This is a genomic window from Streptomyces sp. AC558_RSS880 (assembly GCF_019049255.1).
Classification (GTDB): domain Bacteria; phylum Actinomycetota; class Actinomycetes; order Streptomycetales; family Streptomycetaceae; genus Streptomyces.
In genome coordinates, this window is the sequence record NZ_JAGMUJ010000061.1 from 57672 (window position 1) to 113635 (window position 55964).

Genomic DNA, 55964 nt, shown 5'->3' on the forward strand with positions numbered 1-55964 from the left:
GCAGTTGCGCGCCCGCACCGAGCAGCAGGCCCGCCGGCTCCTCGACGAGTCCCGCGCGGAGACCGAGCAGGCGCTGGCCGCCGCCCGCGCGGAGGCGGAGCGGCTGACGGCCGAGGCCCGGCAGCGGCTGCAGAGCGAGGCGGAGTCGGCCCGCGCGGAGGCCGAGCAGATCCTGCGCCGGGCCCGCGCGGACGCCGAGCGGCTGCTGAACGCCGCCTCCACGCAGGCCCAGGAGGCCACCGACCACGCCGAGCAGCTGCGGACGTCCACGGCCACCGAGTCGGAGTCCGCGCGCCGTCAGGCGCAGGAGCTCAGCAGGGCCGCCGAGGAGCGGATGTCGCAGGCGGAGTCCGCGCTGCGCGAGGCCCGTGCCGAGGCGGAGAAGGTGCTCGCCGAGGCGAAGGAGTCCGCCGCGAAGGCGCTCGCCGCCGCCGAGTCCGCCAACGAGACCCGTACGCGGACCGCCAAGGAGCAGGTGGCGCGGCTGGTCAGCGAGGCCACCAAGGAGGCGGAGGCCACCAAGGCGGACGCCGAGCAGCTGGTCGCGGACGCCCGCGCGGAGGCCGAGAAGATCGTCGCCGAGGCCGCGGAGAAGGCCCGCACGATCACCGCGGAGGAGTCCGCGACGCAGCTGTCCAAGGCGGCCAAGACCGCCGAGGACGTGCTCAACAAGGCGTCGGAGGAGGCCAAGCAGACCACCAGGGCGGCGGCCGAGGAGGCGGAGCGGATCCGCCGGGAGGCCGAGGCCGAGGCGGACCGGCTGCGCGCCGAGGCGCACGACATCGCCGAGCAGCTCAAGGGCGCGGCGAAGGACGACACCAAGGAGTACCGCGCCAAGACGGTCGAGCTGCAGGAGGAGGCCCGCCGGCTGCGCGGCGAGGCCGAGCAGCTGCGCGCCGACGCGGTCGCCGAGGGCGAGAGGATCCGCGCGGAGGCCCGCAAGGAGGCCGTGGCGCAGATCGAGGAGGCGGCGAAGTCCGCCGAGGAGCTGCTCGCCAAGGCGAAGGCGGACGCCGACGAACTGCGCTCCACCGCGCAGACGGACAGCGAGAAGGTCCGCACCGAGGCCATCGAGCGCGCCACGACGCTGCGCCGGCAGGCCGAGGAGACGCTGGAGCGCACCCGTCAGGAGGCCGAGCGGCACCGCGCGGAGGTCGTCGAGCAGGCCGACGCGCTCAAGGAGGACGCCGAGCGGGCCGCGCGCGAACTGCGCGAGGAGACCGAGCGGGCCGTGGAGGCCCGCCGCGCGGAGGCCGCCGGGGAACTGACGCGGCTGCACACGGAGGCCGAGGAGCGGCTCGCCGCCGCCGAGCAGGCGCTGAGCGACGCGCGGGAGGAGGCCGCCCGGATCCGCCGGGAGGCGTCCGAGGAGACCGAGCGGCTGCGCGCGGAGGCCGCCGAGCGGATCCGTACGCTCCAGCAGCAGGCGGAGGCGGAGGCCGAGCGGCTGCGTGACGAGGCCGCCGCGGACGCGTCGGCGTCCCGCGCGGAGGGCGAGTCCGTCGCCGTGCGGCTGCGGTCGGAGGCCGCGGCCGAGGCGGAGCGGCTGAAGTCGGAGGCGCAGGACAGCGCCGACCGGATGCGCGCGGAGGCACAGGCCGCCGCCGAGCGGATCGGCACGGAGGCGTCCCAGGCGCTGGCCGCCGCGCAGGAGGAGGCCGCCCGGCGGCGCCGCGAGGCCGAGGAACTCCTCGGCGCGGCCCGGCAGGAGGCCGACCAGGAGCGCGAGCGGGCCCGCGAGCAGAGCGAGGAGCTGCTGGCGTCGGCGCGCACCCGCGTGGAGGAGGCGCAGGCCGAGGCCGTACGGCTGGTCGAGGAGGCCGACCGGCGCGCCACCGAGATGGTGTCGGCGGCCGAGCTCCATGCCCAGCAGGTGCGGGACTCCGTCGCGGGGCTGCACGAGCAGGCCCAGGAGGAGATCGCCGGGCTGCGCAGCGCCGCCGAGCACGTGGCGGAGCGCACCCGCCGCGAGGCCGAGGAGGAGGCGGACCGGGTCCGCGCCGACGCCTACGCGGAGCGGGAGCGGGCGAGCGAGGACGCGGGCCGGCTGCGGCGCGAGGCGCAGGAGGAGACGGAGGCCGCGAAGGCGCTGGCCGAGCGGACGGTGTCCGAGGCCATCGCGGAGGCCGACCGGATCCGTACGGACGTGTCCGAGCACGCCCAGCGGGTGCGTACGGAGGCGTCGGACACGATCGCCGAGGCGGAGCAGGCCGCGGCGCGCACCCGGGCGGACGCCCGTGAGGACGCCAACCGGATCCGTTCGGACGCGGCGACGCAGGCGGACACCCTCATCACCGAGGCCCGCAGCGAGGCGGAGCGGCTCACCGAAGAGACGATCGCGGAGACCGACCGGCTGCGCATGGAGACGGTCGCCGAGGCCGAGCGGGTGCGGTCGGAGTCGGTGTCCAAGGCGGAGAAGCTGATCGCGGACGCCACCGGGGACGCGGAGCGGCTGCGGGCCGAGGCCGCGGAGACGGTCGGGTCGGCGCAGGCGCACGCGGAGCGGATCCGCCGGGAGTCCGAGCGGGTCAAGGCCGACGCGGAGTCGGAGGCCGAGCGGATGGTGTCCGTCGCGCGCGAGGAGGCGGAGCGGACGCTGGACGAGGCCCGCAAGGACGCCAACAAGCGGCGTTCCGAGGCGGCCGAGCAGGTGGACACGCTCATCACGGAGACCACCGCCGAGGCGGACAAGCTGCTCGCCGAGGCGCAGCAGCAGGCGCTGAAGACGACGGCGGACGCCGAGTCGCAGGCGGACACGATGGTCGGCGCGGCCCGCAGCGAGGCCGAGCGGATCGTCTCCGAGGCGACCATCGAGGGCAACACCCGGGTGGAGAAGGCCCGTACGGACGCGGACGAGCTGCTGGTCGGCGCGCGCCGGGACGCGACGCAGATCAGGGAGCGCGCCGAGGAGCTGCGCGACCGGATCACGAGCGAGATCGAGGAGCTGCACGAGCGGGCCCGCCGTGAGGCGGCGGAGACGATGAAGTCGACGGGCGACCGCTGCGACGCGCTCATCAAGGCCGCCGAGGAACAGCTCGCCAAGGCGGAGGCGAAGGCCAAGGAGATCGTCTCCGAGGCCAACTCCGAGGCCGGCAAGGTGCGCATCGCCGCCGTGAAGAAGGCCGAGGGCCTGCTGAAGGAGGCGGAGCAGAAGAAGGCCAGCCTGGTGAAGGAGGCCGAGGAGCTGAAGGCCGAGGCGGTCCGGGAGGCGCGGCGCACGGTCGAGGAGGGCAAGCGCGAGCTGGAGGTGCTGGTGCGGCGCCGCGAGGACATCAACGCCGAGATCTCCCGCGTGCAGGACGTGCTGGAGGCGCTGGAGTCCTTCGAGGCGCCGGGGGGTGCGAAGGACAACGGGGTCAAGGCGGGGGCCGCGGCCGGTGCTACCCGTACGGGTGGCAAGTCACCGGAATAGTTGGCAAAGCGGACGAAATCCCCTGTACGGTGAGGGCTTTGACCATGACATTGGCAAGCCTTCCAGCGGCGAGCCACTCAAAAGGGGTGTCATTCTCCGTATCAAACGTGCATCCGCTCGATGACACAGCGCTTCGGCCCCTAGGATTCCACCTATCACCTCACCGGTCTCATTCGACAGGAACCCCATGAGCGACACTTCCCCCTACGGCTTCGAGCTTGTGCGGCGTGGGTACGACCGCGCTCAGGTGGACGAACGTATCTCCAAGCTCGTCTCCGACCGTGACAGCGCTCTCGCCCGCATCACCGCTCTGGAAAAGCGCATCGAAGAGCTCCACCTCGAGACACAGAACGCCCAGGCCCAGGTCAACGACGCCGAGCCGTCGTACGCGGGTCTCGGCGCGCGCGTGGAGAAGATCCTCCGCCTCGCCGAGGAGGAGGCGAAGGACCTGCGCGAGGAGGCCCGGCGCGCGGCGGAGCAGCACCGCGAGCTCGCCGAGTCGGCCGCCCAGCAGGTGCGCAACGACGCCGAGTCGTACGCCGCCGAGCGCAAGGCGAAGGCGGAGGACGAGGGCGCCCGGATCGTCGAGAAGGCCCAGGGCGACGCGTCCCAGCTGCGTTCCGAGGCGCAGAAGGACGCGCAGTCCAAGCGGGAGGAGGCGGACGCCCTCTTCGAGGAGACCCGCGCCAAGGCCGCGCAGGCCGCCGCCGACTTCGAGACGAACCTCGCCAAGCGCCGCGAGCAGTCCGAGCGCGACCTGGCGTCGCGGCAGCAGAAGGCCGAGAAGCGCCTCGCGGAGATCGAGCACCGCGCGGAGCAGCTCCGCCTGGAGGCCGAGAAGCTGCGCACCGACGCCGAGCGCCGCGCCCGCCAGACGGTGGAGACGGCCCAGCGTCAGGCGGAGGACATCGTGGCCGACGCCAACGCCAAGGCCGACCGGATCCGTTCGGAATCCGAGCGCGAGCTGGCGGCGCTGACCAACCGCCGCGACTCCATCAACGCCCAGCTGACGAACGTCCGCGAGATGCTCGCCACGCTCACGGGTGCCGCGGTGGCCGCGACCGGTGCGCCCGCCACCGAGGACGAGCCGATCTCCCGCGGGGTCCCGGCCCAGCAGTCCCGGTAACGGCGACCGACGTACCGGCGAAGCCCTCTGCCACTGAGTGGCAGAGGGCTTTGTCCTGTTTTAGCGTGGCCGCATGATCGAGCTCGAGGGGCTGACCAAGCGGTACGGCGAGAAGGTGGCGGTGGACCACCTGACCTTCACCGTCAGACCGGGCATCGTCACCGGCTTCCTCGGCCCGAACGGCGCCGGCAAGTCGACCACCATGCGGATGATCCTGGGCCTGGACCATCCGACCGCCGGGGACGTGCGGATCGACGGCACGCACTACGACCGGCTCAAGGACCCGCTGACCTGCATCGGCGCCCTGTTGGAGGCCAAGGGCGTGCACCCGGGCCGCAGCGCCTACCACCACCTGCTGTGCCTCGCGCAGAGCAACGGTCTCCCGCGACGGCGGGTGCACGAGGTGCTGGACGAGGTCGGGCTGACGGCGGTGGCGCGGAAGAAGGCCAAGGGTTTCTCGCTCGGCATGGGCCAGCGGCTCGGCATCGCGGCGGCGCTGCTCGGCGACCCGCGGATCCTGATGTTCGACGAGCCCGTCAACGGCCTCGACCCCGAGGGCATCCACTGGATCCGCACGCTGATGAAATCGCTCGCCGCCCAGGGCCGTACGGTCTTCGTCTCCTCCCACCTGATGAGCGAGATGGCGCTGACCGCCGACCACCTCGTCGTCATCGGCCAGGGCCGGCTGCTCGCCGACACCTCCATGGCCGAGTTCATCGAGCACAACTCCCGCTCCTACGTCCGGGTCCGCGGCCCGCAGCGCGAGCGGCTGCTCGACGTGCTGCGCCAGGCCGGGGTCACCGCCGTGGAGAGCGGCGACGGGGCGCTGGAGGTGGACGGCTCCAAGGCCGAGTACGTCGGGGAGCTGGCGGCCCGGCACCAGCTGGTGCTGCACGAGCTGAGCCCGCAGCAGGCCTCCCTGGAGGAGGCGTTCATGCGGTTGACCGCGGAGTCGGTGGAGTACCACGCGCACACCGGCGCCCCCGCGCCCCGGCAGCAGTGGGGCGACGGCTGGAAGAAGGGCTGAGCATGGCGGCAACGCAGGTCGTCCGGTCCGAGTGGACCAAGATCCGGTCGGTGGCGTCCACCGTGTGGACGCTCTCCCTGGCGGTGGTCGTCACCATCGCGCTCGGCATGCTGATCGCGGCGTTGTCGAAGAACGAGTTCGAGACCATGAGCGCGCGGGACCGGCTCTCCTTCGACCCGACGTTCATCAGCTTCGCCGGGATGAGTCTCGGCCAGCTCGCGATGATCGTGTTCGGGGTGCTGGTGGTGTCGAACGAGTACAGCACCGGAATGATCCGCGCCTCGCTGGCGGCCGTACCGCGGCGCGGCACGTTCCTGCTGAGCAAACTGGCGGTCGCCACCGCGCTCGCCCTCGTCGTCTCCATGGCGACCAGCTTCGCCACGTTCTTCCTGGGCCAGGCGATGCTCGGCGAGCACAAGGCGTCCCTCGGGGACGACGGGGTGCTGCGGGCGGTCATCGGCGGCGGCCTCTACATGACGCTGATCGCGCTGTTCTCGATGGGCGTCGCCGCGATGCTGCGCTCCCCCATGCTGTCGCTGGGCATCCTGATGCCGTTCTTCTTCCTGATCTCCAACATCCTCGGCAACGTCGACGCCACGGAGAAGATCGGCCGGTTCCTGCCCGACCAGGCGGGCAGCAAGATCATGCAGGTGGTGACGCCCCTGGACGACGACACCCCGTACGGGCCCTGGGGCGGCCTCGGGATCATGGCGCTGTGGGTGCTCGCGGCGGTCGTCGGCGGCTATGTCCTGCTGAAGAGGCGCGACGCGCAGTGAGGGACCGCGCGGGACCGTTTTTTACCTCGGCTTGGGCGGAACCGTCAGCGCCTCGATAAGCTCCTAACCCTTACGGGGGCGTGTGCCCCGCTGTCCTGAACCTTTCGATGGGTGCGGAGCATGATCGAGGCAGTCGGCCTGACCAAGCGGTACGGCGACAAGACCGCTGTGTACAACCTCTCCTTCCAGGTGCGTCCCGGCGCCGTCACCGGGTTCCTGGGACCCAACGGCTCGGGCAAGTCGACGACGATGCGGATGATCCTCGGCCTGGACAACCCCACCGCGGGACGGGTCACGATCGGCGGCTACCCGTACCGCAATCTGCCCAACGCCCCCCGTCAGGTCGGCGCGCTGCTGGACGCGAAGGCGGTGCACGGCGGCCGGTCCGCCCGCAACCACCTGCTGAGTCTGGCCCAGCTGTCGGGCATCCCGGCCCGGCGCGTGGACGAGGTGCTGGGCGTGGTGGGCCTGCACGACGTGGCGCGCAGGCGGTCCAAGGGCTTCTCGCTGGGCATGGGCCAGCGGCTCGGCATCGCCGCCGCGCTGCTCGGCGACCCCCAGGTGCTGCTGTTCGACGAGCCGGTCAACGGCCTCGACCCCGAGGGCATCCTCTGGGTGCGCAACCTGATGAAGGCGCTGGCCGCCGAGGGCCGTACGGTGTTCGTCTCCTCCCACCTGATGAGTGAGATGGCACTGACCGCCGACCACCTCATCGTCATCGGGCGCGGACAGCTGCTGGCCGACATGAGCGTGACGGACTTCATCTCCGCCAACTCCGCCGACTTCGCGCGCGTGCGCACCCCCGACACCGAGCCGCAGCAGCGCGAGAAGCTGTCCGCCGCGATCACCGAGGCCGGCGGCCACGTGCTGCCCGAGCAGGACGGCGCGCTGCGGGTGACGGGACTGGCGCTGCCGCGCATCAGCGACGTCGCCCACGACGCCGGCGTACGGCTGTGGGAGCTGTCGCCGCACCAGGCCTCGCTGGAGGAGGCGTACATGCGGATGACGCAGGGCGCCGTCGACTACCGCTCGACCACCGACCAGAAGGCCGGGCTCCAGCAGCCGCTGCCGCCCGGCGCGCAGCCGCCGGTGCCGGTCCCGGGACAGGGCCAGCCCGGCTGGTACGCCCCGCCGCCGCCCCAGCAGGGCGGGCAGCCCTTCGCCGCGCCGCAGGGCGCGCCCGTACCGGCCCCCGCGGGCCCCTACGGCGCCCCGGGCACCCCTGGAGCGGCCGCGGGCGCCCCCGCGCCCAACCCGTACGCGCAGCCCGCCCCGCAGGCGCCCCAGGCGCCGCCCGGACCGGCTCCGGCGGCGCCGCCCGCCGCGCCCCCGACCGCTCCCGCCGCCCCCTCGACCGCTCCCACCGCCGACCTGACCAAGCCCGAGGACGCCCGATGAGCACGCCCCCGCCCCCGATGCCGCAGGCCGCCGCACCCGACTGGCAGGCGGCGCCCGGCTCCCCGTACCCCGCCTACACCTCGCCGATCCCCGTGGTCCGTACGCACCTCGGGCACGCGCTCGCCTCCGAGTGGACGAAGATCAAGTCCGTGCGCTCGACCATGTGGACGCTGGGCGTGTTCGTGCTGCTCGTGGTCGGCATCGGTCTGCTGACCGGCCTGGTGGTCTCGAGCGCCGAACCCGACATGGGCGGCGAGAGCCCGCTGGCCCTCGGCTTCTTCGGACTGCTGCTCGGCGGCATGTGCATCATCACGCTGGGCGTGCTGACCACGGCGTCGGAGTACGGCACCGGCATGATCCGCACCACGATGGTCGCCTGCCCCTCGCGCGGACGGGTGCTCCTGGCGAAGGCCCTGGTGTTCTTCCTGATCGCCTTCGTGGTGACCCTGGTGTGCGCGACGCTGGTCGGCTTCCTGCACGTGGCGCTGCTGGAGGGCGACAACAGCAGGGAGCCCAGCGGCGAGGAGTGGCTGAAGGGCACGGTCGGCATCTCGCTGTACGTGGCGCTGCTCGGCACGCTGTCGCTGGCGATCGGGTCGATCATCCGGCACTCGGCGGGCGCCATCACCATCATGATCGGTGCCGTGCTGGCCCCGCTGGTGATCGCGCTGTTCATGTTCTCGTCCTCGCTGGCGGACGTGCAGGAGGCGCTGTTCGAGTACTCCATCCCGAACCAGATGAGCATCTTCTACGCCAACTCGCTGAGCGAGTCCGGCCCGTCGGGCTGGGACCCGCTGTGGATCATGCTGGCCGTCACGGCCGCCGCGCTCGGCGGTGCCTTCGCCCTGCTGCAGAAGCGGGACGTGTAGGGGCGTTCAGAACTTCGGCGCGTTACGGGACCGCTGCACCCGCGTGGTGCGGCGGTCCCTGGCGTTCCAGCACGCCTTGTGCCAGTGCCGGCGCTCGTCGACGCCCGAGTGCTCCGGCCAGGCCACCACGTGCGGCACCCCGTCCGGGATCAACTGGTCGCAGCCGGGGCACCGGTAGGCCTTGCCCTGGGCACTGGAGCCCGCCACGTGCCGCACGCTCCACTCCTCGCCCTGCCAGCTCTCCGTGGACTGCCAGCCGCCGTAGCGGCCGGAGCCGTCGTCCTCGGCGCTCCGGCCGGACGAACCGGCTCCCTTGGGTCGGTTGCGACGCGGGGACACAGGACACCTCACGGGGCTATACAGGATGCTGGGGCCGCGTCCAGCCTACGCGGCGCGCGCAGGGGTACGCGTACGGCACCAATCGTTACAAGTCCCCTCCGTGACGGTGCGGCATCCCCCCTCCTGAGCGGCCGATTCTGCAGACAATCCGCCAAATCCCTCGCCCGGCCGTGTCCTCGGCACGTGTCGGGCGGTTATGCCCTGCGGGGGAGCTCCGCGTCGGAGCCAAGGAAGCAGGAAAGCGATGCGCGTTGGAAGTTTCGTGTTGGCCGCCCAGTTCCCCGGGCAGGGCGAGGGAGAGGCGCTGCACCGCGCCGTCCGCTCGGCCGAGGTCGCCGAGGAGGCGGGGCTCGACACGGTCTGGCTGGCCGAGCACCACTTCGTGCCCTACGGCACCTGCCCGTCGGCCGTCACCCTGGCCGCGTTACTGCTCGGCCGCACCCGCCGGCTGCGGGTCGGTACGGCGGTCAGCGTGCTGCCCACCGTCCACCCCGTGGCCCTCGGCGAGCAGGCCGCGCTGCTGCACATCACGAGCGGCGGCCGGTTCTCGCTGGGCCTCGGGCGCGGCGGGCCGTGGGTCGACCTGGAGGTGTTCGGGGCCGGACTGGAGGCGTACGAGAAGGGGTTCCCGGAATCACTCGATCTGCTGGTGCGCTGGCTGCGTGAGCCGTCCGTGCGGGCCGACGGCGAGCGGTTCCGCTTCCGCGAGGTGCCCGTCGTCCCCCGCCCGTCGGAGGCCCTGCACGAGGTCGAGGGACCGGAGGTCGTGGTCGCCTGCACCTCCCCGGCGAGCGTACGGCTGGCCGCCGAGCGCGGGCTGCCGATGCTGCTCGGCATGCACATCGGGGACGAGGAGAAGGCCGAGATGGTCGCCCTGTGGCGGCAGCACGCGCGTGCCTGCGGGCGGCCGTCCCGGGAGATCCACCGCGCGGCCCACGTCTCGGCCGGCGTCTGCCAGGTCGCGGACCGGCGCGCGGACGCGGCGGAGACCCTGATGAAGGCGATGCCCGGCTGGCTGAAGCAGGGTCTTGAGGCCCATGTCACGGTGGACGGGCGGCAGCGGCGGATGCGCGACCCCCTGGAGTACACCGAGCTCCTCTGCGGACTGCACCCGGTGGGCCCCCCGCGGCTGTGCGCCGACCGGCTCGCCGCGACCAGCGAGCGGACCGGTATCTCCCGCTTCGCCCTGCTCGTCGAGGGCTCCGGCGACCTGGCGGCGACCGAGGAGAACGTACGGCGGCTCGGGGCCGAGGTCCTGCCCCAACTCGGCTGAGCGAGCCGGGAGTTCCACGAAGGCTTGCCGCCCCGGTACAGACCGCACCCCCCGCGTACGGAGCGGCAAGCGAACGATGGAGCGCGTCAGCAGTCGCGCAGTTCCGCTGACTGGTTCAGCACCTGCGCGCGCACCGAGGTGAAGCGGGCCAGCTTCTCGTCGACCGAGGAGTCAAGCGGGAACACGGCCACCCGGTGGCAGTTCTGGAAGGCCAGCCGTACACCGAAGTGGCGTTGCAGCGCGCCGCGTATCGCGTCACTCGCGAGTGCACGCAGCAGCTGACCGCGTGCCTGCTCGTCCGGCGGGGGCGTCTGGTTGTCGGCGAAGGCTCCGCCGTCCACCTTCAGCTGGGCCACCAGGGAGCTGATCATCTCCCATGCGAAGGGCAGGGAGGTCCGGACGCAGTCGACGAATTCAGCTTCGTCGACCTCGCCTCGCTCGGCCTGTTCGAGTAGGGCCGGTGAGACGTCGAGCGACATGGGTTCTCCTCTCGCACCCCCAACGATCAGGGGTTGCCTGACAGATACGGGAGTGCGCGATATCGGACACGCTGAGTACACAGGCCGCGACCTCCCGTTGAATACCGTAAGCAACGGACGGTGACGGCACCAGGCGAATGCCCGGATGCGGGACTTCCTGTGGGCCGGTAATCGGCCATCGCCGAACACGCGTTTTCCAGGAGATTCAGGACGCGACACATGGGTCCCGAGGGTCGTGTGTGACGGCGAATCGCGTCGGGGCGGGCCGGTCGAGTAGCGTTGCCGACCATGCGTCTCGTCATTGCCCGCTGCTCCGTGGACTACGCCGGGCGGCTCACCGCGCACCTGCCGTCGGCACCCCGTCTCATCCTGGTCAAGGCGGACGGCAGCGTCTCGATCCACGCCGACGACCGGGCCTACAAGCCCCTGAACTGGATGTCGCCGCCCTGCACACTGAAGGAGGGCACCGGCGACGAAGAGGGCGTCTGGACCGTCGTCAACAAGGCGGGCGAGAAGCTCATCATCACGATGGAGGAGATCCTCCACGACTCCTCGCACGAACTGGGCGTCGATCCCGGCCTGATCAAGGACGGCGTGGAAGCGCACCTCCAGGAACTGCTCGCCGACCGCATCGAGATCCTCGGCGAGGGCTACACCCTCATCCGCCGCGAGTACATGACGGCGATCGGCCCGGTCGACATCCTGTGCCGGGACGCCGAGGGGCGGACCGTCGCGGTGGAGATCAAGCGGCGCGGCGAGATCGACGGCGTGGAGCAGCTCACGCGCTATCTGGAACTGCTGAACCGCGATCCCCATCTCGCCCCGGTGCGGGGCGTCTTCGCCGCGCAGGAGATCAAGCCGCAGGCCCGGGTCCTCGCGACCGACCGGGGCATCGGCTGCCAGGTCCTCGACTACGACGCGATGCGCGGCATCGAGGACGACAAGCTGCGGCTGTTCTGAGCCGCACCCGTACGGGCTGAGGGCCGGGTTCCGTCGGGAACCCGGCCCTCACGCGTGCCCACGGGTCAGATCACCTTCTCCGGGCTGCCGGGCGTGTCCGCGCCGCTGCTCTGCGGGGCGCTCGCGCTCGTCTCCACGGGGGAGGAGGAGACGGAGCCGCTCGCGGAGTCGGTGGTGGACGGCTCCTCCGGAGGCGTGGTCTCCGTCTCGGTCGGCTCCGGTGTGGTCTCGGTCTCGGTCGGCTCCGGCTCGGTCGTGCCGGAAGACGTGGGCGGCTTGGGCGTCGTGGGCTTCACGGTCGGCGACTTCGAAGGCGATGCGGAGGGGGACTCGGTCGGATCGCCCGGCTTCGTCGTCCCGCTCGGCCCGTCCGACGGCTTCCCCGACTCACTGGCCGTGGGCGTCGGGTCGTCGGAGGTGCCCAGGGTGCCGTCCGGGCCCGGGTCGGTCGGCCGGCTGGTGGCCTCGCCGGTGTCGCCGTCGCCCTCCTCGGCCGCCCGTTCGGCGCCGAGGCTGCCGTCGTCGACGCCCTGGCTGGCGGAGGGGTTGACGCCGACGTTCTCCGACGGGGTGCCGGCGTCGTTCTCCGACGTGGCGCCGAGCGTGACCACCGTGCCCAGCACGGCGACGAGCAGCGCGCCCGCGCCGGCCGCCACCAGGTTGCGCTTGGCCAGTGCCTTGAGACCACCGCCCGGCTTGGCCGACGGCATGGCCGGCGCCGGCGCCGCGCGGTGGACGACCAGGGCGGTGTCGGCGGGCGGCTGGAGCTCCGGGAACGCCGTCGGCACCCCGCGGGGCGGTGGGGCCGACTCCTCGTAGTGGGCCTCGGGCACCTCCTCCCCCGCGGTCGGCACGAGCGTCAGCGGGGTTCCGGAGCGGTCGGCGACCAGGGCCAGCGCCCTGCGTCCGGCGACGGTGCCGCGCTTGTCGGCGAGGGCGCCGCGCAGCCCGATGGACGCCTCCAGTTCGGCGCGCGCCCGGTCGAGCTGTCCGGCGCACAGCGCGTGGACGCCAAGTTCGTGGTGGAAGTAGGCCTGTTCCGCCACGTCCCCCGTGAGCCGGGCGGCCTCCGCACCGGCCCGCAGCGCCTTCTCCCAGGCGCTCCAGTGCAGGCCCGAGGCGAACGCGGGCGCGGCGGTACGGGCCAGTTGCACGGCCGTGCTCTGCTCGCCCTCGGTGGTGGCCGTGGTGAGCGGCGACAGCACCGCGAGCGCGGCGAGCACCGCGTCGGCCTCGGCGCAGACCCGCTCCGGGGTGACCGAGGGGTGCCCGGTCCACCAGGCGTAGTGCTGGGCGGCGGCGCGGGCCCGGTCCTCGGCCTCGTCGGCGTATCCGGCGGCCTCCAGCTGGGCCGGCACTCCGGCGGCGAGCCGGTAGCGGGAACCGGCCGGGGAGACCAGTCCGCAGGCGGCCAGCTCGCCGAGCGCGGCGTCGGCGTGGGTATCGCCCACCAGGGCGGGCAGGTGCGCCTGGTGGGGCACCTCGCCGCCGAGCGCGACGGCGAACCGCAGGGTGGCGCGGGCGGAGGCGCTGAGCCGGGAGGCGAGCAGCGGGGCGGGAGCGGCGGCCTCGCCGAGCGAGGGCAGCGGCACCTCGTCGCCGTCCGCGGGGTCGTAGGCGGCCTCGTCGGGCCGTACGTCCTCGAAGACACCGAACTCGTCGACGGCGTCGGCGCCGGCCCGCAGCCGGTCGCGCTGCCGCAGCAGGGCACCGGCCTGGACGAAGCGCAACGGCAGGCCCTCGGACTCGAACCAGAGGTCGCCGGCCCAGTTCGACTCGTCCTCGGTGAGGGCCCGGCCGACGGCGTGCTCGAGCAGGTCGAGACCGGCCGCGCGGTCGAGACCGGGGAGGGCGACCTCCTCGATGTCGGCGCCGGCGGACGGCTCGGGCACGTCCGGGGTGGCGCCGAACAGGAAGGCGCACTCGGGGGTGGCGTCCAGCAGCTCGTCGAGGGCGGCGCCGCCGAACTCCAGGTCGTCGAGGACGACGACGGCACCGATCTCGCGGACGCAGTCGGCGAGTCCGTCCCGGTCCGGGCGGTGCAGCGGGGCCTCGTGGACGGCGTAGAAGAGGTCGTACAGCAGGTCGTCGGCCGAGCGGCGGTGGCCGTTCAGGCGGACGACGCCGTCGGGGGCGAGGTCCGCGCAGTCCTCGGCGACGACGTCGAGGAGCCGGGTGCGGCCGGAGCCGGCCGGGCCGGTGAGGCGCACGGAGCGGCCGCGGGCCAGCAGCCGGACCAGCTTCTCGCGCTCCTCCTGACGGGCCAGCAGCGGCAGCGGGAGCTGCGCGGGACCCGGCGGGACGGGCGGCCTGGCCGCCCGCTCGACCTCGGCCCGCTCGGCCTCGGTCAGCTTCACGGGGCGGGCCGGCCGTTCGGCGGGCGGGCAGGCCTCGATCTCGCTGCCGTCGACGGGGTTGACGGTCAGCAGAAAGTCACCGGAGACGAGCTGCACCGTGCGGGCGAGCGCGGGCGCGTGCTGTCCGAAGTCGGAAGTGAGGGATTCCCGGGGCGGACGCTGGCGCGGCGCCGAACCTCCCCCGGTCTCGAACTCTCCCCCACGCTCGACTTCTCCCCCACGCTCGGCTTCGCTCGAGCGGGGGGACCCCCATGACCGGGGAGACCCCCATGGCCGGGAGGCGCCCTCTCCCTCGTGGCCGTACTCCTCGGGTCCCGGGTTGTTCGGGTCCATAGGTCCTAGCCCCCCAAAAGCGTCGTGTGGTGGAAGCCCCTCCCGGCCTCGCCGCACACCGCGCTGTCGCTTCTGGTCCGGGCCCGCTCAGGGTTTGCAGGACAGCGGGCAGCCGAACCCTAAACCTTCGCTCAGTATCTACGACAGTCCGGGGTACCGCGCGGTCCGAGACGTCACAGTCTCGTGAGGATTGTGCGCGCGTCGCACGGTTCGGCCGAGGTCGGTCCGGGTCCTCGGGGATCACCCGTCCCGCACCCGTACGCCCTCATACTCGGGGCAGCGTGTCCACCCCGATGCCTCCCTCGATCGCCAGGATCCGGTGCAGCCGGGTGGCCACCAACAGGCGCTGCATCTGCGGCGGTACGTCCCGCAGCACCAGGCGCCGGCCGCAACGGCCGGCCCGTCGGTGGGCCCCCATGATCACACCGAGTCCGGTGGCGTCCCAGGAGTCCAGATCGGACAGGTCAAGGACCAGGTCGCCGACTCCGTCGTCGACGGCCGAGTGCAGGACCGTACGGGCGTCCGCCGCGCTGCGGATGTCGAGGCGGCCCTCGACGACCAGCTCGGCGTGGTCGCCCCTGATGTACATATGCGCTCCCCGTGTTACGTCTCGTGCTCCGCGGTTTTCTGACGGCCGGTGACGCAACCTCTGACTGCGTGGCGGCGGCCGAGGTTGCTGCCTGTGAGCGAACCGATACCGAATTCACCCCGGCGCGTGACGCGCGCCGGGGCGAGTGCTCGGTGTCAGTGCTCGTAGAAGCCCTGCCCGCTCTTGCGGCCGATGTCACCGGCGTCAACCATCCGGCGCATCAGCTCGGGAGCGGCGAACTTCTCGTCCTGGGACTCGGTGTAGATGTTGTCGGTCGCGTGCAGCAGGATGTCCACGCCGGTGAGGTCCGCGGTGGCCAGCGGTCCCATGGCGTGGCCGAAGCCCAGCTTGCAGGCCAGGTCGATGTCCTCGGCGCTCGCCACGCCCGACTCGTACAGTTTGGCGGCCTCGACGACGAGGGCGGAGATGAGCCGGGTGGTGACGAAACCGGCGACGTCGCGGTTGACGACGATGCAGGTCTTGCCGACCGACTCGGCGAACTCCCGCGCCCTGGCGAGGGTTTCGTCGCTGGTCTTGTAACCGCGGACCAGTTCGCACAGCTGCATCATCGGGACCGGCGAGAAGAAGTGGGTGCCGACGACCCGCTCCGGGCGCTCCGTCACGGCCGCGATCTTGGTGATCGGGATGGCGGAGGTGTTGGAGGCGAGCACGGCGTCCTCGCGCACGATCTTGTCGAGCGTCCGGAAGATCTCGTGCTTGACCTCGAGCTTCTCGAACACCGCCTCGACCACGACGTCCGCGTCCGCGCAGGCGTCCAGGTCGGTGGTCGGGGTGATCCGGGCGAGGGCGGCGTCGGCGTCGTGCGCCTCCAGCCTGCCCTTGCTCACGAACTTGTCGTACGACGCCTTGATCCCGTCGGTGCCACGCGTGAGCGCCTCGTCGGTGACGTCCCGCAGGACGACCTCCCAGCCCGCCTGGGCGGAGACCTGGGCGATGCCGGACCCCATGAGACCGGCCCCGATGACGGCGAGCTTGCGTGCCACTGTGCGACTCCCCTGATACGCGCTGTCGTTGTTCTCTACGGGCGGACATTAGCGGGCGCGAGGGGCCGTGTGAGCGACTTAGTAACGCGTTTCACGTCTCACCTAGTGAGACCCCTGTCACGTCTCGCCCGACGGGTCCGGCGACTCGGCGGAAAGGCGGACACCGCGCGTGCGGCGGATGCGAGGGTGTGGGGGCCGGTGTCCGATCGACGGAGGAGAACCTCGGCATGGCCGTGATCCACCGCACCACCCTCGAACCGACCAAGCTGGAACTGCTGACCACCTGGCTGCCCTCGCGCCCCTGGTACCACGGGGGCGCGGAAGGACCGCGGTTGGCCAGGGCAGGCGGTTTCCGGCTCGACGACCCGGAGGGGGAGGTCGGCATCGAGTTCATGGTCGTCACCGACGCCTCCGGCGCCGAGCCGGCCGCCTACCTGGTGCCGCTCACCTACCGGGGCGCTCCGCTCGACGGGGCGGAGCACGCCCTCGTCGGCACCGCGGAACACGGTGTCCTCGGGCGGCGCTGGGTCTACGACGGCTGCCACGACCCGGTGGCGGTCGCCGAGTTGGCGGCGCTGGTCGAGGGTCGCGTGCGGGCCCAGGCCCAGAGCGTCAGCGACACCCCCGACCAGGAGGTCACCCGCGCCTGCGCGGGTGAGACCCCGGTCCCGGCGGAGTTCACCGCCGTCGAGGACACCCCGGAGCACACCGAGCTGTCCGCACCGGACGGCACGGCCCTGCGGGTCCTGCGCACCCTGCTGCCCGCCCCGGACGGCACACCGCTTCCCGGCCCGGGTGCGGCGGGCCATGTCGCCGGCGCGTGGGACCTGCCCGACGGCACCCGCGCGCGGGGCCTGCTGTGCGTCCTGCACACGCCCCCTCCGGCGTAGCCCGGTTCAGCCGCGCGTCGCGTAACCGAGGACCCGGTCGCTCAGCAGCTCCTCGATGTCGTCGACCAGTCCGAGCACCTCGCGCGAGACCTCGGCCGGCGCGCGGCCCTTCATCATCTCCCGGCCGATGGTGACGAACACGGTGCCGTGGATCCAGCAGATCTGACCGGCCACCAGGCCCGGCAGCGGGTCGCCGGGGGCGGCGCCCGTCTCCTCGCGGAGCGCCGCCTCCAGGTTGTCCTGGACCTCCTGCTGCAGGCTCCACAGCCGGGAGCGCAGCTGCGGGGAGTCGTGGATGACCCGCATGAAGCGGTCGTAGCCCTCCATCAGGCCGACCCGGGGTGACACCGCCTCGATGTCGGCGCGCAGTTCGCGCAGCACGGCGCGGGCGGCCGACTCCCCCGCGTCCCGGGACCGGACCCAGCGGGCGAGCTGGTCGACGACGCCCTTGGAGCGGTCGAAGAAGAGGTCCTCCTTGGCGGGGAAGTAGTTGTAGACCGTGTTCACGGAGACGTCGGCGGCCTCCGCCACCTCCGCCATCGTCACGGTCACGAAGCCGTGCTCCAGGAAGAGTCCGGTGGCGATGTCCGAGATCCGCTGCCTGGTCTCGCGCTTCTTCCGCTCCCTGAGCCCCTCTGTCATGTCTCTCATCGTAGGTCGGCCCGGCGATCACTGGTCTCTCTGAAATTTTGGGGTGGTTGCAAACTTTCAATGCCTCTGTTTTTCTGGGGCCATGGCAATCATCAGTACGGCCGGACTGGCCCGTACCTTCCAGACCAAGCGCGGCCCGGTGGAGGCCGTGCGCGGTGTCGACCTCACCGTCCGCGAGGGCGAGATCCTCGGCCTCCTCGGCCCCAACGGCGCCGGCAAGACCACCACCCTGCGGATGCTCACCACCCTGCTCGCCCCCACCGGCGGCGCGGCCACCGTCGCCGGCCACGACCTGGCGACCGACCCGGCCGGGGTGCGGCGGGCCTGCGGCTACGTGGCCCAGTCCGGCGGGGTCGATCCGCAGATCACGGTGCGGGAGGAGCTGGTCACCCAGGGCCGCCTGTACCGGCTCGGCACGGCGCGGGCCGTCGAGCGCGCCGAGGAGCTGGCCCGCGACCTGGACCTCACCGGGCTGCTCGACCGCACGTGCGCCGCGCTCTCCGGCGGCCAGCGGCGCCGCCTGGACATCGCGATGGCGCTCACCCACCGCCCGAAGGTGCTGTTCCTGGACGAGCCGACGACCGGTCTCGACCCCGGCAGCCGCGCCGGCCTGTGGGAGCTGGTGCGGCGGCTGCGCGACGAGCACGGCACCACCGTGTTCCTGACCACCCACTACCTCGACGAGGCGGACGCGCTCGCGGACCGGCTGGTCGTCGTCGACCGGGGCGTGGTCGCCGCCGAGGGCACCCCGGGCGCCCTGAAGCTGGAGTACGGCGGCTCGGTCGACGCCTCGCTCCAGGACACGTTCCTCGCCATCACGGGCCGCAGCGCGACGCCGGCCGACGCCACCCCCGTAGCCGTATAGGACCCCCACGATGCTGCTCCACGACACCGCGCTCATCTACGGGCGCTATCTGCGCCAGTCCCTGCGCTCCCGCTTCGCCCTGCTCTTCGGCGTGCTGATGCCGCTGCTGTACCTGCTGTTCTTCGGCCCGCTGCTGACCGGTCTGCCGCTCGGCGGGCCGGGCAGCTCCTGGCAGCTGCTGGTCCCGGGGCTGCTGCTGCAACTCGGCCTGTTCGGGGCCTCGTTCGCCGGTTTCACCATCATCATCGAGAAGGGCCAGGGGGTGGTCGAGCGGATGCGGGTCACCCCCGTGAGCCGTCTCGCCCTGCTGCTGGGCCGGGTCCTGCGGGACGCCACGCTGTTCGTCTTCCAGGCGGTGCTGCTGGTGCTGGCCGCGCTCGTGATGGGGCTGCGGGCCCCGCTGCCCGGGGTGCTCATCGGCTTCGCCTTCGTCGCCCTGCTGACCGTGTCCCTGGCCGCGCTGTCCTACGCGCTCGCCATGAGGATGGAGACCCCGCAGACGTTCGGGCCGACGATCAACGCCCTGACCCTGCCGTCGATGCTGCTGTCGGGCCTGATGCTCCCGATGACCCTGGGCCCCGCCTGGCTGGACGTCCTGTCGCACCTGACGCCGTTCCGCTACCTGGTCGACGCGGTGCGGGACGCCTACGTCGGCGCCTACGCGACGGCCCACATGCTGTACGGCGTCGTCGTCGCCGTCGGTTTCGCGGTCCTCGCCGTGACGGTGGGCACACGTGTGTTCCGGACGGCCGGAGCGTAACTAGGCTGGCCCCATGGTCAACCTGACGCGTATCTACACGAGGACCGGCGACAAGGGCACCACCGCTCTCGGCGACATGAGCCGGGTCGCCAAGACCGACCTGCGGATCTCCGCCTACGCCGACGCCAACGAGGCGAACGCGGTGATCGGCACGGCGATCGCGCTGGGCGGTCTGGAGGAGGAGGTCGTCGAGGTCCTCACCCGCGTCCAGAACGACCTGTTCGACGTGGGCGCCGACCTGTCGACGCCGGTGGTGGAGAACCCCGAGTACCCGCCGCTGCGGGTGGAGCAGTTCTACGTCGACCGGCTGGAGGCGGACTGCGACCGCTTCAACGAGCGGCTGGAGAAGCTCCGCTCCTTCATCCTGCCGGGCGGTACGCCCGGTGCGGCCCTGCTCCACCAGGCCTGCACGGTGGTACGGCGGGCCGAGCGCTCCACCTGGGCGGCGCTGGAGGTCCACGGCGACACCATGAACCCCCTCACCGCCACCTACCTCAACCGCCTCTCCGACCTCCTGTTCATCCTGGCCCGCATCGCGAACAAGGAGACCGGCGACGTGCTGTGGGTCCCGGGCGGGGAGCGCTGAGCCCCGCTCAGCGGCGGGCGTCCTCCTTCGTCTCGGCGAGGCGGTCCCGGGACTCGCCCGCCGGGGCCTTCTTCGGCCAGATCCAGTAGGCCAGGGCCACCAGGCCGTGGATGCCGGCCGCCCGCCAGGCCGTGAAGCGCCAGGCCTCCAGGGAGGTGACGCGGCTCGGGTCGTCGACGTACCAGATGGCGAGCTGGAGCAGCACCGTCGCCACGGCGGCGGCCGTCAGGGTGCCCAGCCAGACCTTGGTCTCGTGCCGGGCGCGGGCCATGCCGTAGCGCGGCGGGCCGAGCGGCTTGGGCGCGCCGCCCAGCCGGTGGGCGGCGTGGCCGTCGAGCCACTTCACGGTGCGGTGGCCGTGGCCCACGGTGTAGCCGATGTAGAGGGCGGCCAGTCCGTGGGTCCAGTTCGGTTCGGCGCCGTTCTTCAGGTCCAGCGCGGTGGCCACCAGCAGCACGACCTCCAGCAGCGGCTCGCACAGCAGCAGCGCGAGGCCGGTGCGCGGCATCCTCAGCAGATAGCGGCAGGCCAGTCCGGCGGCCAGCAGCACCCAGAAGCCGATCTCGCAGGCGGCGATCAAGGCGACGATCACGGTTCGCTCCCTTCGGTCACCCTTTCAGGCTCCCGTCCGGAACGGCCCGGCGCGTCGTCGTCGCCGACGAATCCGCGGTACATCGAAGGATGCAGTCCAGGACCCTTCGTGGGCATCAGGCGGTGTGCCGGTGCGGCGGTGTTGGATGGGCCCATGGCCGTACGACTCCCCCGTCCCCACCGCTTCGACCTGTGGCTGGCACTCGCCGGGCTGCTCGGCGGACTGCTGCTGTGGGGCATCGGGCTGGGCACCCGGCCGGCCGGCGAACCGATCGTGCTGTTCGACGGCCGCTGGCCGCTCCTCGTTCCGCTCCTCGTGACGGCCGGCTGCGAGCTGCTGCGCCGGACCGCCCCGCGTACCGCCCTGCTGACCGGCACCCTCGCCCTGACCGCGGACACCCTCACCCAGGGCAGTCTGGCCACGGTCCTCATGTACACCGACCTGATGTACGCCGCCGTCCTGTACGGCACGCCCGCCTCCGCCCGCCGCATCCCGCGGATCACCGGACTGCTCAGCATCGCCGCGACGCTGGTGCCGTACGCCGTGTGGCGGGTGCCGGAAGCGCTGCTGATCGGGGTGGCGGTCGGCGTCGTGTCGTTCGCGCCCGCGTCGACCGGCCTCATCGTGCGCAACCACCGCGACGCCGCCGAGGCGGCCCGGTTGCGTGCCGAACAGACCGCGCTGCTCGCGGAGATGGACCGCGTCCAGGCGGTGACGGCGGAACGCGCCCGGATGGCACGGGAGTTGCACGACATGGTCGCCAACCACCTCTCCGCGATCGCCATCCACTCCACGGCCGCGCTCTCCCTGGAGGACGAGAAGACCTCCCGCGAGGCGCTCACCGTGATCCGGGAGAACAGCGTGCAGGGACTGTCCGAGATGCGGCGGCTCATCGGCATCCTGCGCGACGGGGCCGACGACCGGGAACCCGCCGCGACCCCCACCCTCGACGGCCTCGGTGCCCTGGTCGAGGGCGCCCGCGCCAACGGACTGGACGTCACCCTCGACGCCACCCACGAATCCGTGCCCGCACCGGTCGAGCTCGCCGCGTACAGGATCGTGCAGGAGTCGCTGACGAACGCGCTGAAGCACGCCGCGCCGGGGAAGGTCACCGTGCGGCTGCGCCGCCTCGACGGCGGCCTCGACATCCGGGTGACCAGCCCGTACGGCGGCCGGGACACCCCCCGCGCACCGGGGTCCGGGGCCGGGCTCGTCGGTATGCGGGAGCGGGTGGCTCTGCTGGACGGCACGTTCGAGGCGGCACCGGAGAGCGGCCCGGACGGCAAGCTGTGGGTCGTACGCGCCTGTCTTCCCGTCACCGACACCGCCCAAGGAGAGATGGAATGATCCGGGTCCTGGTCGCCGAGGACCAGTCCGCCGTCCGCGCCGGACTGGTCCTGATCCTGCGCAGCGCGCCCGACATCGAGGTGGTCGGCGAGGCCGGGGACGGTGAGCGGGCGGTGGCGCTCGCCCGTGAACTCCGTCCCGACCTGGTGCTGATGGACGTACAGATGCCGCGCCTGGACGGGGTGTCGGCGACCCGGCAGGTGGTCGGGGAAGGGCTCGCCGACGTGCTGGTGCTGACCACCTTCGACCTCGACGAGTACGTGTTCGGGGCGCTGCGGGCCGGGGCCGCCGGGTTCCTGCTGAAGAACACGGACGCGAAGGACCTCATCACGGCGGTGCGCACGGTGGCACGCGGGGAGGGCATCGTCGCCCCGGCCGTCACCCGGCGGCTGATCGCGGAGTTCGCCGCGAAGCCCGCCCGCCGGGTGACCGCCGATCCGGCGGTGCTGGACGCCCTCACCCGGCGCGAGCGCGAGGTGCTGTCCTGTCTGGGCGAGGGGTTGTCCAACGCCGGCATCGCGGCGCGCCTCGACATGGCGGAGGCGACGGTGAAGACGCACGTCAGCCGTCTGCTGGGCAAGCTGGAGCTGCGCAGCCGGGTGCAAGCGGCGGTGCTGGCACAAGAGTTGGGCATCTAGCGGAAGCACAGGGAGACGGCGAGGGCAAGTGGTCCAGACCTATTGACCTGTGGTCCAGACCTTTCTATTCTCGCGGCACTGCGGGCGTGATGGCTCAGTCACGCCCTCGACGGCTTCTCCCCATAAGGAGGCGCAGCATGCGCTTCAGACATAAAGCCGCCGCAGGGTTCGCGACCCTGCTGCTCCCCCTCTCCGGGCTCGTCGCCCTCGCCGGCCCCGCCCAGGCCGCCACCTCGGCGACCGCCACCTACGCCAAGACCCAGGACTGGGGCTCCGGCTTCGAGGGCAAGTGGACGGTGAAGAACACCGGCACCACGACCCTCAACTCCTGGACCGTCGAGTGGGACTTCCCCTCCGGCACCAAGGTCACCTCCGCCTGGGACGCCACCGTCACCAACTCCGGTGACCACTGGACCGCCAAGAACCTCGGCTGGAACGGCACCCTCGCCCCCGGGGCGTCCGTCTCCTTCGGCTTCAACGGCAGCGGCTCCGGCTCCCCCACCGGCTGCAAGCTCAACGGCGGCAGCTGCGACGGCGGCCCGGAGGTCCCCGGTGACGCGGCCCCGTCCGCGCCCGGCACCCCCACCGCCTCGGACATCACCGACACCTCGGTGAAGCTGTCCTGGTCGGCCGCGACCGACGACAAGGGCGTCAAGAACTACGACGTGCTGCGCGACGGCGCCAAGGTCGCCACCGTGACCGGCACCTCGTACACGAACACCGGCCTCAGCAAGGGCACGGACTACTCGTACACCGTGCAGGCCCGTGACACCGCGGACCAGACCGGCCCGGTCAGCGGCGCGGTGAAGGTCCGCACCACCGGCGACACCGAGGAGCCGCCCCCCGGCGACAAGGTCAAGCTCGGCTACTTCACCGAGTGGGGCGTCTACGGCCGCAACTACCACGTCAAGAACCTGGTGACGTCCGGCTCCGCCGCCAAGATCACCCACATCAACTACTCGTTCGGCAACGTCAAGAACGGTCAGTGCACCGTCGACGACACCTTCGCCGCGTACGAGAAGGCCTACACCGCCGACCAGTCCGTCAGCGGCACCGCCGACACCTGGGACCAGCCGCTGCGCGGCAACTTCAACCAGCTGCGCCAGCTGAAGGCGAAGTACCCGCACATCAAGGTGCTGTACTCCTTCGGCGGCTGGACCTACTCCGGCGGCTTCGGCCAGGCCGCGCAGAACGCGGCCGCGTTCGCCAAGTCCTGCAAGCAGGTCGTGGAGGACCCGCGCTGGGCCGATGTCTTCGACGGCATCGACATCGACTGGGAGTACCCGAACGCCTGCGGTCTGACCTGTGACACCAGCGGCCCGGCGGCCTTCAAGAACCTCTCGCAGGCCCTGCGCGCCGAGTTCGGCAAGGACTACCTGGTCACCGCCGCCATCACCGCGGACGGCTCGGAGGGCGGCAAGATCGACGCTGCCGACTACGGCGGCGCCGCGCAGTACCTCGACTGGTACAACGTGATGACGTACGACTACTTCGGCGCCTGGGACAAGGCCGGCCCGACCAACCCCCACTCGCCGCTGACCTCGTACAACGGCATCCCGAAGGAGGGCTTCAACTCGGCCGCCGCGATCGCCAAGCTCAAGGCGAAGGGCGTCCCGGCGAGCAAGCTGCTGCTCGGCATCGGCTTCTACGGCCGCGGCTGGACCGGCGTCACCCAGTCCGCTCCCGGCGGCACCGCCACCGGCCCGGCGGCCGGCACCTACGAGGCCGGCATCGAGGACTACAAGGTCCTCAAGAACTCCTGCCCGGCCACCGGCACCATCGCCGGCACGGCGTACGCCCACTGCGGCACCAACTGGTGGTCCTACGACACCCCGGCCACCATCAACACGAAGATGGCCTGGGCCAAGAACCAGGGCCTGGGCGGCGCCTTCTTCTGGGAGTTCAGCGGCGACACCGCCAACGGTGAGCTGGTGAGCGCCATCGACGGCGGTCTGAAGTAACTCTCAGGCACCACTAAGCGACATTGACGCGCTGACCGGGCGGGGCTGCCTCAAGCCACGCGAGGAAACCGGTCAGCGCGTCTTCGCTCATCGCGAGCTCCAGACGCGTGCCCCGGTGCAGACAGGCGAGGATCACCGAGTCCGACAGCAGCGCCAGCTCCTCCTCGCCCTCGGGCAGACGGCGGCCGGCCACCTCGATCGCGGAACGCTCCAGGACGCGGCGCGGGCGGGGCGCGTAGGAGAACACCCGGAACCACTCGACCCGGTCACCGTTGTAGCGGGCCACCCCGTACGCCCAGCCCTTGCCGCCGGATTCGCCCGACTCAGGCGCGTCCCAGCGCAGACTGCAGTCGAACGTTCCGCCGGAACGCTGGATGAGGCGGCGGCGCAGGCCGAAGACGAAGAGCCCCACCAGCACGAGGGCCACCACGATTCCGCACACAGTCAGAGCGAGGATCATCGGCACCGACCTCCTCGTCTCCTAGGTAACGGAACGGAAAAATCATCCAGATCTGCCTCAGCCGCGGTCGGCTCCGGATCGCTCCGGTGCCGGCCGCGGCTGAGTGACGTCATCTCACCGCGCTGGAATCAGCGCCCCGCCGACGCCGCCCGCAGACGGACATCCGCGCGGCGCTCGGCCTCGGTGTCGTCCTCCGCCTTCGCACGGGCGAGCTCCTGCTCCGCGCTCTGGACGTCGATCTCGTCCGACAGCTCGGCGATCTCGGCCAGCAGCGACAGCTTGTCGTCCGCGAACGAGATGAAACCGCCGTGCACCGCGGCGACGACCGTCCCGCCCTCACGCGTACGGATGGTCACCGGGCCCGACTCCAGCACACCGAGCAGCGGCTGGTGACCGGGCATGACGCCGATGTCGCCGGACGTGGTGCGCGCGACGACCAGGGTGGCCTCGCCGGACCAGACCTCTCGGTCGGCCGCGACCAGCGCGACGTGCAGCTCAGCAGCCAAGGTGGCTCCTCGGGTCACCACCCGGCGGTTGTGCCGGGTGTTGGTTACAAGTCTAAGGGGCGTGGATGAGGGGGCGGGACGCGCCCGCCCCCTCAAGGGTGAGCCGGATGGCTCACATCGAGCTCAGGGCTCAGGAGACGCCCAGCTCCTTGGCGTTGTTCTTCAGGTCCTCGATGCCACCGCACATGAAGAACGCCTGCTCCGGGAAGTGGTCGTACTCGCCGTCGCAGATCGCGTTGAACGCGGCGATCGACTCGTCCAGCGGCACGTCCGAACCGTCCACGCCGGTGAACTGCTTGGCGACGTGGGTGTTCTGGGACAGGAAGCGCTCCACGCGACGGGCACGGTGGACGACGAGCTTGTCCTCCTCGCCGAGCTCGTCGATACCGAGGATCGCGATGATGTCCTGCAGGTCCTTGTACTTCTGCAGGATGTTCTTCACGCGCATCGCGGCGTTGTAGTGGTCCGCCGCGATGTACCGCGGGTCGAGGATGCGGGACGTCGAGTCCAGCGGGTCCACGGCCGGGTAGATGCCCTTCTCCGAGATCGGACGGGACAGCACCGTCGTCGCGTCGAGGTGGGCGAAGGTGGTGGCCGGGGCCGGGTCGGTCAGGTCGTCCGCGGGGACGTAGATCGCCTGCATCGAGGTGATCGAGTGACCACGGGTCGAGGTGATGCGCTCCTGGAGGAGACCCATCTCGTCGGCCAGGTTCGGCTGGTAGCCCACCGCGGAGGGCATACGGCCGAGCAGGGTCGACACCTCGGAACCGGCCTGGGTGAAGCGGAAGATGTTGTCGATGAAGAACAGCACGTCCTGCTTCTGGACATCGCGGAAGTACTCCGCCATGGTCAGACCGGCGAGGGCCACGCGCAGACGGGTGCCCGGGGGCTCGTCCATCTGACCGAAGACCAGGGCGGTCTTGTCGATGACGCCCGACTCGCTCATCTCGTCGATGAGGTCGTTGCCCTCACGGGTGCGCTCACCGACACCGGCGAACACCGACACACCGTCGTGGTTGTTGGCGACGCGGTAGATCATCTCCTGGATGAGCACCGTCTTGCCGACGCCGGCACCGCCGAACAGGCCGATCTTTCCACCCTTGACGTACGGGGTGAGAAGGTCGATGACCTTGACGCCGGTCTCGAACATCTCGGTCTTCGACTCGAGCTCGTCGAAGTTCGGCGCCTTGCGGTGGATCGGCCAGCGCTCGCCCGTGTACTGCTCGTCGCTGTTCAGCACCTCACCGAGGGTGTTGAACACCTTGCCCGTGGTGAAGTCGCCGACCGGCACCGAGATGGAGGAGCCGGTGTCGGTCACCGGGGCCTGGCGGACCAGACCGTCGGTGGGCTGCATGGAGATGGTGCGGACCAGGCCGTCACCCAGGTGCTGGGCGACCTCCAGGGTCAGCGTCTTGAGCGCACCCTCCTGGGCCGGGTCGGCGACCTGGACGTGGAGGGCGTTGTAGATCTCCGGCATCGCGTCGACGGGGAACTCCACGTCGACGACCGGGCCGATGACCCGGGCGACACGGCCCGTGGCCGTCGCGGTCTCAACAGTGGTGGTCATTAGTTGTCACTCCCCGCGTTCGCGTCGGCCAGGGCACTGGCGCCACCGACGATCTCGCTGATTTCCTGGGTGATTTCGGCCTGTCGGGCCGCGTTGGCAAGACGGGAGAGCGTGTTGATCAGCTCGCCCGCGTTGTCGGTGGCCGACTTCATCGCGCGCCGCGTGGCGGCGTGCTTCGAAGCGGCCGACTGGAGCAGCGCGTTGTAGATCCGGCTCTCGACGTACCGCGGCAGCAGGGCGTCGAGGACGTCCTCCGCCGAGGGCTCGAAGTCGAACAGCGGCAGGATCTCGCCCTTGGTGGTGCTCTCCGCCGCGACCTCTTCGAGGCGCAGCGGAAGCATCCGGGAGTCGACCGCCGTCTGCGTCATCATCGAGACGAACTCGGTGTAGACGATGTGGAGCTCGTCCACGCCGCCGTCCGCCGTCTCCGTCTGGAGCGCCTCGATCAGCGGGGCCGCGACCTTCTTGGCGTCCGCGTACGAGGGCTCGTCGGTGAAGCCGGTGAACGACTCCGCGACCTTGCGCTCACGGAAGTTGTAGTGGGCGACACCACGCCGGCCGACGATGTACGTCTCGACCTGCTTGCCCTCGCGCTCCAGGCGCTCGGTCAGCTGCTCCGCCGCCTTGATGGCGTTGGAGTTGAAGGCGCCGGCCAGGCCGCGGTCGCTCGTGAGGAGCAGGACCGCGGCACGGGTCGGGTTCTCCGCCTCCGTGGTGAGCGGGTGCTTGGTGTTCGACCCGGTTCCGACCGCCGTGACCGCGCGGGTGAGCTCCTGCGCGTACGGCGTGGAGGCCGCCACCTTGCGCTGCGCCTTGACGACGCGCGAGGCGGCGATCATCTCCATCGCCTTGGTGATCTTCTTGGTCGCGGTGACGGATCGGATGCGACGCTTGTAGACCCGGAGCTGGGCTCCCATGAGTCAGGTCCCTTCCTTACGTCACTTGGCGGCGGACGGGGCGTCCTCGCCGAGCAGCTTGCCGTCGCTCGTCTCGAACTGCTTCTTGAAGTCCGCGATCGCCTCGGCCACGGCCTGCAGGGTGTCGTCGGACATCTTGCCGCCCTCGCGGATGGAGGTCATGAGGCCCTGCTCCTTGCGGTGCAGGTGCTCCAGGAGCTCCTTCTCGAAGCGGCGGATGTCGGCGACCGGCACGTCGTCCATCTTGCCGGTGGTGCCGGCCCAGACGGAGACGACCTGGTCCTCGGTGGACATCGGCTGGTACTGGTCCTGCTTCAGCAGCTCGACCATGCGCTGACCGCGCTCCAGCTGCGCCTTCGACGCGGCGTCCAGGTCGGAACCGAAGGCGGCGAACGCCTCCAGCTCACGGAACTGGGCGAGGTCCACGCGCAGACGGCCGGAGACCTGCTTCATCGCCTTGTGCTGCGCGGAACCACCGACTCGGGAGACGGAGATACCGACGTTCAGCGCGGGGCGCTGACCGGCGTTGAACAGGTCCGACTCCAGGAAGCACTGGCCGTCGGTGATGGAGATGACGTTGGTCGGGATGAACGCCGACACGTCGTTGGCCTTGGTCTCGACGATCGGCAGACCGGTCATCGAGCCGGCGCCCATGTCGTCGGAGAGCTTGGCGCAGCGCTCCAGCAGGCGGGAGTGCAGGTAGAAGACGTCACCCGGGTAGGCCTCGCGGCCCGGCGGGCGGCGCAGCAGCAGGGACACGGCGCGGTAGGCGTCGGCCTGCTTCGACAGGTCGTCGAAGATGATCAGGACGTGCTTGCCCTCGTACATCCACTGCTGACCGATGGCCGAACCGGTGTACGGCGCCAGGTACTTGAAGCCGGCCGGGTCGGACGCCGGGGCGGCGACGATGGTCGTGTACTCCAGCGCGCCGTTCTCCTCCAGCGCGCGGCGGACCGACGCGATGGTGGAGCCCTTCTGGCCGATGGCGACGTAGATGCAGCGGACCTGCTTCTTCGGGTCGCCGGAGCGCCAGTTGTCGCGCTGGTTGATGATCGTGTCGACGGCCAGGGCGGTCTTGCCGGTCTGGCGGTCGCCGATGATCAGCTGGCGCTGACCACGGCCGATCGGGGTCATGGCGTCGACAGCCTTGTAGCCCGTCTCCATCGGCTCGTGCACCGACTTGCGCTGCATGACCGTGGGGGCCTGCAGTTCGAGGGCGCGGCGGCCCTCGGTCTCGATCTCGCCGAGGCCGTCGATCGGGTTGCCGAGCGGGTCGACCACACGGCCGAGGTAGCCCTCGCCGACGGCGACGGACAGCACCTCGCCGGTGCGGGTGACCGGCTGGCCCTCCTCGATGCCGCTGAACTCACCGAGGACGATGGCACCGATCTCGCGCTCCTCGAGGTTGAGGGCGAGGCCGAGGGTGCCGTCCTCGAACTTCAGCAGCTCGTTGGCCATGGCCGAGGGAAGACCCTCGACCTTCGCGATGCCGTCGCCGGCAAGGGTGACCGTACCGACCTCCTCGCGCGAGGCCGCGTCCGGCTTGTACGACTGGACAAAGTTCTCCAGCGCGTCCCGGATCTCCTCCGGCCGGATCGTGAGCTCCGCCATCTGAGTTCCCTGCTCTCCTTGTTGGGCCCGAAGTTTCACTTGGGGGGTCTGGGGGCGACCCCCAGGAATCCTCTGCACGGCCCAACCAGGGCCGTAAGTACGTACTGCCTATTCAGAATGTTCTGCTCAGCCGGCCAGCCGACGGCTCGCGTCCTCGAGCCGGTCCGCCAGGGAGCCGTTGATGACCTCGTCACCGACCTGCACCCGGATCCCGCCGACGACCGCGGGGTCGACGTCGAGGTTGAGGTGCATCCGGCGGCCGTAGAGCTTCGCGAGGGCGTCGCCCAGGCGCTGCTTCTGCTGGTCGCTCAGCGGCACCGCGGAGGTGACGACGGCCACCATGCGGTCGCGGCGATCGGCGGCGAGCTTGGACAGGGACTCCAGTCCCGACTCCAGGCTACGTCCCCGCGGCGCGGTCACGAGACGCGTGACCAGACGCTCGGTGGCCGCGTTCGCCCTGCCCCCGAGCAGGCTGCGCAGCAGCTCGCCCTTGGCGGAGGCGGTGGCGCTCCGGTTGGTCAGCGCGGCGCGCAGCTCGGTGTTGGAGGAGACGATCCGGCCGAACCGGAACAGCTCGTCCTCGACGTCGTCGAGCGCGCCCGTCTTCTGGGCGGCGGTGAGGTCGGCGGTGCTGGCCAGCTCCTCCAGCGCGTCCACCAGGTCGCGGGACTGCGACCAGCGGGAGCGCACCATGCCGGACACCAGGTCCGCGGCCGGGCCGCTGACCTGCGAGCCGAGCAGGCGCTGGGCCAGGGCGGCCTTGGCCTCACCGGCCTGCGCCGGGTCGGTGAGGACCCGACGCAGCGACACCTCGCGGTCGAGCAGCGCGGTGACGGCCGCCAGCTCGTCGGCGAGCGAGCCCGCGTTCACGGACGTGGAGTCCGTCAGCGCGTCGAGACGCTCACGTGCGGCTGCCAGGGCCTCGCGGCTCGCTCCGTTCATCGCGCGGCCTCGGCCTTCTGGTCGAGCTCGTCGAGGAAGCGGTCGATCACGCGGCTCTGCCGGGCGTGGTCCTCGAGGGACTCGCCGACGAGCTTGCCGGCCAGGTCGGTGGCGAGCTTGCCGACGTCCTGGCGCAGCGAGGACGCGGCGGCCTTGCGGTCGGCCTCGATCTGCGTGTGGCCGGCGGCGACGATCTCCTCGCGCTGACGCTGGCCCTCGGCCCGCATCTCGGCGATGAGCGCGGCACCCTGCTCCTGCGCCTCCTGGCGCAGACGCGCGGCCTCGTGCCGGGCCTCGGCGAGCTGGGCCTTGTACTGCTCAAGGACGCTCTGGGCCTCGACCTTCATGGCCTCGGCCTCTTCGATACCGCCTTCGATCGCCGTGCGGCGCTCCTCCAGAACCTTGTTGATGTTCGGGAGCAGCTTCTTCCAGAAGACGAAGAAGACGATCGCGAAGGCGATGGTGCCGACGAGCAGCTCGGGGCCCGGCGGAATGAGCGGGTTCTGCTCTTCCTCGGCCGCCAGCTGTACCAGGTTGGCGATCACATCAGTGCCTTTCGTTGAAAGGTTGGCTCGTCAGGGTCCGATCATCCGTAGACGAACGGCATGACGATGCCGATGAGGGCGAGCGCCTCACAGAAGGCGAAGCCGAGGATCTGGTTGGCGCGGATCAGGCCGGCCGCCTCGGGCTGGCGGGCGAGGGCCTGGGTGCCGTTGCCGAAGATGATGCCGACGCCGACGCCGGGGCCGATGGCGGCGAGGCCGTAGCCGATGGAACCGATGTTGCCTTCGACGGCGGCGAGGGTCTCAAGGGCAGCCATGCTGATTCTTCCTTCTCTTTCAAGGACCGGCGGGGGTTGGCCACCGGACGTTCATGGGGGTGCGGGCTGGGTCGCTCAGTGGTGTTCGGCGAGCGCGCCCTGGATGTACGAGCAGGCCAGCAGTACGAAGACGTACGCCTGGACGGCCTGCACGAAAAGTTCGAAGAGGATCATGACCATGGTCATGACGAAGGAGACGCCGGCTGCCGGGATCATCCAGCTGTTCAGCAGGTACCAGGAGGCGACGGTGAACATCACCAGCATCAGGTGACCGGCGAACATGTTGGCGAAGAGTCGCACGGCGTGGGTGAACGGCCGGACCAGCAGGTTCGAGAAGAACTCGATGACCATGACCAGCGGCAGCACCGCACCCAGCGACTTGTCGTAGCCGGTCACGTTCTTGAAGAAGCCGACGAAGCCGTGCCGCTTGAAGGTCAGCCCCACCCAGATCAGCCAGACGATCGCCGCGAGCACCATGGGGTACGCGATGATCGACGAGACCGGGAACTGGGCCAGCGGGATCACGGACCAGATGTTCATGATCCAGATGAAGAAGAACAGCGAGACCATGAAGGGGACGTACTTCTCGCCCTCCTTCTTGCCGAGGGTCTCGTAGACGATGCCGCGACGGACGAAGTCGTAACCGGCTTCACCGACCATCTGCAGCTTCCCCGGCACCACCTTGGCCCTGCCGAAAGCCGCGTAGAAGAAGCTGATGACGAGGAGGGTGGTGATGATGGCGAGCAGCATCACCTTGTTGAACTCGAACCCCCCGACCGTGGCGATCGGCTTGAAAAGGAACGAGTGCAGGCCCGGAGCCGGAAAGCCACACCCGTTGTCGGACATGATCCGACAACTCCAGTCAAAGGCGAGCTGGGTCTGGTCAGCACTCACCGCGGGCTCCTTCGGCGTGACGCATAGGTACGGCAACCTCGTTGTGTCGGCGCGGCGCAGGGCCGCGGGTCGGCACCGGACAGGTGTTACGGATGTGGGGGCGGCTGGGGGGCATCAAGCCTCGCGAATGAGCAGGCGTCAGCTCGGATGCCCGCGCCCGCGATGCCGCAGTTGGCACCGGACGATAGCAGGATCTCTCACGTGCCTTTATCCCGGCCCTATCCCTCACGACGAGTGCCCCGACTTGTCGGACTTCCCGCTCGTCGTCGACTCGGGCTCGACGTAGAGGATCTTGGCCTTCATGTGGGCACGGGTCTGCGCGGCGATCCAGGTCAGGGTGCCGGCGACCAGCGTGATCGCGAAGGCCTTGGGGTTGAACAGCGTGGTGTCCCTGAACACCGACAGGAAGATGAACAGCAGCAGGATCTGTGCCGCGTACAGCATCAAGCCCATCATCTGGAAGAGATGCGGGAGCGACCTGGCGGTGCGCTGCAGGACGTAGAGGCCGATCCCCATGAAGAGGATCACGACCACGGTCGCGGCGACCGCACCGATCGCCCCTTTGCCGCCGGCGACCACCGCACTGACGACGGCGGCTACCGCACCGACGGCAGCCGTGGGCACGGCGGCCTGGGCCAGGATCCGGACGTCGTTGGACGGCATGGCGGCAACTCCGCTTTTCGCAGGGGGCAGGGTGTCGTCATGGACGAGCGTAGACCCCCGGGCCGAGTGAGAATTCCTCGCGCCGGTGAACCGTCGCACTGCGGTCCGTTGGCTCTATCCGGGGTTCTCGTGAACGGTATCACAAACTATTTGATGCAGTCTTTACCTGTCTGGCGTGCTCACCGTCACACATGAGAGTGAATCTGCACGCTCGAGCGAGAAGCTTGCCCCTTTGTCTGGTATTGGGGCGGTTCGTACACCCAACGGTGCCCCATAGGGGCCCCACGACTTGGCAATGCTCTAGTCGGATTCTTACCTTGACCGTGATCGGTCGGCCAGGTGTGCGCGAGGGCCGACGGCGGTCGCGCCGTTGACACCGGAGACACCCGCGGCGACCGGGGTGCGGTGGCCGTCGGCTGACTCCGGGTCCGCCGGGGTCGACGCGTCCGGGGCGGTGGCCGGGGCCGTCCGGCGGCGGCGGTAGCGCGGGGGCACGAAGGCCTCCGCCCAGCGCGGGGCGCGCGGGGTGAAGCGGGGCAGCAGAAGCAGGACGAGGCCGAGCGTGGAGAGGGTGACGACGCCCAGCACGATCCACATCGACGCCGAGTTCACGGAGTAGGCCAGCGCACCGAAGGCGATCAGCGCCGACCAGAAGTACATGATCAGCACGGCCCGGCTGTGCGAGTGGCCGATCTCCAGCAGCCGGTGGTGCAGATGACCCCGGTCCGCCGCGAACGGCGACTGGCCGCGCCAGGTGCGCCGCACGATCGCCAGGATCAGGTCGGCGGCCGGGATCGCGATGATCGTCAGCGGCATCACCAGCGGGATGTAGACCGGCACCATCTGGTGCACCGTGCTGCGCTCGGACCCGCCGAACAGGCTGTCCGGGTCCACCTGTCCCGTGATGGAGATCGCGCCCGCCGCCAGGACCAGACCGATCAGCATCGAGCCCGAATCACCCATGAAGATCCGCGCGGGGTGCATGTTGTGCGGCAGGAAGCCCAGGCACATGCCCATCAGGATGGCCGCGAACAGCGTCGCGGGGGCGGCGGCCTCGATGCCGTACGAGTACCAGATGCGGTAGGCGTACATGAAGAACGCGGCCGACGCGATGCACACCATGCCGGCGGCGAGGCCGTCGAGGCCGTCCACGAAGTTGACCGCGTTGATGGTGATGACGACCAGCGCCACCGTGAGCAGGGTGCCCTGCCACTGGGTGAGCGCGACCGTGCCGACGCCCGGGACCGGCAGCCACAGGATCGTCAGACCCTGCATGACCATCACACCGGCGGCGATCATCTGGCCGCCCAGCTTGATCAGCGCGTCGATCTCGAACTTGTCGTCCAGCACACCGATCAGCCAGATCAGCGCCGCCCCGGAGAGCAGCGCCCGCGGCTCGTTGGACCTCTCGAAGAGCTGGCCGAGGTTGGTGAGGTGGTCGGCGGCCAGCAGGCCCGCGCACAGGCCGAAGAACATGGCGATACCGCCGAGCCGCGGAGTGGGTTCCCGGTGCACGTCACGTGCCCGGATCTCCGGCATCGCCCCGGCCACGATCGCGAACTTCCGTACCGGCCCTGTCAGCAGGTACGTCACCGCGGCCGTGATGCAGAGCGTCAGCAGGTATTCACGCACGGGCTTCCCCACAGGTCTCGCTGGCCATCACAGCCCCACACCCTAGCGAGGCGCGCATATGAGTGGGGACTTCCGGGTAGCGACGATGGTTGCACGCGTGACGGTGCGTCCGTGACGCCGACCCCGGAATCGGCCCGTTCAGTGGGGGTACGGCGGGAACGCCGCGGCCAGTTCCCGTACGTCCTCCCGGGCCCGCGCGGGCTCGGTGCCGCCCCGCAGGACGCTCGCCAGCAGCCCCGCGACGAACGTCATCTCCCTCGCCCCCATGCCCTGCGTGGTCACCGCCGCCGTGCCCATGCGCAGCCCGCGGCCGTCGTCGTGCGGAAGCGCACAGCAGTCCAGGACGAGCCCGGCCGCCGCGAGCCGGCCGCGCGCGGTGCGTCCGTCGACGCCGAGCGGCGCCGGGTCGGCGGTGATCAGGTGGGTGTCCGTGCCGCCGGTGGTGACCACCAGCCCCTCGGCGGCCAGCGCGGCGGCCAGCGCCCGCGCGTTGGCGACCACCTGGTGCGCGTACGCGGCGAACGCCGGTGTCGCCGCCTCCCCGAACGCGACGGCCTTGGCCGCGACGGTGTTCATCTGGGCGCCGCCCTGGGTGAAGGGGAAGACGGCACGGTCGACGCGCTCGGCCAGCTCTCCGCCGCACAGGATCATCCCGCCGCGCGGACCCCGCAGCACCTTGTGCGTCGTCGCGCACACGATGTCCGCGTACGGCACCGGGCTGGGCGCCACTCCCCCGGCGACCAGGCCGATGGGGTGCGCCGCGTCCGCGATGAGGTAGGCGCCGACCTCGTCGGCGACCTCGCGGAAGAAGGCGTAGTCGACGTGGCGCGGATAGGCGATGGAACCGCAGACGATCGCCTTGGGGCGGTGGCCGCGGGCCAGGGCGCGGACCTGGTCGTGGTCGATGAGCCCGCTCTCCGCGTCCACGCCGTAGCCGACGAAGTCGAACCAGCGGCCGGAGAAGTTGGCGGGCGAGCCGTGGGTGAGGTGTCCGCCGTAGGGCAGGCCGAGGGCGAGGACGGTGTCGCCGGGGCGCAGCAGGACGGCGTACGCGGCGAGCACGGCGGACGAGCCGGAGTGCGCCTGCACGTTGGCGTGCTCGGCGCCGAACAGCGCCGTGGCCCGCTCCACGGCGAGGCGCTCGGCGACGTCGACGACCTCGCAGCCGCCGTGGTAGCGGTTGCCGGGGTATCCCTCGGCGTACTTGTTGGCCAGCGGTGAGCCGAGGGCGGTCAGCACCGCCGGCGACATGAAGTTCTCGGCGGCGATCAGCTGGAGCGTGCTCGACTGCCGCTCACGCTCCGCGAGCAGCACATCGGCAAGCTCGGGATCCTGCCGCCGCACCACATCGACCTCAAGGGCATGCCCGACCGTCATAACGCCCAATGTAGGCCGCACACCCCGAAAACGCCCCCGCTGACGCACCTGACTGCGGCCGGCCGCCCCGGCACGCACCCGCCTACGCCCGAGCAGGAACCCCGGTCAACGCCGTCACCACCGGATCCAGCGCCTCGAATATCTCGTCCCCGATGGACCGGAAGAACGTCAGCGGCGCCCCGTACGGGTCGTACACCTCGTCCGCCTCGGCCGTCGGCGCCAGAAGCCACCCGCGTAGAGCCGCGGCAGCCCGCACCAGCGCCCGGGCGCGCATGACCAGCCCCTCGTCCAGCGGCGGCAGCGTCGCCGGGTCGATGGCGTCGACCAGCCGCGTGAACTCCTTCAGCGTGAACGTCCGCAGCCCCGCCGAATGCCCCATGGAGATGACCTGCGCCCGATGGTCCCGCGTGGCCGTCAGCACCAGGTCCGCCCGGATCACGTGCTCGTCCAGCAGCTCACGCCCCACGAACCCCGACGCGTCCGCCCCGAACTCCGCCAGCACGGCCTCCGCGTTGGCCTCCATGGGCGCGCCCTCGTGCCCCCAGGTGCCCGCGCTCTCCACGATCAGCCCGCCGCCCAGGATCCCCAGCCGCTGGCTCACGAAATGCCGGGTCAGCCGCTCGGTGATGGGCGAGCGGCACACGTTTCCGGTACTGACGTGGAGGATGCGGAAGGTGTCGCGCGGAAACCCGAAGGTGGTCGTGATCTCCGCGCTGGATTCCCCGTTGCCTATGCCACGCCCCGACTCGGGGGCCGTCAATTCGCCACCTCGAGGTCGGGTACCACCTTGCGCAGCTCCTCCGGCGAGAGCGCGCCCTCGCGCAGTAGCACCGGCACGGGCCGGGTGACGTCGACGATCGAGGAGGGCACGTTGCCGGGCGTCGGACCGCCGTCCAGGTACACGGAGACGGAGTCGCCGAGCATCTCCTGCGCGGCGTCGCAGTTCTCCGGCGCCGGGTGGCCGGTCAGGTTCGCCGAGGACACGGCCATGGGCCCGACCTCGGTGAGCAGCTCGATGGCGACCGGGTGCAGCGGCATCCGCACGGCGACCGTGCCCCGGGTGTCCCCGAGGTCCCACTGGAGTGACGGCTGGTGCCTGGCGACCAGCGTCAGCGCGCCCGGCCAGAACGCGTCGACGAGTTCCCAGGCCATCTCGGAGAAGTCGGTGACCAGGCCGTGCAGGGTGTTCGGGGAGCCGATGAGGACGGGCGTGGGCATGTTGCGGCCCCGCCCCTTGGCCTCCAGCAGATCGGCGACGGCCTCCGAGGTGAACGCGTCGGCGCCGATCCCGTACACGGTGTCCGTCGGCAGCACCACAAGTTCGCCCCGGCGGACGGCGGAGGCGGCTTCGCGCAGACCGGTCGTGCGGTCGGTCGCGTCGTTGGTGTCGTATCGCCGAGCCATCTAGCGGGCCTCCTCGTACGGGTGCTGCTGGGGGGATGAAGTATGCGGGACGCTCACGGCAGCGCCTTGCGGGCGGTGGCGAACCGGGGGCGGTTGTTCAGGTCGGGGTGGTCGGCCGCGTCGGTCCAGCCGCGGTCCTCGGCGAAGATCCACGGCACCTGTCCGCCCTGGGTGTCGGCGTGCTCGACGACGACCACCCCGCCGGGCCGCAGCAGCCGGTGCGCGGTGCGCTCCAGGCCGCGGATCAGGTCGAGCCCGTCCTCACCGGAGAACAGGGCCAGGTCGGGATCGTAGTCGCGGGCCTCCGGCGCGACGTACTCCCACTCGGTGAGCGGGATGTACGGCGGATTGGAGACGACCAGGTCGACCTGGCCGTCGAGGTCCGGGAAGGCCGCCAGGGCGTCTCCCTGGCGCAGCTCGACCCGTGACCCCTCCATGTTCTTGCGGGTCCACGTCAGGGCGTCCTCGGACAGCTCCACGGCGTACACGCGCGAGCGCGGCACCTCCTGGGCCAGCGCCAGCGCGATGGCGCCCGAGCCGGTGCACAGGTCGACGATGCACGGCTCGACGACGTCCATCGCGCGGACGGCGTCTATCGCCCAGCCGACCACCGACTCGGTCTCGGGGCGCGGCACGAACACCCCCGGCCCGACCTGGAGCTCCAGGTAGCGGAAGTACGCGCGCCCGGTGATGTGCTGGAGCGGCTCGCGGGCCTCGCGGCGGGCGATGACCTCCCAGTACCGGGCGTCGAAGTCGGAGTCCTTCACGCGGTGCAGCTCGCCGCGCTTGACGCCGTGCACGAACGCGGCGAGCTCCTCCGCGTCGGTGCGCGGCGAGGGCACGCCGGCGTCGGCGAGCCGCTGGGTGGCCTGGGCCACCTCGGCGAGCAGCAGGTTCACGACGGTCCTCCGGGCTGTCTACGGGGTTTACGCGGCGGCGAGCTTGGCGGCCGAGTCCGCGTCGACACAGGCCTGGATCACCGCGGTGAGGTCGCCGTCCAGGACCTGGTCGAGGTTGTACGCCTTGAAGCCGACGCGGTGGTCCGAGATGCGGTTCTCCGGGAAGTTGTACGTACGGATCTTCTCGGAGCGGTCGACGGTGCGGACCTGGCTGCGGCGGGCGTCGGCGGCCTCCCGCTCCGCCTCCTCCTGCGCCGCCGCGAGGAGCCTGGAGCGCAGGATACGCAGTGCCTGCTCCTTGTTCTGCAGCTGGCTCTTCTCGTTCTGGCAGGAGGCGACGACCCCGGTCGGCAGGTGCGTGATGCGCACGGCGGAGTCGGTGGTGTTGACGGACTGCCCGCCGGGGCCGGAGGACCGGTAGACGTCGATGCGCAGGTCGTTCGGGTTGATCTCGACGTCGACCTCCTCCGCCTCGGGGGTCACCAGGACACCCGCCGCGGAGGTGTGGATACGGCCCTGCGACTCGGTGGCCGGCACCCGCTGCACGCGGTGCACGCCGCCCTCGTACTTCAGCCGCGCCCACACGCCCTGGCCGGGCTCGGTGGCGCCCTGGCCGCCCTTGGTCTTCACGGCGACCTGGACGTCCTTGTAGCCGCCCAGCTCGGACTCGGTGGCGTCGATGATCTCGGTCTTCCAGCCGACGCGCTCGGCGTAGCGCAGGTACATGCGCAGCAGGTCGCCGGCGAACAGGGCGGACTCGTCGCCGCCCGCGCCCGCCTTGATCTCGAGGATGACGTCCTTGTCGTCGCTGGGGTCGCGCGGGACCAGCAGCAGGCGGAGCTTCTCGGTGAGCTCCTCGCGCTGCCGCTCCAGGTCCTTGACCTCGGCGGCGAAGTCGGGGTCGTCGGCTGCCAGTTCGCGCGCGGTCTCGATGTCGTCGCCCGTCTGCTTCCAGGAGCGGTACGTGGCGACGATCGGGGTGAGCTCGGCGTAGCGCTTGTTCAGCTTGCGCGCGTTGGCCTGGTCGGCGTGGACCGACGGGTCGGCGAGCTTCTTCTCCAGGTCGGCGTGTTCGGCGACGAGTTCCTCGACGGCCTCGAACATCTTGGGCTCCTGCTGGTACGTGGGGGAAGGGGCGGGCGACCAAAAACGCCGGTCCCGGCCTGCCCCCGGGCGGGGGCGCGGCCGTGGACCGGCGGAATGGAGCTCGCTACTTCTTGGAGCCGGCGGCCTTGCCGAAGCGGGCCTCGAAGCGGGCCACACGGCCACCGGTGTCGAGGATCTTCTGCTTGCCCGTGTAGAACGGGTGGCACTCGGAGCAGACCTCGGCGCGGATGGCGCCGCCGGAGATCGTGCTGCGGGTGGTGAACGACGCGCCGCAGGTGCAGCTGACCTGCGTCTCGACGTACTCGGGGTGGATGTCGCGCTTCAAGGTGTCTCCTAGGTTCGGGAGGGCGCCGGGTCGCATCCGCGGGATGCGGGAGCGTGAACCGGGGCCGACTCACCAGTTTGCCAGGACTGGGGTCCTCTCCCAAAACCGGGGGTTGCCGTTGTTTGTTCCCCGCGGGCCGGTGGGGGCTTGTCGCGCCCGCGCGGCGGAGCCGCACATCGGTGCGGCCCGCGCCCCTACCCGGCGTTGACCACGCCCTTCGCTTCGCCGGTGGCCGTGCCTTCGGTGGCCGACTTCGGGATCGACTCGTCGTTCCTCAGAGCGTCCCAGACCTGCCGGGCCTTGGCTTCCTCCACCAGGACCCGGTTGGCGTCGGCCGGGTCGTAGATCACCGGCATGGTGATCATGTGCATGCCGGCGGGGGTGATGTCCTTCAAGCCGTCGGCGAAGGACATCAGGGAGTTCAGCGAGCCCAGGCCGGAGTCGGTGGTGACGGCCCGGGTGGCGGCGTCGGCGAGGCTGTACAGCTTCTTGGGGTCGGTGAGGACGCCGACCTCCCCGATCTGCCGCGCCAGGGCCCTGACGAAGGCCTGCTGGAGCTGGATGCGGCCGAGGTCGGAGCCGTCGCCGACGCCGTGCCGGGTGCGTACCAGGCCGAGGGCCTGTTCGCCGTCGAGCCGGTGGGTGCCGGCCTCGAGTTCCAGATGGCTGTCGGGGTCGTCGATGTCCTCGCCGGTGGTGACCTCGACGCCGCCGAGTTCGTCGATCAGCTTCCGGAAGCCGGTGAAGTCGACCTCCAGGTAGTGGTCCATGCGCAGGTCGGTGATCGACTCGACGGTCTTCACCGCGCAGGCCGCCCCGCCCGTGGCGTAGGCGGAGTTGAACATCACGCCGCTCGCCGCGGGGTGGGTGCCGCCGTCGGTGTCGGTGCACTCGGGGCGGTCGACGACGGTGTCGCGCGGGAGGGAGACCACGCTCGCCTTTTTGTGTCCCTCGTGGACGTGCACGATCATCGCCGTGTCGGAGCGGGCCGTTCCGTCGTCGGTGCCGCCGCCCAGCCTCTCGTTGCCGCCGGAGCGGGTGTCGGAGCCGAGGACGAGGATGTTCTCGGAGCCGTTGTCGGCCTTCTCCGGCCGGTCGGTGCCGAGGGCCTGGTCGATGTCGACGCTCTCGATGTTGCCGTTGAGCTCGAAGTACAGGTACCCGGCGCCGGTGCCGCCGAGGACGACGATGCCGGCGGCGGTCCAGGCCGCGGCCTTCAGGCCCGTGCGTCGCTTGTCACGCGTGGTGCGCCGGCGCCCCTTGCCCCGGCGGCCCGGTGTGCTCTCGGCAGACATGTGCTCCTCGGCTCGTCCTCGGTCGGTTACCCCCCGCACTCGGTGTCAGACCCGGCCTTGGCAGCCGTACGACACCCGTCGTCCCGCCGTCGGGGCGAGCGGGGAAACGCGGGACAGGGTGGCACGGCGAGCTGTGCCGGGCCTGTGCGCGACCGGGTGTGAGGGGTTCCGCACGGAACCGGCGAACGCCCCGCTGACCTGCGCGTCGGCCGAAGGGGACGGACGGCTCGTTCCCGGGCTCGACGGACGTCGTTGTGGCGAAGCTCTCACCGCACGCGAAAGGGCCGCTCCCCGGCGGGAGCGGCCCTTTCGGTGGAAGGCGCGACGTCAGTCGCCGTTGCCCGGCGTCGGCGTCGTCTTCTGGATCTGCATCAGGAACTCGGCGTTCGACTTCGTCTGCTTCATCTTGTCGAGGAGCAGCTCGACCGCCTGCTGCTGGTCGAGGGCGTGCAGCACCCGGCGCAGCTTCCAGACGATGGCGAGCTCGTCGCTGGCGAGCAGGATCTCTTCCTTACGGGTACCGGACGCGTCGACGTCCACCGCGGGGAAGATGCGCTTGTCGGCGAGCTTCCGGTCGAGCTTGAGCTCCGCGTTGCCGGTGCCCTTGAACTCCTCGAAGATCACCTCGTCCATGCGGGACCCGGTGTCCACCAGAGCGGTGGCGAGGATGGTCAGCGAGCCGCCGTCCTCGATGTTGCGGGCCGCACCGAAGAAGCGCTTCGGCGGGTACAGGGCGGTCGAGTCGACACCACCGGACAGGATGCGGCCGGAGGCCGGGGCGGCGAGGTTGTACGCACGGCCCAGACGCGTGATCGAGTCGAGCAGCACGACGACGTCGTGACCCAGCTCCACCAGGCGCTTGGCGCGCTCGATGGCGAGCTCGGCGACCGTGGTGTGGTCCTCGGCCGGGCGGTCGAAGGTCGAGGAGATGACCTCGCCCTTGACCGACCGCTGCATGTCGGTGACCTCTTCCGGACGCTCGTCGACCAGGACGACCATCAGGTGGCACTCGGGGTTGTTGTGGGTGATCGCGTTGGCGATCGCCTGCATGATCATGGTCTTGCCGGTCTTCGGCGGGGCCACGATCAGACCGCGCTGGCCCTTACCGATGGGCGCGACGAGGTCGATGATGCGGGTGGTGAGGACGCCCGGGTCCGTCTCCAGACGGAGGCGGTCCTGCGGGTACAGCGGGGTGAGCTTGTTGAACTCCGGGCGGCCGCGGCCGTGTTCGGGCGCCATGCCGTTGACGGAGTCCAGGCGCACCAGCGCGTTGAACTTCTCGCGGCGCTCGCCCTCCTTGGGCTGGCGCACGGCACCGGTGAGGTGGTCGCCCTTGCGCAGGCCGTTCTTGCGGACCTGGGCGAGGGAGACGTACACGTCGTTCGGGCCGGGCAGGTAGCCGGAGGTCCGGATGAACGCGTAGTTGTCGAGGATGTCGAGGATGCCGGCGACCGGGATCAGGACGTCGTCGTCGGTGAGCTGCGGCTCGGAGGCCATGTCGTCGCGGCCGCGACGGCCACGGCGGTCGCGGTAGCGCCCGCGACGGCCACGGCGGCCGCCCTCGAAGTCGTCGTCCTCGTGCTGACGGTCCTGCCGGCCGCCGCCCTGCTGGCTCTGCTGACGGCCCTGGCCGCCCTGGCCCTGCTGCTGGTCGTCGCCCTTGCCGCGACGGTCACCGCGCTCGCCGCGGTCACCACGCTCACCGCGGTCACCACGCTCACCGCGGTCACGGTCGCGGCCGCGCTCACGGCGGTCGCGGCGGCGGCCCTCGCCGCCGTCGTGGTCGGCCTTGGTGTCGCCCTGCTGGACCGGGGTCTCGGCCTTGGGCTCGGCCTTCGCCTCGGCGGTGACCGTCTCGGTCGCGGCGGCGGCCGGGGCACCCGCCTCGGCGGTGGCGCGACGGCGACGGCGCTCGGCGGGGGCGGCGTCCTCGGCCTGCTCGGGCTGACCGGAGGCCTTCGGGGAGGGCTGGCCCGGGATCTCGATCTGCTGCTGGGCCGCGGCCTTCTCGGCGGGGGCCTGCTCGGCCTTGGCGTCGGCCTTCTTCTCGGCGGCCTCGCCCGTACGGGTCCGGGAGGTGGCACGGCGCTTGGGCTTGGTCTCGGCGGACTCGGCCTTGGCCGGGGCGGGGGCGCCTCCGGCGGCCTGCGCCTCCTTGATGACCTCGATCAGCTGGCTCTTGCGCATGCGCGCGGTGCCCCTGATTCCGAGGCCGGACGCGACCTGCTGCAGCTCGGCCAGCACCATGCCCTCGAGGCCGGTACCGCGGCGCCGCCGGGAGCCGGCACCGGTGGCAGGCGCGGAAGCGTCCGTGGCGGGCGCGGCAGCGGTCTCCTCGACACGTGCGCCCATCAGATCGGTGGTGTCGCTCACGAAGGGTCCTTCCCTGGAGCGGACGTCGGCCTGTCTGGCTCGGCGACCGGTTGTGCTGTCCGGCATCGGTCCTTGCTGTGTGAACCGTGCCGGGGCGGTTGTCCGCCTGAGCGGCGGAAGAGATATCTGGTGATGGCGCTTCCCCGAGCCGTGGCATCCAGTGTCACGTGGCGTGGTCGCACCGGTTCCGAAGCCTGCCCTGCGGGCCGCTCAGTGTCCGCGTGCGACGTACTGCCCGCGTACGTAGCAGAGAACACAGTGCGGCTTGGGGGGCTCCCGGAAGAATGTCTGTCCCGGACGGGGACACGAGGCACCTCGCCATGGTGGGGTCGGGTGCAGACTTGAGATTAACACTACCGGATCCAACAAACATTCCCCCTCTCGAAATCCGGCAACCGTGTGTCAGGTGGCGAGCGGAAGCACGCTCGCGCCCTGCGCATCGAGGCTGAGCCGATTGGCGGCCCAGTCGTTGCCGGCCAGTGCTTCGACCTTGTCGGCCGTTTCCGCGTCGGCCAGCGCCATGACCGTGGGTCCGGCGCCGGAGATCACCGCGGGGATCCCGTCCTCCCGCAGCCGCTCCACCAGGGCGGCGCTCTCGGGCATGGCCGGGGCGCGGTACTCCTGGTGCAGTCGGTCCTCGGTGGCGGGCAGCAGCAGCTCGGGGCGCCTGGTCAGGGCCTCGACGAGCAGGGCGGCACGGCCCGCGTTGGCGGCGGCGTCGACGTGCGGCACGGTGCGCGGGAGCAGGCCGCGCGCGGTCTCGGTCAGGACCGGCTTCCCGGGCACGAAAACCACCGGAACGATGGAATCAGCGGGCTCCATCCTGATCGCCCGGGCCGCGCCGCCCTCCATCCAGGACAGGGTGAAACCGCCCAGCAGACAGGCCGCGACGTTGTCGGGGTGGCCCTCGATCTCGGTGGCGAGTTCGAGCAGCGCGGTGTCGTCGAGCCTGGCCTCGGCACCTATGGTCACGGCGCGGGCGGCGACGATCCCGGCGCAGATGGCGGCGGAGGAGGAGCCCAGGCCGCGGCCGTGCGGAATGCGGTTGGCGCAGACGATCTCCAGGCCGCGCGGCTGTCCGCCGAGCAGGTCGAAGGCGGTGCGCAGGGAGCGTACGAGCAGATGGCTCTCGTCGCGCGGGAGGGTCTCGCCGCCCTCACCGGCGATGTCGATGTGCAGCCCGGAGTCGGCCACCCGGACGACCACGTCGTCGTAGAGCCCCAGCGCGAGGCCGAGGGCGTCGAAGCCCGGGCCGAGGTTGGCGCTGGTGGCGGGGACGCGCACCCGGACGGCGGCGGCGCGGAACGCGGGACCGGCCATCGCTCGAAGACTCTCCTTGAGCTGCGTGACTGTCGAATGACATTCGATGGACGTACGAGGGACATGTGAGGACGTACGAAACCCCCCTGGGATCGCCGCCGACCGGGGTGGCCGGCCGCTTTCCGGGCCGCTCCGGGCCGCTTTCCGGACCACGGAGACGCCGCGATACCGCGGCATATGCGGCGGGCGGGTTCGGTACAGCCTATCGAAGGAAGGTTCAGTGGCGACATAGGGCGCACAGGAGGCGCACGATGCGTGTCGTAAGCCCCCTGTGCACCCCCTGCGGAGAACTTCCCCAGGTGGACGCGCTCTTACGCCCGCTGTGCGGGCCCGGTCGCGTCCGGCCGCCTGTGCTAGACCAGGCCGAGCCGCTCGGCGGCGGTCGCGGCGTCCACCGGGACGGTGACCGGCTGCGGGGCGCCGGCGACGGCCCAGTCCGGGTCCTTCAGACCGTTGCCGGTGACGGTGCACACGATCTTCTGCCCCGGGTCGACCTTGCCCTGCTCGGCGGCCTTCAGCAGACCGGCGACCGACGCGGCGGACGCGGGCTCGACGAAGACGCCCTCCTGCGAGGCCAACAGCCGGTAGGCGCGCAGGATCTCACGGTCCGTCACCTCGTCGATGGCACCGCCCGACTCGTCCCGCGCGGCGAGCGCGAAGTCCCAGGAGGCGGGGTTGCCGATGCGGATGGCGGTGGCGATGGTCGACGGGTCCTTGACGACCTCGCCGCGCACGATCGGCGCGCTGCCGGAGGCCTGGAAACCCCACATGCGCGGCGTCCTCGTGCTGACCCCGTCGGCGGCGTACTCCTTGTACCCCTTCCAGTACGCGGTGATGTTGCCCGCGTTGCCCACCGGCAGGACGTGGATGTCGGGCGCGTCACCCAGCATGTCCACGATCTCGAAGGCAGCCGTCTTCTGCCCTTCTATACGCACCGGGTTGACCGAATTGACCAGCGCCACCGGGTAGTTGTCGCTCAGCGCGCGGGCCAGCGTGAGGCAGTCGTCGAAGTTGCCGTCGACCTGGAGGATCTTCGCCCCGTGGACCAGCGCCTGGCCCATCTTGCCGAGCGCGATCTTGCCCTGCGGCACGAGGACGGCGGACACCATCCCGGCCCGCACCCCGTACGCGGCGGCGGAGGCGGAGGTGTTGCCGGTGGAGGCGCAGATGACGGCCTTGGCCCCCTCCTCCTTGGCCTTGGAGATGGCCATGGTCATGCCCCGGTCCTTGAAGGACCCGGTCGGGTTCACGCCCTCGACCTTGAGGTGCACCTCGCAGCCCGTGCGCTCGGAGAGCACCTGCGCGGGCACGAGCGGCGTGCCGCCCTCGCGGAGCGTCACGACCGGCGTGGTGTCGGATACCGGCAGCCGGTCCCGGTACTCCTCGATGATTCCGCGCCACTGGTGGGTCATTGCTGGTTACTCTCCTTCAACCCGCATGATGCTGGCGACACCGCGCACGGTGTCGAGCTTGCGCAACGCCTCGACGGTTCCGGCGAGGGCCGCGTCGGACGCACGGTGCGTGACGACGACGAGGGAGGCCTCACCGTCCTTGCCCTGCTGGCGAACCGTATCGATCGAGACACCGTGCTCGGCGAACACGGTCGCGACCTGGGCGAGAACACCCGGTTTGTCGGCCACGTCGAGGCTGATGTGGTAGCGCGTGACGACCTCGCCCATCGAGGAGACGGGCAGCGCGGCGTACGCGGACTCGCCGGGCCCCGTCGTCCCGCCGATCCGGTTGCGCCCCACGGCGACCAGGTCCCCGAGCACGGCGGAGGCGGTCGGCGCACCGCCCGCGCCGGGCCCGTAGAACATCAGCTGCCCGGAGGCGTCCGACTCGACGAACACGGCGTTGTAGGCGCCGCGCACGGAGGCGAGCGGGTGGCTGAGCGGGATCATCGCCGGATGCACCCGCGCGGTGACCGACGCGCCGTCCTCGGCCCGCTCGCAGATGGCGAGCAGCTTGATGGTGCAGCCCATCTCCTTCGCGGAGGCGAAGTCGGCGGCGGTGACCTCGGTCATGCCCTCGCGGTGCACGTCGTCGAGGCGCACCCGCGTGTGGAAGGCGATCCCGGCGAGGATGGCGGCCTTGGCGGCGGCGTCGAACCCCTCGACGTCGGCGGTGGGGTCGGCCTCGGCGTACCCGAGCGCGGTGGCCTCGTCGAGGGCCTCCTGATATCCCGCGCCGGTGGTGTCCATCTTGTCGAGGATGAAGTTGGTCGTGCCGTTGACGATGCCGAGCACCCGGTTGACCTTGTCACCGGCGAGCGACTCGCGCAGCGGCCGGATCAGCGGGATGGCGCCGGCGACGGCGGCCTCGTAGTAGAGGTCCTTGCCGTGCTCCCCGGCGGCGGCGTGCAGCGCGGCGCCGTCCTGGGCGAGCAGCGCCTTGTTCGCGGAGACGACGGACGCACCGTGCTCGAAGGCGGTGGTGATCAGCGTGCGGGCGGGCTCGATCCCGCCGATGACCTCCACGACGATGTCGATGTCGCCGCGTTTGACGAGCGCGGTGGCGTCGGTGGTGACCAGGGCCGGGTCGATGCCCTCGCGCACCCTGTCGGGCCGCCGCACGGCGACCCCGGCGAGCTCCACCGGGGCCCCGATGCGGGCGGCGAGGTCGTCGGCGTGCGTCGTCATGATGCGCGCCACCTCTGAGCCGACCACTCCACAGCCCAGCAGCGCCACCTTCAGCGGACGCGTACGCATCATCCGACCTCGATTCCTGATTACCGTCTCGGTTGCACCAGTCTCACTCACCGGACGGGACTTTCTTCCCTTGGTCCGGATCGTGAGACATCTATTTCATTTTCATGACCGAAAAGACAGAAGATCTTCCGCCGTTCGATCACGGTCTTTGTCGTCACTCATCCGACGTCGAGCCGGAGGAGATCCTCCTCCGTCTCCCGCCGCACGATCACCCGCGCCTCGCCGTCCCTGACGGCGACGACGGGCGGGCGCAGCACGTGGTTGTAGTTGCTGGCCATGGACCGGCAGTACGCCCCCGTCGCCGGCACGGCGATGAGGTCGCCCGGCGCCAGGTCCCCCGGCAGGAAGGCGTCCTTCACCACGATGTCCCCGCTCTCGCAGTGCTTGCCGACGACCCGGCACAGCATCGGCTCGGCGTCGGACACCCGGGAGGCCAGGACGACGCTGTACTCGGCGTCGTACAGCGCGGTCCGGATGTTGTCCGACATCCCGCCGTCCACGGAGACGTACGTCCGCAGCCCGTCGAGCGGCTTGACGGTGCCGACCTCGTAGAGCGTGAAGGCGGTGGGCCCGACGACGGCGCGCCCCGGCTCCACGGAGATGCGCGGCGTGGCGAGCCGGGCGGCCTCGCACTCCCGGGTGACGATCTCGGTCAGCGCCTTGGCGATCTCGTGCGGCTCACGGGGATCGTCGTCACTGGTGTACGCGATGCCGAGCCCGCCCCCGAGGTCGATCTCCGGCAGCTCCACCCCGTGCTCGTCACGGATGTCCTTGAGCAGCCCGACCACCCGGTGCGCGGCGACCTCGAACCCGGACATGTCGAAGATCTGCGACCCGATGTGAGAGTGGATCCCGATGAGCTCGATCCCGTCGAGCTTCAGGGCCCGCCGCACGGCTTCCGCCGCCTGCCCGCCGGCCAGCGGGATGCCGAACTTCTGGTCCTCGTGCGCGGTGGCGATGAACTCGTGCGTGTGCGCCTCGACACCGACGGTGATACGGATCTGCACCCGCTGCCGCCTGCCGAGCTCCTGCGCGATGTGCGCGACCCGGACGATCTCCTGGAACGAGTCGAGCACGATCCGCCCGACCCCGGCCTCGACGGCCCGCCGGATCTCCGCCACGGACTTGTTGTTGCCGTGGAAGGCGATCCGCTCGGCGGGCATTCCCGCGGAGAGCGCGGTGGCCAGCTCCCCGCCCGAGCACACATCGAGATTCAGCCCCTCCTCGTGCAGCCACCGCACGACGGCCCGGGAGAGGAACGCCTTGCCGGCGTAGAACACGTCGGCGTCGCCGCCGAAGGCGGTGCGCCAGGCCCGCGCCCGGGCCCGGAAGTCCTGCTCGTCGAGGAAGTAGGCGGGGGTGCCGAACTCCTCGGCGAGCCGCTTGACGTCGATCCCGCCGACGGTGAGCACACCGTCCTCGTCACGCGTGACGGTCTCGGCCCACACCTTGGAGTCGAGGGCGTTGAGGTCGGTGGGGGGTGCGGAGTAGTGCCCCTCGGGGAGGACGTCGGCGTGACGGGGCCCGGCGGGGTGTGCGGAACGGCTCATGACTGGTCTTGGGCTTCCTAGAGGTGGTCGGGTGCGTCGATGCCGAGCAGGGACAGGCCGCCGGCCAGCACCGTCCCGGCGGCTTCGGCGAGGGCGAGCCGGGCACGGTGGGCGGCCGAGGGTTTCTCGTCGCCGAGGGGCAGCACGGCGGGAAGCAGGGGCGGCAGGGCATCGGCGACGGTGACCAGATGCCGGGCGAGCCGGTCGGGCGCACGGTGGGTGGCGGCGGCCGCGAGGACACGGGGGTGGTCGGCGAGGACCTGGAACAACGACGGGACCTCCGCCACGGGACCGGGCTCGGGCCCGAACCCGAGGTCGGCGGCGTTGCGGAGGAGGGCCCGGGTGCGCGCGTGGGCGTACCGGACGCGGAAGAGCGGATTGTTCTCCCGCTGCACCAGATGCTCACCGTCGATCCGGGGCCGGTCGTGCGGGGCCGGGTACAGCAGGGCCCAGCGGGCGGCGTCGAGGCCGAGGACGAAGGGATCGACGGGCGCGGGGACGGGCCGGACGACGATGCCGTCGTGGTCGTCGATGTGCACCACGGCACCCTGCGACCGGAGAACACGGGCGAGGGCCTCGGCCTGGACAACGGCACGCACCTCACGGGCCGGCCGCAGCCGGACGGTGTGGCCGCTCAGGGCCTCACCGTGCCCGTACCGGGAACCGCACCGCAGGATCTCGCGAACGAGCCCGACGGTCCCGGCGCGGGCGAGGCTGATGTTGAGGAACCCGGGCCCGGTGACGACGACCTCGCTGATACCAGGGGTCCGCAGAAGACGGGGCCGGAGGATCTCGGCGACACGCTGGGCCGGCTGCCCGGCCGGCCGCGCGAGCTGAAGGGCGACGTTGGTCGCGTAGTCCCCGCACCCCCCGGGCCCGGGAGGCGCGACGCGAACCCGCTCGGGCAGGGTCGCCACCCTCAGCTCCCCCTCGTCGACGGCACGGCGCACCGCGTGCAGCACGGTGCGGGAGAGCTCGACGGGGGTCACGGGACAAGCGTAGGGGAGGAGGGGGGTGGGTGGACGAATGCATTCGGCCGCGGTCCCGAGATGTGGACGACCCCGGTTCACCCTCCCGCGTGCCCGGCGGCGGGCTCGGCGTCCCCTGCCTCGTGGACGCGCCCGAGTGGCCCCAGGATCAGCCGCTGAACGACCCGGACGAGCTCCCCGGGGTCGAAGGGCTTCGCAAGGAAGGCGTCCACTCCCACATCGAGCCCGCTCTCGATCTCGTACTGGGTGCAGGCACTGACGATGACGAGCGGGAGATGACTGGTACGGGGATCGGTACGCAGCCGGGCGGCCGTCCGAAGCCCGTCGAGCCGCGGCATGACGACATCGAGGGTGACGAGGTCGGGCCGCACCTGATGGACGACTTCCAGACACTCGGCACCATCGGCCGCGGTCACGACCTCGATGCCCTCCAGCTCGAGGTTGACCCTGATCAGCTGCCGGATGACCTTGTTGTCGTCCACAACAAGAACCCGGCCCGACGCGCCTGGCACAACTCGAGAGTAGGTCTCCACCGGCCACCGCGTCCGGCGTTTCCCCACTTCCACCCCACACGGGCGACACCCCGCACTCCGGACCGACCCCGGCCGACCTCGTAATCGGGTTCATGACCACCCCCGGGGAACTGGTAGTGTTCTACTCGTCGCCGCGATCACCGCGCGAGTGACACGCCCCCGTAGCTCAGGGGATAGAGCAACGGCCTCCGGAGCCGTGTGCGCAGGTTCGAATCCTGCCGGGGGCACCCAGCATGAGGTGCCCAAAGACCCCGTCACCAGCGGAAACGCTGGGTGCGGGGTCTTCGCGTATGTGCGGGCCTGTGCCCCTCGGAGCAGGCAACGCGGGTCCGCGCAGCAGTGGGCGACGGCGCCCACGTATACGCCCCGAGGCTGATACGGCGACGCTGCGGTTACGTCCTGCGACGGAGGCAGTGCATCCCCTGGCCGGACGAAAGCGGTAGGGGACCGCGGAAGCATCAAGGGCACCGCACTACATCGCTGATCGAGGAGCGTGCCGCATGCCCACCGTTGCTTCCCTCTCCGCCAACGGCCCTGCGGACAAGGGTCACTTACCCGGCCGCACTCTGGGCCGGACGGTCCCCGGTGTCCCGGGCTGGGCGAGACGCGCGGCCGCAGCGGTTGTTTGGGCATCTCTGCCGTCGGCGTTGTGGCGTCTCGCCGCAGTGCTGGGCATACCGCTCGGTCTGGGACAGTCCGAGTACGACGCGATGCTCATACCCGGCTGGGGCCTGCTGGTGCTGCCCCTGCTGTCGCTGGCCCAGGAGGGCTTGGCCTGGCTGACACTCGGGCTGGTACGTCCGTGGGGTGAGGTGTGGCCGCGTTGGCTGCCGTACCTCGGAGGCCGTCCGGTCCCGGTCCTCGCCGCGGTTGCGCCGGCCGCATTCGGCGCAGTCGCCTGCAGCGTCTACGGCGTGCTTCTCGTCTGGACGACCCTGCACGCCGAAATGGACATCACGCCGTGGGGCAACTGGCTCCTGACCGCCTGCTATCTGCCCATGGCGGCCTGGGGGCCGCTGCTCGGCGCGGTAACCGTGCACTACTACAGGCGCCGCACCCACAGGTGAGGGCGCGAGCAACTCATCCACAGCTGCCGTCTGCGAAACCGAAGACCCCCGGACCGGGGTCCGGGGCCGGGGGCCATCATGCCTGTGGGTGCAGCGCAGATAGATCGAGATCAGGTCTCGTCCGGGTGCCCGTCCTCCTGGCCGTCGTCGTCGCCGAGGAGTTCGGCGATCCTGCGGTTGGTGACGTCCTGGCGACCGTCGAGGCACTTCGCATACCGGCTCAGCAGCACCTCGACGCTGTTGCCCGCGCGCTTCGCAACCTCGGCGGGGTCCACGCCGACGTTGAGCCACGAGGAGAGCGCGGCGTGCCGCAGGTCGTACGGCACAGCCCCAAGGAGCTCGACCGCGTACGCCAGGGCACTGAAGAGGACGGCCCGCTTACGCCGCACCGTCTCAGCAGCCGCCGGGGCTGGGGTCCGTGGACAAGGCGTGGACGGGATCTTGAGGCATCGCCACAGGTGAGCCCCAGGAAACAGGAAAGTCTCTGGACAGCCGATGGCCTGACACTCGGGACACCCCGAAAAGGGCGCACGCATGGTGACGTGGTGATCACACCCGGCAGCCCAGGACGCCTGCAGTGTGCCGCCACCGACCTCGATCTCTGCCCGCCTACGGCACGAGCCGCCCATAGGAGGGGAACCAGACGGACGGCTTCGTGATCATGGCGCAGCCTTCACACCGCGACTCAACCGTGCGAAGGCTGTGAGGGCAAAAAACAGTCCCCGGTAGTGCTGCACGTGTCCTGGAGCTTCAGTCGTCACTGTCACTCCGGTATCGCGCCGGCTTGCCGGGGGCCTAGACCACATCCTGTCCAAGTCACTCCGCCGACTAGACGTCCTGATCGACTTTGCGACTCTTTCGGTGTTATGGCTTATTAATCAGGTTAAGCAGGTTATGAGCCGAGTCAATAGGCTTTGGAAAAGTTTTCAGCATCCGGTGGGTGAAGGTGCGTGACCGTCCTGCATGGCTTCGTGCGGAGTCTTCGCGTATGTACAGGTGTGTGCTGCTCGGATCGGTTGCATGTCGGGGTATGTGGATGGGATCTTGAAGCGTTGCCGCAGGTGAGACGGCTGGCCGGCCGGTCAGTGAAGAGGGCTTGCCGCACGGCTGCTCTCAGTTCCGCCGTCTCGTGTCGAGGTCTCCGCCCCCAGTTCCGCAGCACCCGGAAGGTAGGGCCGAGGCGGTGTCCGGTCGGGCAGCACGGACAGGGGCGTGCTGTCCGACCGGCCCGGGCGACCGCTCCGCCGGGTCAACCGCCTTGGCGGAAAGAGAGGCCCGCGACCACGGATGTTCCGCGCGTGGGGCGGGGACGGACGGTCCAGGCGGCGGCGAGGCGGTCGACGAGGAGCAGGCCCCGGCCGTTCTCGGAGTCCGCGTCCGGGTGGGCCAGTGCGGGCTTGCCGGTGCCGGGGGCGGAGACGGCGAGCCAGTAGTGGCCGTCGGCGGGCCACAGCACGAGTTCGATCAGGTCCTCATCCTCTCGGCAGGCCCCATGGCGGATGGCGTTGGCGACCAGCTCGGAGGTCAGCAGGCTCAGGTCGTCGCCCAGGTGCGGGCGGAGTACGTGCGGCAGCGATTCCGTGACGACGTGGCGGGCCCTCCGTACGGAGGCGGGGTGGGCGGGGAAGTGCCAGTGGACGGGTACCAGGGGGATCTCGGGCATGGCGAACTCCAGTGCGGTGCGAGGGGTTTGAGGTCGCCGGCGGCCTGCCGCCCTGGTCGCGGGCACACCCGGCCCAGGGCAGGCGGGCATGCTCGCGCGGTGCGCTTCCGGCATTGCGGTGTGTAGTTTGCGCGATACCGACAGTAGAGCAGCTGGTGGTAAATTTCCCACGCGCTCAAGAGAATTCACCACGGAGAGGTACGGCGGCCTCGAGTGCCGCTGAGCGACCTCTGCCGGATGGAAGGAACCCCGATGCCTCCGAGGACGACACCCACAGAACGGCAGAAGCGACTGGGAAGTGAGCTACGTCGGATCCGAACTGCGGCAGGGATGTCCGCAGAGTTCGCCGCAGGTCTGCTGGGCGTGGACCGAGGCAAGATCTCCAACATCGAGTCCGGAGTCCGGGGTATCAGCGCCGACCGCCTGCGCACATTGGCCTGCAACTGTGACGTGACCGATGAGAGGTACATCGAGGCGCTCGTCGAGATGGCTCAGGCGAGTACGGGTTGGTGGGAGCGCTACCGAGGCATCCTGCCCCAAGGCTTGCTGGACATCGCGGAGACGGAAAGCCACGCCGTGCGCATGCGAGGCGCCAACACCGTGCATGTGCCCGGCGTGCTCCAGACCTCGGAACAGGCGATGGCCATCTTCCGGGCTGCGGTTCCCGCCTTGCCCGAGCACGAGGTTGCTTTGCGACTTGCGCTGCGTGCCGAACGCCAACAGGTGATCACCGGCGACAGGGCGGTCCCGTACGTCGCGGTCATCCACGAGGCCGCACTCCGGATGCAGTTCGGCGGTGCCGACGTGGCCCGTGCCCAATTGGAGTACTTGCTGAAGGTGTCCGAGCGGGACAACGTCACCGTGCTCGTTCTGCCCTTCGCCCACGGTGCCTTCCCTGGTGCCGGGCAGACGGTCGTTCACATCGAAGGGCCCGTTCCGCAACTCGATACGGTGCAGATGGACAGTTCCCACGGGCCCACCTTCCTCCACGCCGAAGGTCAGTTGGCGAAATACCGGGCGCAGCTCGATCTGTTGGAAAGTCTGGCTCTGTCGCCAGAGCAGTCCAGAGACTTCGTCCGCAACATCTCACGCCAACTATGAGGAGTATCAATGCCCGACATCACCTGGGAAGCCCCGTTCTGCGCCGAGGGCAGCTCCTGCTTCCGTCTCGGTACCGATGCCGACGGCAACGGGTACATAGCTGTCGCCGGTCAGGAGGAGAGCCCTCTCACCGACTCCCTCGAAGCCCTGCGCACCCTCATCACCGACATCAAAGCCGGTAAGGCCGACCACCTGCTGTAGGGCCCGCGGCGCACCGTCACCGAGTGACACGGTTCCCGCGCGTTCGGCGACCTCGGTCGGGTGCTCGATCCCGGCCCTGGGCCGAGTCAGCCGACGGCGGGCTTACGAGCATTGAGGTTGCACAGATCGCGGTGATAGCCGATGTGCGCCTCGTCCATCGGATGTCTGGGGTCGCGGCGGAGCGGGCGGGGTTCTCTGCCGTCTCTCGTTCCCCTGACCAGGCCGTCGGAGTCGACGTAGATCTCCAAGCCGTCGAAAAGAACATGGCAGTTGGCGCACAGGCACAGGAGGTTCTGCAGTTCGTCGGGGCCGTAGTGGGGCCTGCCCAGGCCTCTTATGTGCGCGGCCACGCTGTACGGGCGACTCAGAAGATTAGTCGGACGGTATGTCAATCCATGCGGCGCGTGAACCGCCCCGCCGGGAATCGCGGTGGGCTCAGCGCCAGTCGTCGATCACGTAGGCGTCCGGGTGGCTGTAGCCGGGTTCGTTGGGCTTGTGCATGGTCACTCCTTGCAGCCAGGTGCGGAAACCGCGGTCGGCCATGCGCCGGTAGGCGTCCTGGCGGGCCAGGTTCGTTCCGGCGTCCAGTTGGCCCAGTCCCTTCTCGGTGGCCAGTTGCTCGCACGCGTCCAGCAGTCGTTCGAACCGGTCCGCGGCGTCCGGGCCGGGGCGTACGGCGCCGAATTTGACGAAGCACACGTCCTCACCGGCCTCCGACCCCGCTCCGCAGTGGCAGACCGCCAGACCGTCGAGGTCGGAGTCGGAGTCGGCGCCCTCGAGGAGGATGGTGTCACCGAGCCCCTGCGCCTGTGTGGCCGTGATCTCGCGCTCCAGGCTCAGGCCCTCGTACACGGCCCCCGTCAGGGCGCGGCTGAGGCTCAGTGCCTCGGGCCGCTCGGCGGCGGTCAGCTCGCCGTACAGCACTCGGCCGGGGACCGCGGCACTGACGGTGACCTGTTTCTTCATGATGGCGGTGAGGAAGCGGGGCCAGAAGCCGTACCGGCGGTAGAGCTCGAGGTGCTTGGGGCTGTGCGAGAAGGTGAACAGGCCGAGGTGGCGGTTCTCCCAGGTGTCGAAGCAGGCCATGACCGGTTCCATGAGGCGCCTGCCGATGCCCCGGTCCCACAGGTCCGGGCGTACGGTCAGCGGGCCGAAGTATCCGACGCTGCCCCAGTCGGTGGCGAAGTTCGATCCGACGACCTCGCCCTCGAGGGTCGCGGCGAAGGCCGCGTGCGGATCCGTCGCCCAGCGGGTGCGGACGTAGTCGGCGGTCCCGAAGAACGTCCGCGGCTCGGGGATCCCGAGGAAGGTCCCGAAGGCGACCCTGAAGATCTCGTCGACCCGGTCCAGGTCCGGCTCGGCCAGCGGGCGGACCGACACCGGGGCGGCGGCACTCGTTCGCTTCGTTGCGGGCATGATCGCTCTCCTTTCCGCCCCCGGTTCCATCGGACCACGGACGTGCGCCGCGGGCGAAGCGACGGGTACGGCGGCACCTCAAGGTCGGGTGGGCCGACGGTAGGGTCGCCGGCATGGTTGTCGCCCGTTCCGTCGCCCTGTTCGCCGTCGCCGCCCTGTTCGAGATCGGCGGCGCCTGGCTGGTCTGGCAGGGCATCCGTGAGCACAAGGGGTGGATCTGGATCGGCGCCGGCGTCATCGCCCTCGGTCTGTACGGGGTGGTGGCCACCTTCCAGTCCGACGACGACTTCGGGCGCATCCTCGCCGCGTACGGCGGGATCTTCGTCGCGGGCTCGATCGCCTGGGGCATGGTCGCCGACGGGTACCGGCCGGACCGCTTCGACGTCATCGGC

54 protein-coding genes, 1 tRNA gene and 1 pseudogene (2 of these 56 cut by a window edge) are annotated in these 55964 nt (G+C 70.8%); 20 read left to right on the forward strand and 36 right to left on the reverse strand.

Annotated elements, in window-relative coordinates; all coding sequences use genetic code 11:
- From scy to KUM38_RS21600, 6 genes are all read left to right on the forward strand, one after another.
- Positions 1-3412, forward strand: the 3' portion of a protein-coding gene (gene scy, locus KUM38_RS21575; protein WP_217131060.1) for a polarized growth protein Scy. Its footprint begins 467 nt before the window's first position; the window shows 3412 of its 3879 coding nt (coding positions 468-3879); its start codon lies beyond the left edge, outside the window; it ends in the stop codon at positions 3410-3412.
- 187 nt (positions 3413-3599) lie between these two features.
- A complete protein-coding gene (locus tag KUM38_RS21580) occupies positions 3600-4538 on the forward strand; it encodes a cellulose-binding protein (RefSeq protein WP_217131061.1) in 939 nt (312 codons plus the stop codon).
- A gap of 73 nt (positions 4539-4611) precedes the next feature.
- On the forward strand, positions 4612-5565 hold the full coding sequence (locus KUM38_RS21585) for an ABC transporter ATP-binding protein (protein ID WP_217131062.1): 954 nt from the start codon (positions 4612-4614) through the stop codon (positions 5563-5565).
- A gap of 2 nt (positions 5566-5567) precedes the next feature.
- Positions 5568-6341, forward strand: a complete 774-nt coding sequence (locus KUM38_RS21590; protein WP_217131063.1) for an ABC transporter permease — start codon at positions 5568-5570, stop codon at positions 6339-6341.
- Positions 6342-6461: 120 nt separating this feature from the next.
- Entirely contained in the window at positions 6462-7739 is a 1278-nt protein-coding gene (locus KUM38_RS21595) for an ABC transporter ATP-binding protein (protein ID WP_217131064.1), read from the forward strand.
- Complete coding sequence (locus KUM38_RS21600; RefSeq protein WP_217131065.1) at positions 7736-8608, forward strand: ABC transporter permease subunit; 873 nt, start codon at positions 7736-7738, stop codon at positions 8606-8608. Before KUM38_RS21595 ends, KUM38_RS21600 begins: the two co-directional genes overlap by 4 nt.
- A gap of 6 nt (positions 8609-8614) precedes the next feature.
- Here the strand turns inward: KUM38_RS21600 and KUM38_RS21605 are convergent, their stop codons facing one another.
- Complete coding sequence (locus KUM38_RS21605) at positions 8615-8947, reverse strand: ATP/GTP-binding protein (protein ID WP_217131066.1); 333 nt, start codon at positions 8945-8947, stop codon at positions 8615-8617.
- Between the two features lie 244 nt (positions 8948-9191).
- On the opposite strand from KUM38_RS21605, the gene KUM38_RS21610 reads away from it, so the two are divergent.
- Positions 9192-10220 carry an LLM class flavin-dependent oxidoreductase gene (locus KUM38_RS21610; protein WP_217131067.1) on the forward strand — a complete coding sequence of 343 codons (1029 nt, stop codon included), beginning with the start codon at positions 9192-9194 and terminating at the stop codon, positions 10218-10220.
- Between the two features lie 86 nt (positions 10221-10306).
- On the opposite strand, the gene KUM38_RS21615 is transcribed toward KUM38_RS21610, so the two are convergent.
- Positions 10307-10699: an SCO5389 family protein gene (locus KUM38_RS21615; RefSeq protein WP_217131068.1), complete on the reverse strand. Its 393-nt coding sequence runs from the start codon at positions 10697-10699 to the stop codon at positions 10307-10309.
- Positions 10700-10987: 288 nt separating this feature from the next.
- On the opposite strand from KUM38_RS21615, the gene nucS reads away from it, so the two are divergent.
- On the forward strand, positions 10988-11659 hold the full coding sequence (gene nucS / locus KUM38_RS21620) for an endonuclease NucS (RefSeq protein WP_073932513.1): 672 nt from the start codon (positions 10988-10990) through the stop codon (positions 11657-11659).
- A gap of 65 nt (positions 11660-11724) precedes the next feature.
- Here nucS and KUM38_RS21625 read toward each other — a convergent pair whose 3' ends face one another.
- From KUM38_RS21625 to KUM38_RS21635, 3 genes are all read right to left on the reverse strand, one after another.
- Positions 11725-14112 (reverse strand): ATP-binding protein, encoded by a 2388-nt coding sequence (locus KUM38_RS21625; protein ID WP_308409008.1) that lies wholly within the window; start codon positions 14110-14112, stop codon positions 11725-11727.
- A gap of 502 nt (positions 14113-14614) precedes the next feature.
- The gene (locus tag KUM38_RS21630; RefSeq protein ID WP_217131069.1) at positions 14615-14938 is read right to left on the reverse strand and encodes an STAS domain-containing protein; all 324 of its coding nucleotides are present in this window, start codon (positions 14936-14938) and stop codon (positions 14615-14617) included.
- 155 nt (positions 14939-15093) lie between these two features.
- Positions 15094-15942: a 3-hydroxyacyl-CoA dehydrogenase family protein gene (locus tag KUM38_RS21635; protein ID WP_217131070.1), complete on the reverse strand. Its 849-nt coding sequence runs from the start codon at positions 15940-15942 to the stop codon at positions 15094-15096.
- Positions 15943-16169: 227 nt separating this feature from the next.
- On the opposite strand from KUM38_RS21635, the gene KUM38_RS21640 reads away from it, so the two are divergent.
- Positions 16170-16832 carry a 1,4-alpha-glucan branching protein gene (locus KUM38_RS21640; RefSeq protein WP_217131071.1) on the forward strand — a complete coding sequence of 221 codons (663 nt, stop codon included), beginning with the start codon at positions 16170-16172 and terminating at the stop codon, positions 16830-16832.
- Positions 16833-16838: 6 nt separating this feature from the next.
- On the opposite strand, the gene KUM38_RS21645 is transcribed toward KUM38_RS21640, so the two are convergent.
- Positions 16839-17474, reverse strand: coding sequence for a TetR/AcrR family transcriptional regulator (locus KUM38_RS21645; RefSeq protein ID WP_217131072.1), 636 nt, complete (start codon positions 17472-17474; stop codon positions 16839-16841).
- A 91-nt stretch (positions 17475-17565) separates the two neighbouring features.
- Between KUM38_RS21645 and KUM38_RS21650 the strand changes: the two genes are divergently transcribed.
- The 3 genes from KUM38_RS21650 to KUM38_RS21660 are packed head-to-tail and all read left to right on the forward strand — an operon-like array spanning position 17566 to position 19694.
- Positions 17566-18348, forward strand: coding sequence for an ABC transporter ATP-binding protein (locus KUM38_RS21650; protein WP_217131073.1), 783 nt, complete (start codon positions 17566-17568; stop codon positions 18346-18348).
- A 10-nt stretch (positions 18349-18358) separates the two neighbouring features.
- On the forward strand, positions 18359-19108 hold the full coding sequence (locus tag KUM38_RS21655) for an ABC transporter permease (protein ID WP_217131074.1): 750 nt from the start codon (positions 18359-18361) through the stop codon (positions 19106-19108).
- Positions 19109-19121: 13 nt separating this feature from the next.
- Entirely contained in the window at positions 19122-19694 is a 573-nt protein-coding gene (locus tag KUM38_RS21660) for a cob(I)yrinic acid a,c-diamide adenosyltransferase (RefSeq protein WP_217131075.1), read from the forward strand.
- Between the two features lie 7 nt (positions 19695-19701).
- On the opposite strand, the gene KUM38_RS21665 is transcribed toward KUM38_RS21660, so the two are convergent.
- Positions 19702-20286, reverse strand: a complete 585-nt coding sequence (locus tag KUM38_RS21665) for a hypothetical protein (RefSeq protein WP_217131076.1) — start codon at positions 20284-20286, stop codon at positions 19702-19704.
- A 153-nt stretch (positions 20287-20439) separates the two neighbouring features.
- Between KUM38_RS21665 and KUM38_RS21670 the strand changes: the two genes are divergently transcribed.
- The 3 genes from KUM38_RS21670 to KUM38_RS21680 all read left to right on the forward strand — a co-directional run bounded on the left by KUM38_RS21670 (position 20440) and on the right by KUM38_RS21680 (position 24232).
- Positions 20440-21633, forward strand: a complete 1194-nt coding sequence (locus KUM38_RS21670; protein ID WP_217131077.1) for a sensor histidine kinase — start codon at positions 20440-20442, stop codon at positions 21631-21633.
- Positions 21630-22271, forward strand: a complete 642-nt coding sequence (locus tag KUM38_RS21675; RefSeq protein WP_217131078.1) for a response regulator transcription factor — start codon at positions 21630-21632, stop codon at positions 22269-22271. Before KUM38_RS21670 ends, KUM38_RS21675 begins: the two co-directional genes overlap by 4 nt.
- Positions 22272-22408: 137 nt before the next feature.
- Positions 22409-24232 (forward strand): glycoside hydrolase family 18 chitinase, encoded by a 1824-nt coding sequence (locus KUM38_RS21680; protein WP_217131079.1) that lies wholly within the window; start codon positions 22409-22411, stop codon positions 24230-24232.
- Between the two features lie 13 nt (positions 24233-24245).
- Here KUM38_RS21680 and KUM38_RS21685 read toward each other — a convergent pair whose 3' ends face one another.
- The 25 genes from KUM38_RS21685 to KUM38_RS21805 form a co-directional block, all read right to left on the reverse strand.
- A complete protein-coding gene (locus tag KUM38_RS21685; RefSeq protein WP_217131080.1) occupies positions 24246-24692 on the reverse strand; it encodes a DUF2550 domain-containing protein in 447 nt (148 codons plus the stop codon).
- A 128-nt stretch (positions 24693-24820) separates the two neighbouring features.
- Positions 24821-25198, reverse strand: a complete 378-nt coding sequence (locus KUM38_RS21690; protein WP_217131081.1) for a F0F1 ATP synthase subunit epsilon — start codon at positions 25196-25198, stop codon at positions 24821-24823.
- 130 nt (positions 25199-25328) lie between these two features.
- Complete coding sequence (atpD, locus tag KUM38_RS21695) at positions 25329-26765, reverse strand: F0F1 ATP synthase subunit beta (RefSeq protein ID WP_217131082.1); 1437 nt, start codon at positions 26763-26765, stop codon at positions 25329-25331.
- Positions 26765-27682 (reverse strand): F0F1 ATP synthase subunit gamma, encoded by a 918-nt coding sequence (locus KUM38_RS21700; protein WP_217131083.1) that lies wholly within the window; start codon positions 27680-27682, stop codon positions 26765-26767. The genes atpD and KUM38_RS21700 overlap by 1 nt, the downstream gene beginning before the upstream one ends.
- Positions 27683-27703: 21 nt before the next feature.
- A complete protein-coding gene (atpA, locus tag KUM38_RS21705) occupies positions 27704-29293 on the reverse strand; it encodes a F0F1 ATP synthase subunit alpha (protein WP_217131084.1) in 1590 nt (529 codons plus the stop codon).
- A 126-nt stretch (positions 29294-29419) separates the two neighbouring features.
- Positions 29420-30235, reverse strand: coding sequence for a F0F1 ATP synthase subunit delta (locus KUM38_RS21710; protein ID WP_217131085.1), 816 nt, complete (start codon positions 30233-30235; stop codon positions 29420-29422).
- Entirely contained in the window at positions 30232-30780 is a 549-nt protein-coding gene (locus tag KUM38_RS21715; protein ID WP_217131086.1) for a F0F1 ATP synthase subunit B, read from the reverse strand. The genes KUM38_RS21710 and KUM38_RS21715 overlap by 4 nt, the downstream gene beginning before the upstream one ends.
- Before the next feature lie 41 nt (positions 30781-30821).
- Entirely contained in the window at positions 30822-31055 is a 234-nt protein-coding gene (gene atpE, locus KUM38_RS21720) for an ATP synthase F0 subunit C (protein ID WP_031485821.1), read from the reverse strand.
- A gap of 75 nt (positions 31056-31130) precedes the next feature.
- Positions 31131-31901 carry a F0F1 ATP synthase subunit A gene (gene atpB, locus KUM38_RS21725; RefSeq protein WP_217131087.1) on the reverse strand — a complete coding sequence of 257 codons (771 nt, stop codon included), beginning with the start codon at positions 31899-31901 and terminating at the stop codon, positions 31131-31133.
- Between the two features lie 273 nt (positions 31902-32174).
- Positions 32175-32612 carry a hypothetical protein gene (locus tag KUM38_RS21730; RefSeq protein ID WP_217131088.1) on the reverse strand — a complete coding sequence of 146 codons (438 nt, stop codon included), beginning with the start codon at positions 32610-32612 and terminating at the stop codon, positions 32175-32177.
- A 312-nt stretch (positions 32613-32924) separates the two neighbouring features.
- The gene (locus KUM38_RS21735; RefSeq protein ID WP_217131089.1) at positions 32925-34244 is read right to left on the reverse strand and encodes an MraY family glycosyltransferase; all 1320 of its coding nucleotides are present in this window, start codon (positions 34242-34244) and stop codon (positions 32925-32927) included.
- A gap of 138 nt (positions 34245-34382) precedes the next feature.
- The gene (gene glyA, locus KUM38_RS21740; RefSeq protein ID WP_217131090.1) at positions 34383-35621 is read right to left on the reverse strand and encodes a serine hydroxymethyltransferase; all 1239 of its coding nucleotides are present in this window, start codon (positions 35619-35621) and stop codon (positions 34383-34385) included.
- An 82-nt stretch (positions 35622-35703) separates the two neighbouring features.
- A complete protein-coding gene (locus KUM38_RS21745) occupies positions 35704-36381 on the reverse strand; it encodes a protein-tyrosine-phosphatase (protein ID WP_217131091.1) in 678 nt (225 codons plus the stop codon).
- Positions 36378-37025, reverse strand: coding sequence for an L-threonylcarbamoyladenylate synthase (locus tag KUM38_RS21750; protein ID WP_217131092.1), 648 nt, complete (start codon positions 37023-37025; stop codon positions 36378-36380). Before KUM38_RS21750 ends, KUM38_RS21745 begins: the two co-directional genes overlap by 4 nt.
- 53 nt (positions 37026-37078) lie before the next feature.
- Entirely contained in the window at positions 37079-37924 is an 846-nt protein-coding gene (prmC, locus tag KUM38_RS21755; RefSeq protein WP_217131093.1) for a peptide chain release factor N(5)-glutamine methyltransferase, read from the reverse strand.
- A gap of 27 nt (positions 37925-37951) precedes the next feature.
- Positions 37952-39028, reverse strand: coding sequence for a peptide chain release factor 1 (gene prfA / locus KUM38_RS21760; protein ID WP_217131094.1), 1077 nt, complete (start codon positions 39026-39028; stop codon positions 37952-37954).
- A 106-nt stretch (positions 39029-39134) separates the two neighbouring features.
- Positions 39135-39356, reverse strand: a complete 222-nt coding sequence (gene rpmE / locus KUM38_RS21765; protein ID WP_085572322.1) for a 50S ribosomal protein L31 — start codon at positions 39354-39356, stop codon at positions 39135-39137.
- A 194-nt stretch (positions 39357-39550) separates the two neighbouring features.
- A complete protein-coding gene (locus KUM38_RS21770; protein ID WP_217131095.1) occupies positions 39551-40651 on the reverse strand; it encodes an LCP family protein in 1101 nt (366 codons plus the stop codon).
- A gap of 327 nt (positions 40652-40978) precedes the next feature.
- A complete protein-coding gene (gene rho, locus KUM38_RS21775; RefSeq protein ID WP_217131096.1) occupies positions 40979-43024 on the reverse strand; it encodes a transcription termination factor Rho in 2046 nt (681 codons plus the stop codon).
- 402 nt (positions 43025-43426) lie between these two features.
- Positions 43427-44344, reverse strand: a complete 918-nt coding sequence (thrB, locus tag KUM38_RS21780; protein WP_217131097.1) for a homoserine kinase — start codon at positions 44342-44344, stop codon at positions 43427-43429.
- Positions 44345-44697: 353 nt separating this feature from the next.
- A complete protein-coding gene (gene thrC, locus KUM38_RS21785; protein ID WP_217131098.1) occupies positions 44698-45756 on the reverse strand; it encodes a threonine synthase in 1059 nt (352 codons plus the stop codon).
- Positions 45757-45762: 6 nt separating this feature from the next.
- A complete protein-coding gene (locus KUM38_RS21790; RefSeq protein ID WP_217131099.1) occupies positions 45763-47055 on the reverse strand; it encodes a homoserine dehydrogenase in 1293 nt (430 codons plus the stop codon).
- A gap of 155 nt (positions 47056-47210) precedes the next feature.
- Positions 47211-48602 (reverse strand): diaminopimelate decarboxylase, encoded by a 1392-nt coding sequence (gene lysA / locus KUM38_RS21795; RefSeq protein ID WP_217131100.1) that lies wholly within the window; start codon positions 48600-48602, stop codon positions 47211-47213.
- Between the two features lie 17 nt (positions 48603-48619).
- Positions 48620-49591 carry an ArgS-related anticodon-binding protein NrtL gene (gene nrtL, locus KUM38_RS21800; protein WP_217131101.1) on the reverse strand — a complete coding sequence of 324 codons (972 nt, stop codon included), beginning with the start codon at positions 49589-49591 and terminating at the stop codon, positions 48620-48622.
- A gap of 77 nt (positions 49592-49668) precedes the next feature.
- Complete coding sequence (locus tag KUM38_RS21805) at positions 49669-50124, reverse strand: response regulator (RefSeq protein ID WP_374227063.1); 456 nt, start codon at positions 50122-50124, stop codon at positions 49669-49671.
- A gap of 155 nt (positions 50125-50279) precedes the next feature.
- Here KUM38_RS21805 and KUM38_RS21810 point away from each other — a divergent pair.
- Together KUM38_RS21810 and KUM38_RS21815 are read left to right on the forward strand one after the other, a co-directional pair.
- Positions 50280-50351: transfer RNA gene (locus KUM38_RS21810), tRNA-Arg, on the forward strand.
- Between the two features lie 438 nt (positions 50352-50789).
- Complete coding sequence (locus KUM38_RS21815; RefSeq protein WP_308409009.1) at positions 50790-51191, forward strand: hypothetical protein; 402 nt, start codon at positions 50790-50792, stop codon at positions 51189-51191.
- Between the two features lie 110 nt (positions 51192-51301).
- On the opposite strand, the pseudogene KUM38_RS21820 reads toward KUM38_RS21815, so the two are convergent.
- Both KUM38_RS21820 and KUM38_RS21825 read right to left on the reverse strand, forming a co-directional pair.
- Positions 51302-51526, reverse strand: a pseudogene (locus KUM38_RS21820) (site-specific integrase); the annotation flags it as partial.
- Positions 51527-52440: 914 nt separating this feature from the next.
- Positions 52441-52854, reverse strand: a complete 414-nt coding sequence (locus KUM38_RS21825) for an ATP-binding protein (protein WP_217131103.1) — start codon at positions 52852-52854, stop codon at positions 52441-52443.
- Between the two features lie 252 nt (positions 52855-53106).
- On the opposite strand from KUM38_RS21825, the gene KUM38_RS21830 reads away from it, so the two are divergent.
- A complete protein-coding gene (locus KUM38_RS21830) occupies positions 53107-53955 on the forward strand; it encodes a helix-turn-helix transcriptional regulator (protein WP_217131104.1) in 849 nt (282 codons plus the stop codon).
- A 9-nt stretch (positions 53956-53964) separates the two neighbouring features.
- Positions 53965-54156 (forward strand): hypothetical protein, encoded by a 192-nt coding sequence (locus KUM38_RS21835; protein ID WP_030860372.1) that lies wholly within the window; start codon positions 53965-53967, stop codon positions 54154-54156.
- Positions 54157-54242: 86 nt separating this feature from the next.
- On the opposite strand, the gene KUM38_RS21840 is transcribed toward KUM38_RS21835, so the two are convergent.
- Complete coding sequence (locus KUM38_RS21840) at positions 54243-54506, reverse strand: HNH endonuclease (RefSeq protein ID WP_308409010.1); 264 nt, start codon at positions 54504-54506, stop codon at positions 54243-54245.
- Positions 54507-54591: 85 nt separating this feature from the next.
- Positions 54592-55572 carry a GNAT family N-acetyltransferase gene (locus KUM38_RS21845; protein ID WP_217131105.1) on the reverse strand — a complete coding sequence of 327 codons (981 nt, stop codon included), beginning with the start codon at positions 55570-55572 and terminating at the stop codon, positions 54592-54594.
- 113 nt (positions 55573-55685) lie between these two features.
- On the opposite strand from KUM38_RS21845, the gene KUM38_RS21850 reads away from it, so the two are divergent.
- Positions 55686-55964 carry the 5' portion of a YnfA family protein gene (locus KUM38_RS21850; RefSeq protein WP_217131106.1) on the forward strand. Its footprint extends 57 nt past the window's final position, so only the first 279 of its 336 coding nucleotides appear in the window; it begins with the start codon at positions 55686-55688; its stop codon lies beyond the right edge, outside the window.

What these genes read in the sequence shown, in the direction of transcription:
- KUM38_RS21845 (WP_217131105.1), bottom strand. Translation starts at nt 55,572, where the DNA reads ATGCCCGCAACGAAGCGAACGAGTGCCGCCGCCCCGGTGTCGGTCCGC.
- atpE (WP_031485821.1), bottom strand. Translation starts at nt 31,055, where the DNA reads ATGGCTGCCCTTGAGACCCTCGCCGCCGTCGAAGGCAACATCGGTTCC.
- KUM38_RS21730 (WP_217131088.1), bottom strand. Translation starts at nt 32,612, where the DNA reads ATGCCGTCCAACGACGTCCGGATCCTGGCCCAGGCCGCCGTGCCCACG.
- KUM38_RS21580 (WP_217131061.1), top strand. Translation starts at nt 3,600, where the DNA reads ATGAGCGACACTTCCCCCTACGGCTTCGAGCTTGTGCGGCGTGGGTAC.
- KUM38_RS21685 (WP_217131080.1), bottom strand. Translation starts at nt 24,692, where the DNA reads ATGATCCTCGCTCTGACTGTGTGCGGAATCGTGGTGGCCCTCGTGCTG.
- KUM38_RS21660 (WP_217131075.1), top strand. Translation starts at nt 19,122, where the DNA reads ATGGTCAACCTGACGCGTATCTACACGAGGACCGGCGACAAGGGCACC.
- KUM38_RS21630 (WP_217131069.1), bottom strand. Translation starts at nt 14,938, where the DNA reads ATGTACATCAGGGGCGACCACGCCGAGCTGGTCGTCGAGGGCCGCCTC.
- KUM38_RS21770 (WP_217131095.1), bottom strand. Translation starts at nt 40,651, where the DNA reads ATGTCTGCCGAGAGCACACCGGGCCGCCGGGGCAAGGGGCGCCGGCGC.
- KUM38_RS21645 (WP_217131072.1), bottom strand. Translation starts at nt 17,474, where the DNA reads ATGACAGAGGGGCTCAGGGAGCGGAAGAAGCGCGAGACCAGGCAGCGG.
- KUM38_RS21680 (WP_217131079.1), top strand. Translation starts at nt 22,409, where the DNA reads ATGCGCTTCAGACATAAAGCCGCCGCAGGGTTCGCGACCCTGCTGCTC.
- KUM38_RS21700 (WP_217131083.1), bottom strand. Translation starts at nt 27,682, where the DNA reads ATGGGAGCCCAGCTCCGGGTCTACAAGCGTCGCATCCGATCCGTCACC.
- KUM38_RS21595 (WP_217131064.1), top strand. Translation starts at nt 6,462, where the DNA reads ATGATCGAGGCAGTCGGCCTGACCAAGCGGTACGGCGACAAGACCGCT.
- KUM38_RS21710 (WP_217131085.1), bottom strand. Translation starts at nt 30,235, where the DNA reads ATGAACGGAGCGAGCCGCGAGGCCCTGGCAGCCGCACGTGAGCGTCTC.
- KUM38_RS21675 (WP_217131078.1), top strand. Translation starts at nt 21,630, where the DNA reads ATGATCCGGGTCCTGGTCGCCGAGGACCAGTCCGCCGTCCGCGCCGGA.
- KUM38_RS21830 (WP_217131104.1), top strand. Translation starts at nt 53,107, where the DNA reads ATGCCTCCGAGGACGACACCCACAGAACGGCAGAAGCGACTGGGAAGT.
- KUM38_RS21610 (WP_217131067.1), top strand. Translation starts at nt 9,192, where the DNA reads ATGCGCGTTGGAAGTTTCGTGTTGGCCGCCCAGTTCCCCGGGCAGGGC.
- atpD (WP_217131082.1), bottom strand. Translation starts at nt 26,765, where the DNA reads ATGACCACCACTGTTGAGACCGCGACGGCCACGGGCCGTGTCGCCCGG.
- prfA (WP_217131094.1), bottom strand. Translation starts at nt 39,028, where the DNA reads ATGTTCGAGGCCGTCGAGGAACTCGTCGCCGAACACGCCGACCTGGAG.
- KUM38_RS21640 (WP_217131071.1), top strand. Translation starts at nt 16,170, where the DNA reads ATGGCCGTGATCCACCGCACCACCCTCGAACCGACCAAGCTGGAACTG.
- glyA (WP_217131090.1), bottom strand. Translation starts at nt 35,621, where the DNA reads ATGACGGTCGGGCATGCCCTTGAGGTCGATGTGGTGCGGCGGCAGGAT.
- atpB (WP_217131087.1), bottom strand. Translation starts at nt 31,901, where the DNA reads ATGTCCGACAACGGGTGTGGCTTTCCGGCTCCGGGCCTGCACTCGTTC.
- thrB (WP_217131097.1), bottom strand. Translation starts at nt 44,344, where the DNA reads ATGGCCGGTCCCGCGTTCCGCGCCGCCGCCGTCCGGGTGCGCGTCCCC.
- KUM38_RS21585 (WP_217131062.1), top strand. Translation starts at nt 4,612, where the DNA reads ATGATCGAGCTCGAGGGGCTGACCAAGCGGTACGGCGAGAAGGTGGCG.
- KUM38_RS21600 (WP_217131065.1), top strand. Translation starts at nt 7,736, where the DNA reads ATGAGCACGCCCCCGCCCCCGATGCCGCAGGCCGCCGCACCCGACTGG.
- KUM38_RS21835 (WP_030860372.1), top strand. Translation starts at nt 53,965, where the DNA reads ATGCCCGACATCACCTGGGAAGCCCCGTTCTGCGCCGAGGGCAGCTCC.
- KUM38_RS21825 (WP_217131103.1), bottom strand. Translation starts at nt 52,854, where the DNA reads ATGCCCGAGATCCCCCTGGTACCCGTCCACTGGCACTTCCCCGCCCAC.
- thrC (WP_217131098.1), bottom strand. Translation starts at nt 45,756, where the DNA reads ATGACCCACCAGTGGCGCGGAATCATCGAGGAGTACCGGGACCGGCTG.
- KUM38_RS21615 (WP_217131068.1), bottom strand. Translation starts at nt 10,699, where the DNA reads ATGTCGCTCGACGTCTCACCGGCCCTACTCGAACAGGCCGAGCGAGGC.
- KUM38_RS21750 (WP_217131092.1), bottom strand. Translation starts at nt 37,025, where the DNA reads ATGGCTCGGCGATACGACACCAACGACGCGACCGACCGCACGACCGGT.
- KUM38_RS21790 (WP_217131099.1), bottom strand. Translation starts at nt 47,055, where the DNA reads ATGATGCGTACGCGTCCGCTGAAGGTGGCGCTGCTGGGCTGTGGAGTG.
- lysA (WP_217131100.1), bottom strand. Translation starts at nt 48,602, where the DNA reads ATGAGCCGTTCCGCACACCCCGCCGGGCCCCGTCACGCCGACGTCCTC.
- nucS (WP_073932513.1), top strand. Translation starts at nt 10,988, where the DNA reads ATGCGTCTCGTCATTGCCCGCTGCTCCGTGGACTACGCCGGGCGGCTC.
- KUM38_RS21590 (WP_217131063.1), top strand. Translation starts at nt 5,568, where the DNA reads ATGGCGGCAACGCAGGTCGTCCGGTCCGAGTGGACCAAGATCCGGTCG.
- KUM38_RS21670 (WP_217131077.1), top strand. Translation starts at nt 20,440, where the DNA reads ATGGCCGTACGACTCCCCCGTCCCCACCGCTTCGACCTGTGGCTGGCA.
- KUM38_RS21655 (WP_217131074.1), top strand. Translation starts at nt 18,359, where the DNA reads ATGCTGCTCCACGACACCGCGCTCATCTACGGGCGCTATCTGCGCCAG.
- atpA (WP_217131084.1), bottom strand. Translation starts at nt 29,293, where the DNA reads ATGGCGGAGCTCACGATCCGGCCGGAGGAGATCCGGGACGCGCTGGAG.
- KUM38_RS21650 (WP_217131073.1), top strand. Translation starts at nt 17,566, where the DNA reads ATGGCAATCATCAGTACGGCCGGACTGGCCCGTACCTTCCAGACCAAG.